This is a genomic window from Pseudomonas sp. PA-4-8C (assembly GCF_021606625.1).
GTDB classification, from domain to species: Bacteria; Pseudomonadota; Gammaproteobacteria; order Pseudomonadales; family Pseudomonadaceae; genus Aquipseudomonas; species Aquipseudomonas lactis.
Genome location: NZ_WKCD01000001.1, coordinates 57,672 through 112,955 on the forward strand (window position 1 = coordinate 57,672; position 55,284 = coordinate 112,955).

Sequence of the window (55,284 nt, forward strand, 5' to 3'; positions counted from 1 at the left end):
TGGGCGAAATTGGCCTGGATTACTTTCTGGAACAGTTGGACCACGAGCGCCAGCAGACGCTGTTTGAAGCCCAACTGAAACTCGCGGTGGACTTTCAACTGCCGGCCTTGCTCCACGTTCGCCGCAGCCACGCCGCCGTGATTGCCACCCTCAAACGCATCCGCGTGCCCAGAGGCGGCATCATCCATGCGTTCGCCGGCAGCGCTGAAGAGGCCCGCGAGTACATCAAGCTCGGGTTCAAACTGGGCCTGGGCGGCGCTGCCACCTGGCCCCAGGCCCTGCGCATGCACCGGGTACTGGCGCAGTTGCCACTCGACGCCGTGGTGCTGGAAACCGATGCGCCGGATATGGCCCCGGCCATGTACCCCAACCAGCGCAATAGCCCGCAGCACCTGCCAGACATCTGCACCGCCCTGGCCGAGCGCATGGGTATCAGCCCTTTATTGCTGGCTGAGGCGAGCACACGCAATGCGTGCGAGCTGTTCAACTGGTAGCGGACTGATCACCTGCAACTTCAAGGTCATTCTCTGTCGATGGCGGGCATAGCGCACCACCAGCAAATGGATCAGCACGGCGACCAGCGAAATGTTCAGTTGCCCGATCACACTGAGCAGCCCCAACCATTCAGCGACAAGGGCCATCAGCAAGGTTGCGCACGTCAGCATGATCATGCTCGGCCGCACCAGCGCCCAGTGGTCCAGGGCCCTGAACTGGCGCAACTGCTTGACGCACCCCAAGTGCAACCCGCAGTGGCAATACGTACAGTCAAACGGTACATCAATGGCAATGGCGTTCAGTTGCCAGGGCTTGAGCTCAAACGTCATGTTGCATTGGGCGCAATGCCCTTTGATACCGATTGCGGCGGCCATCGTTTTGTCCCCTCGTGACCGTGACGGATGAAATAAATTTTCACCTATTCACGCCCCGATAAAACACGCATCGGTAAATCAGGACATAAGCCACACGGCCCGCCGCTCAGTCCTTCAGAACCTCCCTACACCCGAAACGCGCCAATCAATTGCTTCAACTCAACCACCTGGGTTGCCAGTTGCCGACTGGCCGCCTCCGTGTGCTGCGCACCTTGCGCCGCATGCTCGCCGGCGCGGTTGATTTCGACGATGTTCTGGTCGATGTCGTGGGCGACTGCCGTTTGCTGCTCCACGGCGGCGGCGATCTGCTGGTTCTGATCGACGATCATCCCAACCGCCCCCAGGATATTTTCCAGGGCTTGTTGGACTTTTTCCGACTGCCCTACCGTGCCATTCGCCATTTCATGGCTGCTGCCCATGGCCTTCACCGCCGCACCGACACCGCTGTGCAAGCGGATGATCATCTGCTCGATTTCCTCGGTGGAGTGCTGTGTACGCCGGGCCAGAGTGCGTACCTCGTCGGCCACCACCGCAAACCCGCGCCCTTGGTCACCAGCGCGCGCCGCTTCGATGGCCGCGTTTAGCGCCAGCAGGTTGGTCTGCTCGGCGATGCTCTTGATCACCTCCAGGACGCTGCTGATGGACTGGCTGTCGGTCGCCAGTTGGTTGATCACCCGCACCGATTCGTCGATCTCCGCCGCCAGGCGCGCAATACCGCCTTGCTGGGATTGCACCAGCGCACGCCCGCTGACGGTTTCATCGTTGACACTTTGGGCACTGCTGACCGCCGCCGCGGCGCTGCGCGCCACCTCCTGGGCGGTGGCGGACATCTGGTTCATCGCCGTCGCCACTTGCTCGATCTGGCTGCGCTGGCCGGACACCGCCTGGTTACTCTGCGCCGACACCGCCTGCACCTGGCCGGCCTGCAACTCCACCTGGCTGACCGTATGCCCAACACGCTCGATCAGGTCGTGAATCTTGGCCACAGTGCCATTGAACACCTGGCCCAGGTCGCCCAGTTCGTCACGGCTCTGGGCAACGAAGGTGACCGTCATATCGCCCGCCGCCACTTTGTCCATCATCGCCCCCAGGCGGCGCAAGGTGGTGCGGGTGGAGACAAAGAAACCGGCATAGAGATAGAAAATCAGCGCAAACACCGCCGCCAGGGCCGTGACCAGCAACACCATGTGCAAACGGTTCTGCGCCAGGCGCTGCTGCAACTGCTGCCCGAGGAACGCCAGGGTGGCGTCATCCAATTGATAGGTCTTGGCCATCAGTTGGCTGACGCCGTCATAAAAGCCCTGCCAAGGCGCGTCGAGGGTCTCGGCCATCACCACCTGCTCTTCGAAAAACTCACTGCCTTGCTTAAGGCTCGCCTGGCTGGCTTGCGCCGAGACGTCGAGGGCGGCGTGCGCGGCCTGGCTGGTGCCCAACGCGTCCTGCAGCTTCAGGCCATATTCGCCGTGGAGTTTTTCCAACTGCTGCAGCAGTTCGTCAAAACGGGTGCTGGAGGACGAATTGATAAAGCCCTGCCCCAGGGAGTACGCGCCCATGGCACGGCCTTCACCCAAGGCCTGGGTGACTTGAGGAGTGATGGTGGTGACCAGGTCGCTGAGCTGGCGCAGATCACTTTGCGGATCACGGCTCAAGCCGGCTTGGCTGGCGATGATCTGGCTGAACATCTGGGCCTGGTTGAGTAACTTGCCGATCAACGCCGCCTTGTTGAGCAGCGAGGTTTCCTGCTGCTGGGCCTTGAACGCAGCGATCAGTTCGTCGCGTTTACTGTCGAAGACGGCAACTTGCTCGGGCTGGGTCGCAATGGCGCGCAAGCCCTGCAAGCGCTCCACTACACTGGTTTGCAAGGCGCTGATCCGGGTCTCCAGGTCTGCCGCTTTGCCAGACTGGCCGAGGGTGGCGTTGATCTGTACCTGGTTGTTGAGGGTTTCCAGCTCGCGACGCAACGCCAGGCTGCTGCCGAGCAGGTCGAGGCTTTGCAGTTCGACCCGGGTGCCCTGGTATTCACGCCACGAGTCGCGCACCAGGTAATAGTTGGTCGCCAGCATCGGCAGCAGAAACAGCACACTGATCAGGCTGAACTTCATGCCGAAGCTCAGGCGGTTCATCAGCGCGACGGCGGGATAGAGCAAGCTCTTCACAGGTGACCTCCCCTTCTTTTATTTTTATTGAGGCGCAGGGCGGCGGCAGATAGCCACTATTTGGCGCTCTATCTGTATAGCTCAATTCGAAAGGGAGTTTTGTAACGTAAGGTTAACGGCGTGTCTGGAGGCCCTAACGCCATGTAGGAGCGAGCTTGCTCGCGAAAAACTTAACGACGCCGCGTTTATTCAGGAAGCACGCGTTATCGTTGAGGTTTTTCGCGAGCAAGCTCGCTCCTACACATCAGGGGAGTACCGTCCAGATGGCAAACCCGGCATACCACAGCACCGCCGCGCGCAGCAGCAGTTCCCACAGGCGATCCAGGCTGTTGATGCCATCGGCCCCCACCACTGGCGGCGGGATTTCCGCAGCGGCCAGGCCGACTTTTTCCACCAGCTGTGCCGCGCTGATGTCCCAACTCAGCAATTCGTGGAGCATCACCCGGCTGACCCCGACGAAATTGCCCACCAAGGCAAAGCTGGCCGCCAGCAGGCGTACCGGCAACCAGTCAAACGCGTGACGCAATTGCGTGGCGCGCTCGGCCACCAGGGGGTTCTGGCTGTGTTCGCTGGCCAGCGCCAACAGGCGGTACGCCAGGGCGGCCACCGGGCCCAGCAGGAAATACCAGAAAATCACCGCAAAAAAGCTTTGGTACGCCTGCCACAGCAGGTAGCCCTGGACGCGCTCCAGCAGTTGCTCGCCACTGTCGGCGCCAAGCTTGAGGTCGCGTTCGGCCACATGCTCGGCCGCTTGCAGGTCACCGCGCCGCCAGGCATCACGAAACGGCCCCAGCCCTGCCAATAGGTCGCCACGGCCCAGGCTATAGATCACCACCAGCAAATGCACCGGCAATGCCAACAGGCCATAGGCCACCGGCTCCAGGACCAGCAACAGCAAGGCCAGCAATGCCACCGGCAACAGCACCAACACCAGCAGGATCAGCCAGGGCCGCTTGCCCATGCGCGGGCTCGATTCCAGCTTGGCCAGCTCACGCAGCCATCCGCCGTCACGCTGCAACCGCAGGCGCAAGGCCGAGAACTTCTCGATCCATACCGCCAGCACCAACACCAGGAAACTCATCGTTCGTGTCCTCCATCCTGCAGGGCGCTGCGAAAGCGCGTCCAATCAAAAGCGGGGCCCGGGTCAGTCTTGCGCCCCGGAGCGATGTCGCTGTGACCACAAATACGTTGGTGGGTGATCTTTGGGTAAGCCTTGAGCAACTGGCGGGTCAGATCGATCAGCGCCGCATACTGGGCATCGGTGAACGGCAGGTCGTCCGTACCTTCGAGCTCGACCCCCAGGGAAAAATCGTTGCACACCTCGCGCCCGTCAAAAACGGAAACACCGGCATGCCAGGCCCGGTCGCGGCACGAAACAAATTGCGTCACAGTGCCGTCACGTTCAATCAGAAAATGCGCAGACACTCGTAGGCTGGCTATCCCTTCAAAGTAGGGATGCTCTGAGATATCCAGGCGGTTCTGGAAAAACTCCTGCACCTTGCCGGTCTTGAACTGCGCCGGAGGCAAACTGATGTTGTGCACCACCAACAGCGAGATTTCGCCTTCAGGGCGCTCGTTGAAGTTGGGCGAAGGGCAATGACGAATGCCCTGGCACCAACCGCTGGCGGGGTCCAACTGCATACAGGCTCCTTGAGTGAGACGAGGTGTGACCAGTATGCCGCGTTCCACCCTGCGGTTGCGATCACTTGCCGCGATTGAGTTGCCGCAGGTTGCCCACCACGGCTGCCAGCGCACGCTCGAACAGCGGGCCATCATCCAAGGCGTGCAGGACGCCCTGCTTGAACGCCAGGGCTAACTGCCCCGCGCTTTTCTCCAGGACCTTGAGGCCCCCTCGACTGACAAAAATATAGGTATCGTCGGGCGGCATGATTGCGGTCAACTTGCAACGCAGGGTACCGGCTTCATGTTGCTGCAACGCTACCCAGGCACCGACTCGCAACTGCTGTGCCTTGAGCCGGTCGGGGTCGTCAGGGGGCAGTGGTTCGTCGGCAGTCGGCGGCCCAGAGCCAAGGATAAAAGGCTTACGCACTTCAACCAGCACCTCGCCGTCGAGCGGCTGAACATGCATGGCCTGCAACCGCAGGAAAAACTCGCGGGTGCTGAAAGGATCGAACGCCGCACCGGCCAACCCGTCACGCAATGCCTTGAGCAGCCCGGGTAGTTGCTCAAGCAAACGCCGACCTGCTTCGGTGTCTTCACGCAGGCCCACGCTCCAGACCAATTCATCCAGGGTACGCAGCGCCGTCTGCCATTGCAGCGATTGTTCACCGTGCTTGAGCACGGCCACTAACAGCACCTGGCTCCAGGCTTGCTGCACAAATTGCAGAACCGATGCCGGCAGGGTTTTGCCCACGAGCCGCCGACTGAGCACCTGCGCCACACGTTGGCGCGCCACCTCGATATGCAGGCGCTCTTGCTCGGCGTCCCGGGTATGGCGCTCAAGGCGTTCACTGCGCGTGCGCTCTTGGGCTGTAGATGTGCTGAACGTGGTGAGCAACTGGGAGAAAATAGCCGGGTCTTCGACGTACTCATTCAGCAACCGCTGTACGAGTTGCTCGATACACAGATAGAGATTGTCCCGTGGCTGGTCATGGGGCGGGCTCCAGCCGATGACGGCGCTCGCGATGTCATTGAGCAAGCGCCGCGCCGGATGCTGCGTGCAACTGAGCAGGCTCTTGTCCAGCACCGCCACTTTCAGCAGCGGGATCTGCAAGCGGGCGATCAGCCCCTTGAAAGCGTCCGGCACACTGCGGTCATCGAGCATGAACTCGAACAGCATGGCCACCAGATTGATCACATCTTCGTCTGCTTCTTCCAACACCCGCGACTTGCCACTTTTGACACTGACCCGGGTGAGCAACTGTTCAAGCTGGCTGCGCAGGTCGAAATCGTCCTCGCACTCCGGCTCCGGTACATATTGCTGCAAATGCGACAGCAGCCGCAGCAGATCGCGGGTGGCAATGGGTTGCGGCTCGGCGCTGGCTTCAAGGGTGGGGGCCACGCTGCCACGCACGGCTACCAGCAACGTCTGCAAGGCGCTGAACGCTTGCTGGCCGCTTTTATCCAGCGGCGGGTCGGCCATCGCTTGGCCAGTGCAATCCTGATGCTCCCGGGCCGCACGCCCGCCGGCTCGGCGGGACGGGAGCGCCTTGAGCTCCGGCAATACGCCAGTGGCGATGAGTAATTGGTTGGCCTCGCCATACAACAGGTCGGCGTCACTGAGCACGTACTTCTCAAACAGCTTGAGCATGACCAGCTTGACGCGGATCTCCACCCCCAGGCTGCGCCCTGCCTGCAAGAAAAACTCGCACAGCCGCGTCGGGGCCAAGGGGTTTTCCGGATCATCCAGGCGCCTGCCGAACAGTTCACTCAAGCGCGCGTTCAATTGCCCCAGCGCCAAGCCATCACGGTGGCGCACCCGACCGAGCATCGCCTCCAGGGCCACAGCTTTTTCCACGTCATCGGCGCTGGTGCCGGGTACCGCCTCATAAGACACCAGCGGCACCAGGTGTGCCCCGCTGCACCGGGCCTGGCCCAGGTTGGCGAACGCCACGAACAACTGCTCCATGAACACGCGTTCGAAGTTCTTGCGCTTGAGGCGCAGGTCGCGCATGGCCTCGAAAAAAATATGATGGTCGACGGTGCTACGGGCCTTTTCGGCCATTTCAAACAGGGTGTCGTCGGCGTTATCGAACAGTTCCTGCAAACCCTGTTGCAGCTGTTGCGCAGCCTTGTCACGCACCTGCAGCAACACCACCGGCAGGCGCGCGAGCGGCGATGGCGTGGCCTGTGCCCTGTTGATAGGCACCACCTTCCCGTCATTGTGCATCCTGGCCTCCTGAAACGGCGGTTTTGAGAGGTGGACAGACCGGGAGCAGGCCCGGCAGGCACTGCAAATATCCCGGTTACCACCAAGACGTCAAAGCTATGACGCCAATTGCAAGGCGCGAGATTATCTTGCAAACAAGGGCAGTTGCGCCAGCACACTCTGACTTTGTGCGGTAAATGAGTGGCGAGCCTGGGTTAGAACGCACGCTGGCCCTATAATCGAGGCACTTTGTTTGTGGAGCCTGTTATGCCGAACCTCCGTCTTGCCGACCTCACCGCCGAAATCGAAGCCAACGTGCGCCGCGCACTGCTGGAAGACGTCGGCAGTGGTGACATCACCGCGCAGTTGATCCCGGCCGAACGGCTGGCCAAGGCCACGATCATTACCCGTGAAGCGGCCGTGATTGCCGGTACGGCCTGGGTGGATGCAGTGTTTCGTCAACTGGACCCACGGGTCGCCGTGCATTGGCAGGTAGCTGACGGTGAACGTGTCAGCCCCAACCAGGCGCTGTTCCACCTTGAAGGCCCGGCACGCTCGCTGCTCACGGGTGAACGCAGTGCGCTGAATTTTTTGCAGATGCTGTCAGGTGTAGCCACCCGAGCGCAGTTCCTGGCGGACTTTGTCGCGAGCACCCAGGTCAAACTGCTGGACACCCGCAAGACACTCCCAGGTCTGCGTTTGGCGCAGAAGTACGCGGTGACCTGCGGCGGTTGCCACAACCACCGTATCGGGCTGTATGACGCGTTCCTGATCAAGGAAAACCACATCGCCGCCTGCGGTGGTATTGCCCAAGCGATTACGGCCGCCCACAAGATCGCCCCGGGCAAGCCGGTGGAAATCGAAGTGGAAAGCCTGGAAGAGTTGCGCGAAGCCCTGGCGGCGGGTGCCGACATCATCATGCTGGATGAACTGAGCCTGGAAGACATGCGCGAAGCCGTGCGCCTGAACGCCGGCAAAGCCAAGCTGGAAGCCAGCGGCGGGATCAATGAAACCACCTTGCTGCCTATCGCTGAAACCGGCGTGGACTACATCTCCATCGGCGCGATGACCAAGGATGTGAAGGCGGTGGACCTGTCGATGCGCCTCAGTATCTGAAAGATGCCGTAATTGTAGGAGCGAGCTTGCTCGCGAAAAACTCAAGACCACCGCGTGTCTCCAGAGGTACGCGTTATCGTTAGGTTTTTTCGCGAGCAAGCTCGCTCCTACAGGCTGCTTTTAAACTACGAGGTTATTCATCTCGCAGTACTCGTCCCAATCGACACCCAGCACCTCGGCCGCCTCTTTGTGCAAGGCCAACCGTGCAGCTTCGAACTCTTCAGGGGTCGTGGTGTACTTGAGGGTCAGCTCCCAAGGCTGGAGGTTCTGGCTCTCGGCCTCGTCCTCGAATGCCCACTGAATCTGGTCGCGCTGATCGTCGGCACTCAGGTCCTTGATCTCTTCTTTTAGCTGCGGCGTGTCCTCAAGGTAGTGCTTGAGCGCTTGTTCGTGCCGAGCGTCCTGGGTCATTTCAGTCGTGGTCATGTTGTTCTCTTAGATCGAGGAATGGGAATGCATCTGGGTCTTCAAGGTTGCGCAGATACAAAAGAGCGGGCGCAAATGCCCGGCTCACCTGGCCTTCAGAACCATTCTGGGATCATCTGAAAACATTGCCGTTGAAACAGTGGTGCCTGTGGTGCCCGAGACAGGAATCGAACCTGCGACCTTCGCGTTACGAGTGCGCTGCTCTACCGGCTGAGCTACACGGGCGGTGGGCTAAAGCTAGCACTGCATTGGGCATGCAGCAACTTGCTCGCTCACCGCCCGGCGACTGTCACGCCCCGTTGGCGCCACAACCCTTGGTAGCGTACTGCAGGTCTACCGTGGTGGCACAGCTCCAGCCGGTGGTGGCGCTGCGGGTCAAGGTGATGGTCTTGCCGAGCACGGGCGCGGGCGCATCGAGGATTTCACAACGGATAGTACCTGCGCCCGAGGCCACATCGCCTGTCACATCGATGGTGCAGTTGGCGGTAGGGCTGGAGCCCCCGATGAGCGCCAGGGTCGGCACAGTGCCCTGGTTGATGACGTCTTCATAGCCGGCCTTTAACGCGCTGATTTCCGCCAACCCCGCAGTGAACTTGGCCTTGGCCTGGTGCTTGGTGTACATGGGCAGACCGATGGTGGCCAAAATGCCGATGATTGCCACGACGATCAGTAACTCGATCAAGGTAAAACCTTTTTGACGCATCTCTTTCACTCTCCAGAATAGAACCATGACAAGGCGCGTCCTGCGCCCCGTAGTGTGCAACGGCGCCAGTGTACTCATCCCCACGCAGCCGTTCGCCTGCAAGACGCACAATCTGACATTTTATCGCCCAGCACCAGCCTGCCCGACTCCGCCACCTGACTAAGCTATAAATTCTTCACGACCTGGGTGCGCCAACCTCACATGAACGATACGTCGACAATCTATGCCTGGGAGGGCATCAACCGCAAAGGGCGCCGGGTATCCGGAACAATCGCCGGCCATAACCTTGCGCTGATCAAGGTACAACTGCGCCAGCAAGGGATCTGCCCCGAGCGTGTGCGCAAGAAGTCTTGTGCACTGCCGACCTTCAAGACGCGCATAACGCCCGTGGATATCGCCCTGTTCACTCGCCAGTTGGCCACCTTGCTCAAGGCTGGCATTCCGCTGCTGCAAGCCTTCGACATCATCAGCGAAGGCGTCGAAAACCAACAGCTGCGCGAACTGGTGAAGGCGTTGAAACAGCATATTGCCAGCGGCCACCCGTTGGCCGCTGCCCTGCGTCAATATCCCCGCTACTTCGATGAGCTGTACTGCAATCTGGTAGCGGCTGGCGAAATGGCCGGCGCCCTGGAAACCCTACTGGAGCGCGTGGCGATTCATCTGGAAAAAAGCCAACGGCTCAAAACCAGGATCAAGAAAGCCATGACCTACCCTATCGCGGTACTGGTAATTGCCACAGGGGTGAGCACAGTGCTGTTGATCCATGTGGTGCCGCAATTCCAGAACTTGTTCGCCGGGGTCAACGGCCAATTGCCGGGGTTTACCCTGGGGGTCATCGCGCTATCGGAACTGCTGCAACAGGCGTGGTGGATGCTGGGGCTGGGTGTGGGCGCGGCGCTGGTTGCAGGGCGCCACGCCTACCGGACTCACCCAGGGTTTCGCCATGGGTGGGCAGCAGGTTTGTTGAAAGTGCCCGTGGCAGGCAAACTGCTGCACAAATCTGCCGTTGCTCGCTACGCCCGCACGCTATCCACTACCTTTGCGGCGAGCGTTCCTCTGGTACAGGCATTGGGTTCGGTGGCTGGCGCCGTCGGCAATGGCCCTTTCAAACAGGCAATCGAACGTATGCGCCACGATGTATCCACAGGCATGCAGTTGAATCAATCGATGCATAACAGCGGCCTGTTTCCAGGCATGGCGATCCAGATGACCGCAATCGGTGAGGAGTCCGGCACCCTGGACCGCATGCTGGAAAAAGTCGCGAACCACTACGAGTCAGAGGTGGATACCTTGGTCGACAACCTCACCAGCCTGATGGAGCCGCTGATCATGGTGGTATTGGGGGGGATTGTCGGCGCGCTGGTAGTCGCCATGTACTTGCCGGTGTTCCAATTGGGGACGGCGTTTTGAGCCTGCTGCTGAGTGAGTATCCCTGGGCGTTTGTCGGCGTGGCGCTGGTGTTGGGCCTGATCGTCGGCAGCTTTCTCAATGTGTTGGCGTGGCGCCTGCCCAAAATGCTCGAGCGGGAGTGGCGTGCCCAGGCCCATGAGATTCTCGACTTGCCAGCCGAGCCCGGTGGGCCGGCCTATAACCTGATGCATCCGAACTCTTGCTGCCCGCGCTGCAATCATCCGATTCGGCCTTGGGAAAATATCCCGGTGCTCAGCTACCTGCTGCTCCGGGGGCATTGTGCCCACTGCCGTGAGCCCATCGGCCTGCGTTACCCTCTCACCGAACTGGCCTGCGCGCTGATCTGCGCCGCTGTCGCCTGGCACTTCGGCTTCGGCTGGCAAGCCGGCGCGGTGATGCTGCTGAGCTGGGGCTTGCTGGGGATGAGCCTGATTGATCTGGACCACCAATTGCTGCCGGATGTGCTGGTGCTGCCGCTGCTATGGCTGGGGCTGATCCTCAACAGCGCTGACCTGCTGACGCCACTGCCCGATGCAGTATGGGGCGCGGTTATCGGCTACATGAGCTTGTGGTGCCTGTTCTGGCTGTTCAAGCTGGCCACCGGCAAAGACGGCATGGGCCATGGCGACTTCAAATTATTGGCCTTGCTGGGAGCCTGGGGCGGCTGGCAGATTCTGCCGATGACCCTGCTGATGGCCTCGCTGCTGGGCGTGTTTGCCGGGCTGATTTTGCTGCGTTTGCGTAAGGCCCAGGTGTCAGCGCCAATGCCGTTTGGCCCCTGCCTGGCAATTGCCGGCTGGATTGCATTGCTCTGGGGTGGTCAAATAACCGACTTCTATTTGCAGTCTGTCGGTTTCAGATGACCACTTCTGTTGCAACACCCTGGATTCTTGGGCTCACGGGCGGCATTGGCAGCGGCAAAAGCGCTGCGGCCGAGCACTTTATCAAGCTGGGCATCGACCTGGTGGACGCCGATCACGCCGCGCGCTGGGTGGTCGAGCCTGGCCGCCCGGCGCTGGCGCGCATTGCCGAACATTTCGGCGCCAGCGTGCTGCAAGCCGACGGCCGACTGGACCGTGCCGCACTGCGCAAACTGATCTTTGAGGTCCCACAAGAGCGCCTTTGGCTGGAAGCCTTGCTGCACCCGCTGATCGCCGAGGAAATTCGCAGCCACCTGGCACGCGCCCAGTCGCCCTACGCGATCCTGGTGTCACCGCTGCTGATCGAGTCCGGGCAGTACAGCATGACCCAGCGCATCCTGGTGATCGACGTGCCGCAATCGCTGCAGATTCAGCGTACCCTGCAGCGCGACGGCATCAGCGAACAACAGGTGCAGGCGATTCTCAAGGCCCAGTCCAGCCGCGAAGACCGCCTGAACCATGCCGATGACGTGCTGGTCAACGATAAGGACCTCGCCTGGCTGCACGGCGAGGTCGAGCGACTGCACCACTTTTACCTTACTTTGCGTGGAGGCCGATCATGAGCCAACCCCTGACCGTCGACTGCCCAACCTGCGGTGCACCCGTGGAATGGAAAGCGACCAACCTCAACCGACCGTTCTGCTCGGACCGTTGCAAGCTTATCGACCTGGGCGCCTGGGCCGCTGAAGAACACAAGATTCCCGTGGCCCCTGACGCCGAAGATGAACTGTTTTCCGAAGACCTGCCGCCGCGCCACTAAGGCCGCATAAAGGCATATTCCTGCTGGTCGTCGAGGTTTTCTGCAAGGTATTGCAACTCGTCGGCCAGGTCTTCAAAGCTGCGTACACCCTTGCTTTGCTGCACCACTGCGCTGAGCATGGCGCGCAAGGTCAAACCGGGGTCAAACCCGATTTCCTGCGCTGCATCCTGGCTTCTGCGCAACTCCTGCCGTGCCCATTCATACACACTCATGATTCATGCTCCTGAAAATTTTGCCGAGCATGGACCTGCGCCGCTGCCCTGCATTTGACCTGGATCAACGCCGCGAATCGTCGTCTTTCCACGGCGCTGAGAGGTAGCGGGTACGGTTGAACGTCTCCAGCCATTCCGGGCAAAACACCACCAGCGCGCTGATGACCATGCCGTTGATAAAGGCTTCGGGAAAGATGATCAGCCACAGGTAACCGACAAAATCTTCCAACCACTCAGGCATCGCAAAAAGGCCGTCGAACCACAACAGGCCCAGGCCGGCCAACAGGCACAGCAATGCCGACAGTGCGGCAGCAAAAAAGCCCGAACAGAAGATATACACAAAGGGGTTTCGCGGCTGCGCCCGCTCCACCAACAGCGCGCACCCTTCGGTGACCAGCACCGGCAGCACAATCAGGAGCAGGCCATTGACGCCAAGCGCAGCCAGGTCCTGACGCCCCAACAGCATCAAGCCAAGCTGGGCGGCAAAGCCACCGACGATAGCCAGCGGCCAATCGAGCAGCAAAGTCACGGCGGTCATGCCGATAAAGTGGTAGGACACACCGGTATCGAAATCCCGCCGCACCAGCCACAGCATGAACAGCGCGAACACCGTACCGAAGAGCAAGTGCTGGCGCCGACGGTCGGCAAACAGCTCCACCCAGGGCGAGCGAAGGATCGCCCACATCACCACGGGCGCATACACCAGCCAGCCGATACCGAGGGTCTGGGGTGCCAGAACCGCAGCACTGATCACGGACGCTCTGCCTTTACTAAAAAACTCATCACACACCTCGTCCCTGGCCTGTTTCACGTGAGCATTCTACACCCGCGTTTTAAGGCAAGACTTCCTGTGGTCATCATTTGAACGCTAAGCTGCGACTATGGATGACTCAGATTACTTGCGCCTGCTCACCGTAGCGGCCGAACAAGCCAACGCATTCCTGTCCAATGCCCGCAAGTGGGAGCGTGAGCGTTGGGTCTGCCAGCGCCTGCTGCAAGGCTTGAACGTGCCCTACCGTGTCGAAGAATTCCACGCGGCGGGCCAGGAGCCGCCCGACGTGTTGTTTCGCGACGCCAGCTTCGAGGTCTTTTTTGTGCTGGACGAGGGCCGCCGCCTGAACGACGAGTGGCGCGATGAGCTGCTGCGCAGGCGCAGTGCTTTCTCCTTGAGCCAACTGGTACGGCGTGAAGCCAAGCCACGGCGTATCCCCGCCCATGAGTTCCTGCTGCGCCTGGCCCCCACACTGCGTAAAAAAGCTCACAACTACAAAGAGCGCGGCATGGACCTGGGGGAATTGGATCTCATCGCGTTTACCAGCCTCAAACGCGAGGTGCTGGACCTCAACAGCCATTTTCCGCCGCCGACCGAATACCTGCGTCAGGGCTGGCGCTCGCTATCGCTGGTGGGGCCGACATTCGCACGGGTCCTGTTCGCACATCCCGACGCGCCGGACTTCTTGCGCAACAACCTGGGCCGCAGCATAGTGTTTGATGTCGGCATCAGCCTGTGATGCCCCTGGCTGTAACGTGGCGCCCCTTTGCAACGTCTACCTGACGAGGCCTTTATGACCAGCCGCCTGAAACCCGATGACCAAGAGCGTGTCGAAGAGTACCTGCAACTCTCCCAGAACAGAGTCGAGCGCAAGCCTTTCCGGCCGTGGCTGCTCCTCTGCGTGGTGCTGGTCGTGGTGATCGGGCTCGGTACGCTGAGCCGCCTATTGAGTTACCTGACGCTATGAGCCGCCTGGCGCTCGCGAGGGTAACTGCTCCGATTTCTTTTAGCCTTGCGAGATATCCCCATGACCCATCGTATTATTATCGTCGGCGGCGGTGCCGGCGGCCTGGAGTTGGCTACCCGCCTGGGTAAGACCCTGGGCAAGCGTGGCAAGGCCAGCATCACGCTGGTCGACACCAACCTGACCCACATCTGGAAGCCCTTGCTGCACGAAGTGGCTGCCGGCTCGCTGAATTCCTCGGAAGACGAACTCAACTACGTCGCCCAAGCCAAATGGAACCACTTCGAGTTCCAGCTGGGCCGTATGAGCGGGCTTGACCGTGAACAGAAGAAAATCCAGCTGGCCGCCACCCTCGACGAAGAAGGCCGCGAACTGGTGCCTGCTCGTGTGCTGGGCTACGACAGCCTGGTGATTGCGGTAGGCAGCACTACCAACGACTTCGGCACTGAAGGCGCAGCGCAACATTGCCTGTTCCTCGACACCCGCAAGCAGGCCGAGCGCTTCCACCAGCAACTGCTCAACCACTACCTGCGCGCCCATGCAGGCCAAACCGACGCCGTTGAACAGATCAGCGTCGCCATCGTCGGCGCCGGTGCCACCGGAGTTGAGCTGGCCGCCGAGCTGCATAACGCCGCCCATGAACTGGCGGCTTATGGCCTGGACCGTATCAAGCCAGAAAACATGCACATCACCCTGATCGAAGCCGGCCCGCGGGTATTGCCTGCCCTGCCGGAGCGGATCGGTGGGCCAGTGCATAAAACTCTGGAGAAACTAGGGGTGACGGTACTGACCAATTCGGCGGTCAGTGAAGTAACCTCCGACGCCTTGATCACCAGCAGCGGCCAGGTGATTCCGGCTAGCCTCAAGGTCTGGGCGGCCGGTATCCGCGCCCCCGGTTTCCTCAAGGACATCGATGGCCTGGAAACCAACCGCATCAACCAGCTGCAAGTCCTGCAAACCCTGCAAACCACCCGCGACGAAAATATCTTCGCCTTTGGTGATTGCGCCGCCTGCCCGCAGCCGGGCACCGACCGCAATGTACCGCCACGGGCCCAAGCGGCTCACCAACAGGCGTCATTGCTGGCCAAATCGCTCAAGCTGCGGATTGAAGGCAAGGAGCTGCCGACCTACAAGTACACCGACTACGGCTCGCTGATCTCGCTGTCGCGCTTTTCCGCAGTGGGCAACCTGATGGGTAATTTGACAGGCAGTGTGATGCTGGAAGGCTGGCTGGCGCGGATGTTCTACGTGTCGCTGTACCGCATGCACCAGATGGCGCTGTATGGGTTCTTCCGCACGGCGATGCTGATGCTGGGCAGCAAGATCGGCCGCGGCACCGAGCCACGCCTTAAATTGCATTAACAACCTGGTCTCGAAAGAGGCCTGGTAAATGTGGGAGCGGGCTTGCTCGCGAATGCGGTGGTTCAGTCACAGATGTACTGACTGACACAGCGCATTCGCGAGCAAGTCGAATCGTTGCACCGCCGCTCCCACATTTGTTTTGCGGTGAATTCAGGATTCACGCAGGCAAAAAAAATCCCCGTATCTTTCGATACGAGGATTTTTAATATGGTCGGGGTAGGGGGATTCGAACTCCCGACATCCTGCTCCCAAAGCAGGCGCGCTACCGGACTGCGCTATACCCCGGTAATAAAAAGGCGACCTTTCAGTCGCCTTCTTCGATCAGCGCTTTTGGCCTCTGATCTTAAGATTCGATTCCAGCGTTAACTGGTCTCAAAAATGGTGGGTCGTGTGGGATTCGAACCTACGACCAATTGGTTAAAAGCCAACTGCTCTACCAACTGAGCTAACGACCCAAATATGGTCGGGGTAGGGGGATTCGAACTCCCGACATCCTGCTCCCAAAGCAGGCGCGCTACCGGACTGCGCTATACCCCGGTTTGAAATTGGCTCCGTGACCAGGACTCGAACCTGGGACCCAATGATTAACAGTCATTTGCTCTACCGACTGAGCTATCACGGAACTACATATTTCAAAGTTACTGCTGTGTTGCTTCCTCTTCGACCCTGTCCGTATCGCTACGTTAGCGTCTCTGAGGCGCGCTATTCTACAATCTTAAAAACCCCTGTCAACCCTTTAAATTGCTTTTAAGACAATGATTTGCGCTTCTTTCTGATTTCTTCTTGGGGAGAAGAAACCCGTGGGCTGACGTTGCTGCGGGGCGCACTTTACAAGCCTTTGCCTTACAGTTCAACGCCCTATCGAAAAAAAAGGCCCCGCGATGCGGGGCCTTCTCTGTTTACGCCAAGCGCAGGGCTTAATGGAAGACGATTTCGTCGTCTTTCACCGTCGCCGTGACGCGAGTGCCAGGCATAAAGCTGCCCGACAGGATCAACTGCGCCAGTGGGTTCTCGATCCAGCGCTGGATCGCACGTTTAAGTGGCCGTGCGCCATACACTGGGTCGTAACCGACCGCGATCAGCTTGTCCAACGCTTCGCCGCTCAGCTCCAGGTCCAGCTCGCGCTCAGCCAGGCGGCTACGCAGGCGGCCCAACTGGATCTCGGTGATGCCTGCGATCTGATCCCGCGCCAGAGGCTCGAAGATCACCACTTCATCGACCCGGTTGATGAATTCCGGACGGAAGTGCGTGGTCAACGCGTCCATCACCGCCGCACGCTGGGCTTCACGATCACCCACCAATTCCTGGATCTGCGCCGAGCCCAGGTTGGAGGTCATCACGATCACCGTATTACGGAAGTCCACCGTACGACCGTGGCTGTCCGTCAAGCGACCATCCTCCAGCACCTGCAGCAAGATGTTGAACACATCCGGGTGCGCCTTCTCGACCTCATCCAGCAGGATCACCGAGTAAGGCTTACGCCGCACGGCTTCGGTCAGATAACCGCCCTCTTCGTAACCCACATAGCCTGGTGGTGCACCGATCAGGCGAGCCACCGAGTGTTTCTCCATGAATTCGGACATATCGATCCGCACCATGGCCTCTTCCGTATCAAAGAGGAACTCGGCCAGGGCCTTGCACAACTCGGTCTTACCTACACCGGTCGGGCCGAGGAACATGAACGAGCCGCTTGGACGGTTCGGGTCGGACAAACCCGCCCGCGAACGCCGTACGGCGTTGGACACCGCCACCACCGCCTCTTCCTGGCCGATGACGCGCTGATGCAGCAGGCTTTCCATCTTCAACAGCTTGTCGCGCTCGCCTTCGAGCATCTTCGACACGGGAATACCGGTCCACTTGGAGACCACTTCGGCAATTTCTTCCTCGGTCACCTTGCTGCGCAGCAACTGGTTTTCAGGTTTGCCGTGCTGGTCGACCATCTGCAGGCTGCGTTCCAAGTCCGGGATCACCCCGTACTGCAACTCGGCCATGCGGTTCAGGTCGCCTTTGCGGCGCGCGGCTTCCAGTTCCTGGCGGGACTGCTCGATTTTTTGCTGGATCTGCGCCGAACCCTGTACTTCGGCTTTTTCCGAGGTCCAGATTTCTTCGAGGTCCGAATACTCACGTTCCAGGCGGACAATTTCTTCCTGGAGTTTTTCCAGGCGTTTCTTGGCCGCTTCGTCTTCTTCTTTCTTCAGCGCCTGGGATTCGACTTTCAGTTGAATCAGGCGCCGATCCAGACGATCCAGCACTTCCGGCTTGGAGTCGATCTCCATACGGATACGGCTGGCCGCTTCGTCGATCAGGTCGATCGCCTTGTCCGGCAACTGACGATCGGTGATATAGCGATGGCTCAATTTGGCCGCCGCAATGATCGCACCGTCGGTGATCGCCACTTTATGGTGGACCTCATAGCGCTCTTTAAGGCCACGCAGGATCGCGATGGTGTCTTCTTCGCTCGGCTCTTCCACCAGGACTTTCTGGAAGCGACGCTCAAGCGCTGCGTCCTTTTCGATGTACTGACGGTATTCGTTGAGCGTGGTCGCACCGACGCAATGCAACTCACCCCGTGCCAAGGCGGGCTTGAGCATGTTGCCGGCGTCCATGGAGCCTTCGCCCTTACCGGCGCCGACCATGGTGTGCAATTCGTCGATAAACAGAATGATCTGCCCTTCCTGCTTCGACAATTCGTTAAGCAAGGATTTGAGGCGCTCTTCGAATTCACCCCGGAACTTGGCACCGGCGATCAACGAGCCCATGTCCAGAGACAGCAGGCGCTTGCCTTTGAGGCCGTCTGGTACCTCGCCATTAATGATGCGCTGGGCCAGGCCCTCGGCAATCGCGGTTTTACCCACGCCAGGTTCACCGATCAACACCGGGTTATTCTTGGTGCGACGTTGCAACACCTGAATGGTGCGACGAATTTCATCGTCGCGGCCGATCACCGGGTCCAGCTTACCCTCTTCGGCACGCTTGGTCAGGTCGACGGTGTATTTGTCCAGGGCCTGGCGCGACTCCTCATGGTTAGGGTCGTTCACCGCCTCGCCGCCACGCAGGTTGTTGATGGCGTTTTCCAGGGCTTTCTTGCTCACGCCCTGGCCCAGCAACAATTTGCCGAGCTTGCTGTTGTCGTCCATGGCGGCGAGCAGCACCAGTTCGCTGGAGATGAACTGGTCACCTTTCTGCTGGGCCAGACGGTCGGCCTGGTTGAGCAGGCGCGCCAAGTCCTGGGACATGTTTACGTCGCCGATGGGATTCTGGATTTTCGGCAGCTGGTCGAGCTCTTTACTCAACTCCTTGCGCAGGCTGTTAACGTCAAAGCCCACCTGCATCAGCAAGGGCTTGATAGAACCACCTTGCTGTTCCAGGAGTGCCTGCATCAAGTGCGCAGGTTCGATGGCCGGGTGGTCGAGGCCCACTGCCAAAGATTGAGAGTCGGACAATGCCAACTGTAATTTGCTGGTTAAACGATCAATACGCATTAGTCACCTTCCTTTTGAGCAGGCCGGAGCTATGAACAAACACATCCTGAATGAAGAAACCTGCCAGATACCCTTATAGATGGGGTGGATTCTGGGCGTTTCAAGCGGCGGACGGTTGATACAGGTCAGGACAGTCTAGCGTTCAAGCCAGATAAGGGAGGCGAATCGGCCCGTGCGCGGGCTGCGGCGATAAGAAAAGAAACGCGGGTCGGTCACAGTGCACAAACCGCCACCATACACAGCGCTGACACCGCGAGCGGCCAGACGCAGACGCGCCAGCTGGTAGATGTCGGCCATGTACTTGCCAGGGTTGCGGCTGGGAACAAAGGCTTCAGCGGTGGCCGGCAGTTGCTGCATGAACACTTCACGCACTTCCGGGCCGACCTCAAAGGCTTGTGGGCCAATGGCAGGGCCGAGCCAGACCATAACGTCTTCGGGTGCGCTATCCAGGCTCTCGAAAGCGGCCTCCAGCACCCCAGCTGCCAAGCCACGCCAACCGGCATGGGCTGCGGCAACCCGGGTGCCCGCCCGATTACAGAACAGCGCAGGCAGGCAATCGGCGGTCATGGACGTGCAGGCGATACCAGGGGTACTGGTCCAACTGCCGTCAGCCTCGACAGTACGGCCCGGATCGGCCTCAACCACCTGAGTACCGTGGACTTGGCGCAACCAGGCAGGCTGGATATCGAAGGCGTCACTCAGGCGACGGCGATTTTCAAGGACGGCCTCAAGGCTGTCCTCGACATGATCGCCCAGGTTGAGGCTGTCGAACGGCGCCAGACTGACGCCGCCCGCGCGGGTGGTGACGCAGGCTTTTACCCGAGCCGGCGCGGGCCAGTCAGGTATCAGCCAGTCACTCATCCGACAAACGCCTCGCGATCCTGCTTGAGCAGCGACAACAGCCAGACCAGATCGTCTGGCAGTGGCGATTCCCAGCTCATGCGCTTACCGCTCGTCGGATGATCCAGTTCCAGGAAACGTGCATGCAGTGCCTGGCGCGGGAACGTCTTGAGCGACTCAACCATGGTCTGGCTGGCCGCCGGCGGAATACGGAAGCGGCCACCGTAGGCCGGGTCGCCGACCAACGGGAAGTTGATGTGCGCCATGTGCACGCGAATCTGGTGGGTACGCCCGGTTTCCAGCTTGACCCGCACATGGGTGTGGGAGCGGAAACGCTCCAGCACACGGTAGTGGCTGACGGCTTGCTTGCCGCCCTCCATCACCGCCATACGCTGGCGCTGCTGGCCGTGACGACCAATGGGTGCGTTGATCTTGCCACCGGCCACAACAACGCCGATCACAATGCACTCATAGATGCGGCTGACGCTACGGCTCTGCAATTGCGTAACCAGTTGCGTCTGCGCCTGAATGGTCTTGGCTACCACCATAAGGCCGGTGGTGTCCTTGTCCAGACGGTGCACGATGCCGCAGCGCGGCACATTGATAATGTCCGGCACGTGGTGCAACAGGGCATTGAGCAAGGTGCCATCAGCGTGCCCGGCGGCCGGGTGAACCACCAGGCCTGCGGGTTTGTTGATGACCAGGATGTCGTCGTCTTCATAGACGATATCCAGCTCGATGTCCTGGGCGACCCATTCTCCCTGGGCTTCCTGCTCGGCAGTCAGCTCAAGAATCGCACCGCCATGGACTATGTCTCGCGGGCGGATAACCGCTCCATCCACAGTCAGGCGGCCGTCTTTTATCCAGGCGGAAAGGCGCGAGCGCGAGTGCTCAGCGAATAATTGTGCGGCGACTTGATCGAGGCGTTGGCCGCCCAATTCGGACGGCACCTCTGCGCGAAGTTCAATTTTATCGGACATGCTCAGACTAGGCGTGGCGTAGCCTTTGGTTTCGGCTGCGCGCTTGTGGTTAAATACGGCGTCTTTTGCCCCGAGGCTTTCAACGGGGCGCTCATCATAACAGGACGGCCCCGCCCAAGACAGCGGCCGTCATAGGGACGCAAGCCGCCATGCAAGTGAAACACCTGCTGCTGATCGCCATCCTCGCCATGACTGCTGCTTGCTCGTCAACAAAGGACGTCGTCGACGAAAACCTGAGCGAAGTCGAGCTGTACCAGCAAGCTCAGACAGACTTGGACAATAATAGCTTCACCAGCGCCACAGCGAAGCTGAAGGCATTGGAGTCGCGTTACCCGTTCGGCCGCTATGCCGACCAGGCCCAGCTTGAGCTGATCTACGCCAACTACAAGAACGCCGAGCCGGAAGCTGCCAAGTCCGCTGCCGAGCGTTTCATCCGCCTGCACCCGCAGCACCCGAACGTGGACTACGCCTACTATATGAAGGGCCTGACCTCGTTCGACCAGGATGTTGGCCTGCTGGCGCGCTTCCTGCCGCTGGACATGACCAAGCGTGACCCGGGTGCTGCCCGCGACTCCTATAACGAGTTCGCCCAGCTGACCAGCCGCTACCCCAACAGCCGCTACGCGCCGGACGCCAAGCAGCGCATGATCTACCTGCGCAACCTGCTGGCTTCGTACGAGATCCACGTGGCCCACTACTACCTGACCCGTCAGGCATATGTGGCCGCCGCCAACCGTGGCCGCTACGTGGTGGAAAACTTCCAGGAAACCCCATCCGTGGGTGACGGCCTGGCCGTGATGACCGAGGCTTACCAGCGTCTGCACCTGGACACCCTGGCGACTACCAGCCTGGAAACCCTGAAGCTCAACTATCCTGACCACCCGAGCCTGAAAGACGGCCAGTTCGTGCCTCAGGTTGCCGAAGCGGACAACCGTTCGTGGCTGAGCAAGTACACCCTGGGCTTGATCGAGTCCCGTCCACCACTGCCGCCGGGTGAAACTCGCGCCAACCAGGACGTGATCAAGATGTACCAGGACGCCAAGGACGCTATTCCTTCGGATCTCAAGCCGCACGACGAGAACGGTGACGTGATCGAAGAAGAAGAGCCGCAAGCACTGGGCAACAACCAGGACCGCTCGTGGTTCAGCTACATGACCTTCGGTGTGTTCGACTGATTGTTCGACGCAACGCAAAAGGGAGCTCTTAAGGAGCTCCCTTTTTTATGAGCGAGTATTTATTGCCCTGTGCGCCCGGGATCACCTTGGCTAAACTGGCGCATTCCTTGTCGAGAAACTGCCCATCATGCTTCGTCTACTGTTCTGGATTGCTGTCATTGCTGCCGCGGTATGGTTCTGGCGCAAATTCAAAAACCCTGCCGCCCGTCAGCAGCGGCCTGCTGAGCCGGATGCGGCCCTGATGGTGCGTTGCGCCCACTGTGGCGTGCACCTGCCGCAGGACCGCGCACTGAGCTCACGCCAGCAATGGTACTGCACCCAGGCACACCTGGAACAAGGGCCAAAGCCTATCCAGCGTTGAGGCGCCCTGCGGGGGCGTAAGGCGCTGGATCGATGATCGGAGCCCGCGCCAGCAGCAAGTCGGTGAACAACTGGCAAGAGGCTGGTGCGAGTACCAGACCATTGCGGTAATGCCCGCAATTGAGCCACAACCCCTTGAAGCCAGGGACCTCACCGACAAACGGTATACCTTCGGGTGAGCCAGGCCGCAAACCGGCCCAATGCCCGACTACCTCGGCGTCCGCCAAGGCGGGAATCAATTCCACCGCAGACGCCTTGAGGCTTTTCAACGCGGTGTCGGTTGGCGTCTTGTCGAATCCTTCATGCTCCAACGTGCTGCCGATCAGGATGTGCCCATCGCGCCGCGGGATCGCATAACGCCCCTTGGCCAGGACCATGCTGGATAAAAAGTCCGACGCGCATTTGTACAGAATCATCTGGCCTTTGACCGGCTCGATGGGCAGCGCCAAGCCCAGCGTACCCAGCAACTGCCCGCTCCAGGCGCCGGCCGCGAGTACCACCTGATCACCCAAAACCTGGCCGGTAGCGGTATTCACACCCATCACCCTGTCGTCGCCGAGCACAAAGCCCGTCACATCGCATTGCTCGTAAATCGTCACGTTCGGCAACGCCAGCAGCGCCGCCTTCAGTGACTTGACCAGGCGCGGGTTGCGAACGTTGGCCACATCGGCCATGTAGATCGCCTGGGAATAGCCGCCCCCCAGCACCGGTACCGCGTCATGGGCCGCCGATACGTCCACCTTGCTCAACGGTCGCCCTTCACGCGCAGCCCAGGCCAGTGCTTGCGCTTCGTCATCCAGGTCGAGCCAATACAACCCCGTGGTATGTACCTCTGGATCGACGCCGGTCGCAGCAAACAGCCGTTGCGCCAGTTGTGGGTAAAAATCCTGGGACCAATGGGCCAAGGCCGTGACCGCCTGGCTATAACGCCACGGGTACAACGGCGAGACAATCCCGCCGCCCGCCCAGGAAGACTCCTGCCCAAGCCCACCGCGCTCCAGCAGTGTGACCGCCTGGCCCTCACTGGCGAGGTTGTACGCCGTCAACAGCCCGATTACTCCGCCGCCGACAATCACCACTTGCTGTTGCTTAGCCATCATTTGATCCAGCCGATAAACAGGGAAAGGCGCGCCCGGCGCCCACGCTTCAAGTACGCTCATCCTTGCCCCCAGCAGACCTTGGGCGATATTTCAGGCCCTGCTCCCGGGTTGCCGCGCATACCGGTGCTGGTCAAGCTGAAGGCTGCGCACGCGTCGTTCGCCATGACCGAGTCCGCAGCGGGTGTGGCGAGCAGGTCAAAATCCTGAGGGTTGAGGACGGCACTGATTCTATAATGATCATTGCCCGCGCTGACGTCGCCTGCATCAATAAAAGTGCCATTCCTCGTATAAGAACGCTCCAGATGCTGGGCTTGTTCGCTCAACAACGCGACGATCTGCGCCCGATACACCTTTTTTACCTGGCCGAGATACCCGGGATACGCAATCCCGGCCAGCAACGCGATGATCGCCACAACGATCAGTAACTCCATCAGGGTAAACCCCTGGCCCTCCTTGCCCATCCGATTGCTCCTTATTGAAGTTGCCGCCATAAGACCCGTCGAAACCTGACGCGGCCGCCCTCCTCCACCCGTGCATAGACCGTCTCCAGTACCGTGCGCGATTGCCCCGCGAGCCCGACCGAGGTGACTCGGAAAAGCGAGGCCTGGGAACGGGGCGGCAAATGAGCCAGCCCTTCACCCTCTCCGAGGGATTGAATGCCATAAAACCCATTCTTCAAGGCAAGCCAGGTGACCGCCGAAGCAGGATTCGTCCCGGCCGCAGTCAGGGAAAAAGCTTCAGCAGGCGGCGCACAGCGGATGATCGAGTGGCATACAGGCATCCCCAGGCCACTCCTCTGAACGGCCGACTCCCCCAACCTCAGGCCGCGTTCGGCAGTTTGAAACGATTGATTGCCATGCCACAGGCTGCTCGCGACTTTTTGCTGGGAGACCGCAGCCTGTATCGAAGACAGCCCCACCTGGGACAGCACCAACAGGAACACCAGACTGATCAGCAGCACCATCCCGGCCTGCCGTACACGAATGCCTCCATGCATAGTCATTGCCTCTACCCCAGCCGATTCCGCAGTGCCGCCACGACACTGTAGGTCTGGTCCTTCACCCGGCCGGCGGGGTCTTGAAGTGTCATGAAGATGCGCACGCTACGTATCAGCGACTCATCGGCCGGATGGCTGTCATAGCGCACCACGACCGTTGATGCCGAGGTGGTCGCCATGCCGAAGCTGACGTCGAATGCCCGCACGTTATCCATCAATACCGCCCTGGCGGGTGCTCCCGGGGTACTGATCTTCAACTGGCCCGACTCGTAGGTGTAGGTCAGTTGACGTATGCCAAAGCGAAGCTGGCCGGGCTCGGCAACGGGTGGTGTGCCGGCATAAGCCCGGGCCGCCTCCTTGCAGTCGGACAACACGGTCCAGTCAGGCTTGCCGACGCCATCGCCGACATTCGCGGTAACCAGCGTCAGTGACTTCGCACTCCCCGCCGCTTCCCAGCTTATCGGCCGATCAAAGGCAGCCGGAGCATTATCGATAGCGGCCACGGCCAAACACCCCAGCATGCCTGCCTGGCGAATATCCTGGGTGATCTTGCTCAGCACAAACCGCGCATCATCCTGCAGCACCATGGCGGCCTGCTGGCTGGCATGGGTCAACCGCGCACTGACCAGTATCTGGCTCGCTCCAAGTATCAAAACCAACCCGACGGCGAGCGCCAGCAGCACTTCCACCAGGCTGAAACCTCGCACAACACGCTTCATTGCGACACTCCTTGTTCATTGCTGATACGACTGGTCAGGGTGAAGGTTTCCCGCGCCCCTGGGCGGTTTGCTGCCCGGGCATCTGCCCAACTGATGCTGATGGTGACCTCGTGCCCGTTCACCACCACTGAACCTTTCGCATCCTCGCCGGCAAAACCCATGATATTGGCTTCGAAATCGTGCAGGTCCAGGTCACGCACGCTGGCGGTGGCGGTGTTGGGTGGCGCCAGCTCCGCCCTGCCCCATGTGTAATCGGCGCCAGCATTGGTGCGAATGCGGTCGAGCATGTCGTAGGCAATAAAGCTCGCTTGGCTGGTCATCCTGGCGCTGTTGGTGTACTTGAGCGCGTTGAGTTGCAGTACCGCAGCGCCCATCAGGCCGATCGCCAATATCAACAGCGCTACCAGCACTTCGACCAGCGTCATGCCGGACTGGCGCAAGTGCGCAACGCGCAGGAAAAATCGGTTGTGGCAGGCTGGCATTTGCGTCGTCATCCGCGTCGAAGGCCGGTGAAAAAAGCAGGCAAAGCCTGCTGTGCGACCCAAGCCTAGCGTCGGTTTTAGAGCCGCGCTGCTCCCGGAACAAAGGGAAATACTTTGGACATAAAGGCCATCATCCAGCGCCAAGGACCAAGCGCTATACCTAGACAACCCACTCGTGCCCAAGGAGGGAACGCACATGAAACAACAAGGATTCACCCTGATTGAAATGTTGCTGGGGCTGATCGTCACCAGTTTTCTAGCGCAACTGGCCGTACCCGGTTTCAAGGGTTTGCTTGAATCGCAGCAACGACAAAACGCGGCCCAAGCACTCGCCTCCGGGTTGCGCTACGCACGCACCGAGGCCATCGCGCGCAACCGGGCGGTGGTCATTCATGCAAAGGACGAGGACTGGAGCCTGGGATGGCGCGTGATACTGGATGTAAGTGGGCGCGGCCACCTGGATGACGACAATCCAATATTGCTGGAGCGTGAAAGCAGTGGGCGCGTGCCGGTCGCCGGTAATGGCCCGGTGACAAGCCAGGTGCGCTTCAGCGGCTTGGGAGAGCCGGTGTTCGCCGGCGGGGGATTTCGTGCCGGCACCGTGCATGTGTGTGACAAGGACCAGGCACAGAGCCTGTATCAGATCGTACTGGCCCCCAGCGGGCGCGTCAGCCTGCGCAGTGACAAGACCGAGCAGGCATTATGCCGAGGCTATTCCAGCACCCTGGCCGTCAGAGCAGCGAGCGGACCCGCAGTTCCTTGGGCATCGAGAACGTGATGTTCTCTTCACGACCCGCCAGCTCATCGGCGCCGGTGGCACCCCAGGCTTGCAACTGTTGGATCACGCCGCGCACCAGTACTTCCGGAGCGGAGGCGCCCGCCGTGATGCCGATACGCTCGACACCGTCGAACCAGCTGCGCTGCATGTCTTCGGCGCCGTCGATCAGGTACGCCGGTGTGGCCATGCGCTCGGCCAGCTCGCGCAGGCGGTTGGAGTTGGAACTGTTAGGGCTGCCGACCACCAGCACTACATCGCATTCGTCCGCCAGTTGCTTGACCGCATCCTGGCGGTTTTGCGTGGCGTAGCAGATGTCATCCTTGCGGGGGCCGCCAATAGCAGGAAACCGCGTGCGCAGGGCGTCGATGACACGACTGGTATCGTCCATGGACAAGGTGGTCTGGGTGACGAAAGCCAGGCGATCAGGGTTGTGCACCTGCAGGTTGGCAACGTCTTTTTCGTCTTCCACCAGGTAGATGGCGCCGCCGTTGCTGGCATCGTACTGGCCCATGGTGCCTTCGACTTCCGGGTGACCGGCATGGCCGATCAGGATGCATTCGCGGCCGTCGCGGCTATAACGCGCTACCTCGATGTGCACCTTGGTCACCAGCGGGCAGGTGGCATCGAACACTTTAAGGCCACGGCCGGCCGCTTCGGTACGCACGGCCTGGGACACGCCATGGGCACTGAAGATGACGATAACGTCGTCGGGTACCTGGTCGAGCTCTTCGACAAAGATCGCACCGCGTGCGCGCAGGTCTTCGACCACGAACTTGTTATGGACGACTTCGTGGCGCACATAAATCGGCGGCCCGAAGACTTCCAAAGCGCGGTTGACGATTTCGATCGCCCGGTCCACGCCAGCGCAGAAGCCACGGGGGTTGGCGAGTTTGATTTGCATGCTGTGCCTCGTGCCTTGCAGGCCAAGAAATTGGATCAACTCAGCTCTATAGAATAAGCCTCTGTGGGAGCGGGCTTGCCCGCGATGCAAACGACTCGATGTATCAGGTACACCGAGGTGATGCTATCGCAGGCAAGCCAGCTCCCACACAAGCCAGCCCCACAGGAACCGGTTTCGTCAGTTAGAGCGCTTTAACGTCGATGATTTCAACATCAAACGTCAAGGTTTTACCGGCCAACGGATGGTTGAAGTCGATGGTCACTTGCGCATCATCGAACGCTTTAACCACTCCGGGCAATTCGGTATTGGCCGCATCATTGAAGATCACCAGCAAGCCTTCCGACAGGTCCATGCCTTCAAACTGCGAACGCGGGATGATCTGCACGTTTTGCGGGTTGGGCTGGCCGAAGGCGTTTTCCGGCAGGATCTGCAGGTTGCGCTTGTCGCCCGCCTTGAACCCGAACAATGCCGCTTCAAAACCAGGCAGCAGGTTACCGTCGCCAACCTTGAAGGTCGCCGGGGCTTTGTCGAAGGTGCTGTCGACCGTGTCGCCATTTTCCAGGCGCAATGCAAAATGCAAAGTGACTTCCGTGTTCTGGCCGATGCGTTGCTCAGCCAATACCTGATCAGTCATTGACGGTTTCTCCGGTTTTCTTGCTCTTGAACATATCCAGCGCCAGCATGATTGCACCAACGGTAATGGCGCTGTCGGCAAAGTTGAACGCCGGGAAGTAGTGGCGGTTCTGCCAATGCACCAGGATGAAGTCGATCACATGGCCCAGGGCGATGCGGTCATACAGGTTACCCAGCGCGCCACCCAGCACCAGCGCCAGCGCAATGGCCAGCCAGGTGTCGTCGCGGCCCAGACGCTTTAGCCACACCACCAGCACGGCACTGACCACCACGGCGATCACCGCGAACAGCCAGCGCTGCCAGCCACCGCCGTCAGCCAGGAAGCTGAAGGCGGCGCCGGTGTTGTAGGCCAGGGTCCAACTGAAGTAATCCGGGATCACCACGATTTGCTGGAACATTTCCAGGGAGCCCTCGAAGTGAGCCTTGCTGACCTGGTCGATGACCAGTACCAGCAGGCTCAGTACGAGCCAGCCCAGACGTCCGAAACGACTGGCTGCATTAGGCATAGTGGCGAACCTCGCCTTCACCGCTGATGTTGTCGACACAACGACCACAGATTTCCGGGTGCTCAGGGTTCACGCCGACATCTTCACGGCAGTGCCAGCAACGGGCGCATTTAGGGAAGGCCGACTTCACCACCTTGAGCTTCAGGCCCGGTACCTCGGTGACCACGGCATCTGCCGGGGCCTGGGCGAAAGGTGCCAGGCTCGCGGTGGAGGTGATCAGCACGAAGCGCAGTTCGTTGCTCAGCTTGGCCAGGTCGGCGGTCAGGCCATCCTCGGCAAACAGGGTGACTTCGGCTTGCAGGTTGCCACCCACGGCCTTGGCCGCACGTTGGACTTCCAGCTCCTTGTTCACCGCAACCTTGACGGCCATGACGCCTGCCCAGTACTCGCGGCCCAGTTCGAAGTCGGCCGGCAGTTCGGTCAAGCCTTCGTACCAGGTGTTGAGCATGACGGACTCGTTACGCTCGCCCGGCAGGTATTCCCACAGCTCGTCGGCGGTGAACGCCAGGATCGGTGCGATCCAGCGCACCAGCGCTTCGCTGATGTGGTACAGCGCGGTCTGCGCCGAACGGCGCGCCTTGCTGTTGGCGCCGGTGGTGTACTGGCGGTCCTTGATGATGTCGAGGTAGAAACCGCCCAGCTCCTGCACGCAGAAGTTGTGGATCTTGGAGTAGACGTTCCAGAAGCGGTATTCGCCGTAGTGCTCTTGCAGCTCGCGCTGCAGCAGCAGGGTACGGTCCACGGCCCAACGGTCCAGGGCGAGCATGTCTTCGGCTGGCAGCAGGTCGGTGGCCGGGTTGAAACCGGTCAGGTTCGACAGCAGGAAGCGTGCGGTATTGCGGATACGACGGTAGGCGTCGGCGCTGCGGGCCAGGATCTGGTCCGACACGGCGATTTCACCCGAGTAATCGGTGGAGGCCACCCACAGACGCATGATGTCGGCGCCCAAGGTGTCGTTGATCTTTTTCGGTTCGATCACGTTCTTCAGCGACTTGGACATCTTGCGGCCCGTCTCGTCGACGGTGAAACCGTGAGTCAGCAGCTCGCGGTACGGCGCGTGGTTGTCGATGGCGCAACCGGTCAGCAATGACGAGTGGAACCAGCCACGGTGTTGGTCCGAACCTTCCAGGTACAGGTCGGCGCGCGGGCCGGTCTCGTGACCCATCGGGTGCGAGCCACGCAGCACGTGCCAGTGAGTGGTGCCCGAATCGAACCACACGTCGAGGGTGTCGCTGATCTTGTCGTACAGCGGCGCTTCGTCGCCCAGCAGCTCGGCGGCGTCCAGCTTGAACCAGGCTTCGATGCCTTCTTGCTCAACGCGCTGAGCCACGACTTCCATCAACTCCACGGTGCGCGGGTGCAGTTCACCGCTTTCCTTGTTCAGGAAGAACGGGATCGGCACTCCCCAGTTACGTTGGCGGGAGATGCACCAGTCCGGACGGTTGGCGATCATCGAGTGCAGGCGCGCCTGGCCCCAGGCCGGGACGAACGTGGTGTCCTCGATGGCTTTGAGCGAACGTACACGCAGGGTGTCGCCGCTGGTCGGCTCTTTGTCCATGCCGATAAACCACTGCGCCGTAGCGCGGTAGATCAGCGGGGTCTTGTGACGCCAGCAATGCATGTAGCTGTGCTGGATGGTGGCGGTTTGCATCAACGCACCGACTTCACGCAGCTTTTCGATGATCGGTTGATCGGCCTTGAAGATGAACTGGCCACCGAAGAACTCGAGCGAAGGCACGTATACGCCGTTGCTCTGCACCGGGTTGATGATGTCATCGTTGACCATGCCGTACTTCTTGCAGATCACGAAGTCGTCCACACCATAGGCAGGCGAGCAGTGAACAATGCCAGTACCCGAACCCAGCTCGACGTAGTCAGCCAGGTACACCGGCGACAGACGTTCATAGAACGGGTGACGGAAGTTGATCAGCTCCAGCGCAGAACCGGTGGTGGTGGCGATCACCGAACCTTGCAGTTCGTAACGCGCCAGGCACGACTCGACCATTTCCTCGGCCAGCACCAGCAGGCGATCACCGACGTCCACCAGGGCGTAGGTGAATTCCGGGTGCACGTTCAGCGCCTGGTTGGCCGGGATGGTCCAGGGGGTGGTGGTCCAGATCACGATGGCGGCCGGCTTGGCCAGGCTTGCCAGGCCGAACGCCTGGGCCAGCTTGGCGTCGTCGGCGATCGGGAAGGCCACGTCGATGGTCGAGGACTTCTTGTCTTCGTACTCCACTTCCGCTTCGGCCAGGGCCGAACCGCAGTCGAAGCACCAGTTCACGGGCTTGAGGCCCTTGAACACGAAACCGCCCTTGACGATTTCGGCCAAGGCACGGATTTCACCGGCCTCGTTCTTGAAATTCATGGTCTTGTAGGGGTTGTCCCACTCGCCCAGCACACCCAGGCGGATGAATTCAGACTTCTGCCCTTCGATCTGTTCGGCGGCGTAGGCACGGCACAGTTCGCGGGTTTTATCCGCGCCCAGGTTCTTGCCGTAGGTCACTTCGACTTTGTGTTCGATCGGCAGGCCATGGCAGTCCCAGCCCGGGACATACGGCGCGTCGAAGCCCGACAGGGTCTTGGAGCGCAGGATCATGTCCTTGAGAATCTTGTTCAGCGCATGACCGATGTGAATCGTGCCGTTGGCATAAGGAGGGCCGTCGTGCAGGACGAATTTCGGACGATCCTTGCCAATTTCGCGCAACTTTCCGTACAGGCCAATACTGTCCCAGCGCTGCAGGATCTGCGGTTCGCGCTGTGGCAGGCCGGCCTTCATTGGGAAGGCGGTGTCCGGAAGGTTTAGCGTGGCTTTATAGTCGGTCATTTAAGGCTCTTCGGTTAGCGATGGGCGCTAGGTGCGGCTAGTGCACGGGCGGCGGCGACATCCGCATTGATCGCCGTTTTCAACGCCTCAAGGGAGGCGAAACGCTGCTCTTCACGCAGCTTCTGGTGGAAAACCACCGTCAAACGCCGGTCGTATAAATCACCGGCAAAATCCAAAAGGTGAACTTCCAGGTGGGCCTTGCCATCACCTGCAACCGTGGGCCTGACGCCTATATTGGCGACTCCTGGCCACGATTGGCCGTCGATGTCGACGCTCACCAGGTAAACCCCGGTCAGCGGCACACGGCGGCGCTTGAGTTGCACGTTGGCGGTTGGCGTGCCCAGTTGGCGCGCCAGCTTCTGGCCGTGCAGTACCCGCCCGGCAATGCGGAACGGGCGACCGAGCAAACGCTCGGCCAGGTCGAAGTCGGCGGCGGCCAGGGCGTTACGCACCTGGGTGCTGCTCACGCGCAGGCCGTCCAGTTCGACGGTTTGCGCGGCTTCGACAGTGAAACCCTGGTTGACGCCGGCATGCTGCAGGAAATCGAAATCCCCGACCCGGTCACAACCGAAATGGAAGTCGTCGCCGACCTCCAGGTGCTGCACGCCCAGGCCGTCCACCAGGATGCGGTCGACGAACTCGGCGGCGCTGAGGCTGCGCAAACGCTGGTTGAAAGCCAGGCAGAGGACACGGTCCACGCCCTCTTCCGCCAACAGCTGCAACTTGTCCCGCAAGCGCGCCAAGCGGGCCGGCGCCGTTTCCGGGGTAAAGAACTCCCGCGGTTGTGGTTCAAAAATCACCACGCAGCTGGGCACGCCCAACTCGACCGCACGCTCGCGCAACCGAGCCAGGATAGCCTGGTGGCCACGGTGAACACCGTCAAAGTTGCCAATAGTGGCGACGCAGCCCCGGTGCTCGGGGCGCAGGTTGTGGAGACCTCGAACCAGCTGCATAACGCGCTTCTTGCTCATAAAGTGGTCGATTATAACCACACCCAGCCCCGGACGACAGGCAACAGCGCAGGCCAAATGGGTCGAATCGATAAAACAACCGTTTTATCACGGCAAACTCGCTACCCCAGCGACTTGCGATTGAAATCGCGCAGGCGAAAACCCTGCAACAGCAACATGCCGAAGTACACCACCACGCCCGCTACTACCAATACACCCAGGCGCATGAAGCGCTCCAGCATATTGCCTTGGCCCCAGGCCGGCATGATGTGCATCAGGCCAAACAGCACAACCGACATCGCGGCGACCGCCACCAGCAGTTTGAACGCAAACACGCCCCAGCCTGGCTGTGGTTGGTACATCTGTTGTTTACGCAATTGGTAAAACAGCAGGCCTGCGTTTATGCACGCACCCGCGCTGATCGCCAAGGCCAGGCCGGCGTGGGCCAGCGGGCCGATAAACACCAAGTTGAGCAATTGTGTAACGACCAGGGTGAAAATCGCGATTTTCACCGGGGTGCGGATGTTCTGCTGGGCGTAGAAGCCGGGCGCCAGCACTTTGATCACGATAATACCAAGCAGGCCCACGGAGTAGGCGACCAGCGCATGCTGGGTCATCAAGGCGTCATGGGCGTCGAACTGCCCGTATTGAAACAGCGAGACCGTCAACGGCTCGGCGAGGATGCCCAGGGCCAAGGCGCACGGCAACACCAGCAAAAAGCACAGGCGCAGGCCCCAATCGAGAATGCGTGAGTATTCCTGGCGGTCCTTGCTGGCGTAGGTACGCGCCAGGGTCGGCAGCAGGATGGTGCCCAACGCCACGCCCAGCACACCGGATGGCAATTCCATCAGGCGGTCGGCGTAGTACATCCACGACACCGAGCCGGACACCAGCAACGAGGCGAACGCGGTGTTGATGATCAGGGAAATCTGACTGACCGACACCCCGAGGATCGCCGGCAGCATGTTGCGCATCACGCGCCAGACGCCGGAATCCTTGAGGTTCAAGCGCGGCAGTACAAGCATGCCGATTTTTTTCAGGTGGGGCAGTTGGTACAGCAACTGCGCCAGGCCGCCGGCCAGGACCGCCCAGCCCAGGGCCATGACGGGTGGATCGAAATACGGCGTAAGGAACAGCGCAAAAATAATCATGCTGACGTTCAGCAAGGTCGGCACAAAAGCCGGTACCGAGAAACGGTTCCAGGTATTGAGGATCGCCCCGGCGAGCGAAGACAGGGAAATCAGCAATATATAAGGAAAGGTCACCCGCAGCAGATCAGTAGTCAGCGCGAACTTTTCCGGCGTATTGGCAAAACCGGGCGCCGTGGCCCAGATCACCCAGGGCGCGGCGAGCATCCCGACGACGGTTACCAGCATCAGCACCAGCGTCAGCAAACCCGAGACGTAGGCGATGAACGTACGAGTTGCCTCCTCGCCATGCTGGGTCTTGTATTCGGCCAGAATCGGCACGAACGCTTGGGAAAATGCGCCCTCAGCGAAGATCCGCCGCAGCAGGTTGGGCAGTTTAAAGGCAATAAAGAACGCATCCGTGGCCATGCTGGCGCCAAAGATGCGTGCCAGCAGGGTGTCACGCACAAACCCCAATACCCGGGAGATCATTGTGATAGAGCTGACGGCAGCCAACGATTTGAGCAGATTCATTGAAAGAGTTTGCGCCTATAGATAAAGAGCAGGCGAACTACGCGCCCACTTATGCGATACTGCGCGCCTGCAACAGCACAGAGCCAAAGCTCGCGAGTTTACAGGTCAAGCGCCGGAAATAAATCACCCGCCTCTTCAGATCGACCACTCAGCAGTTCGCATCAGCCGCCCTTGACAACCCGTCAAGTCATCGGCATGATTCGCGGCCTATTTTGTTTGCTATTTCCTAAAAAGTCTTTCGAGGAGCTCGACGGTGGCCAACACACCTTCCGCCAAAAAACGTGCAAAACAGGCTGAGAAGCGTCGCAGCCACAACGCCAGCCTGCGTTCCATGGTTCGCACCTACATCAAGAATGTAGTCAAAGCCATCGACACCAAAGACGCTGAAAAAGCTCAAGCAGCTTACGTTCTGGCTGTGCCTGTTATCGACCGTATGGCCGATAAAGGCATCATCCACAAGAACAAGGCCGCTCGCCATAAGAGCCGCCTGAATGGCCACATCAAGGCTCTGAGCGTTCCTGCTGCAGCCTAAGTGGTAACAACTGCAACGCAGCTCAGGCTGTGTAACAGTTAAAAAATGCCCCGTACCGAAAGGTCCGGGGCATTTTTGTGTGTGCCTGAAACTGTAGGAGCGAGCTTGCTCGCGAAGATCGTTAACGATGACGCGGGAAGCCTGGCGCCCAGCGGGGGTCTCGGGTTTTTCGCGAGCAAGCTCGCTCCTACAGTGAGCCCAGGGCAAAAAAACGCCCCGAACCAGTCGGGGCGTTTTTGCTACCACTTGATCAAAACATCAATCAATGGTGATGACCGCCTTCACCGTGGACGTGGCCGTGAGCCACTTCTTCCTGGGAAGCGTCGCGGATGGCTACGATCTTCACTTGGAAGTTCAGGCGCTGGCCAGCCAGAGGGTGGTTGCCGTCAACGGTCACGTCATCGCCGTCCAGGTCGCGGATGGTGACGATCTGCATTTGGCCGTCCGGCGCCGAAGCGTGGAACTGCATGCCCACTTCCAGCTCATCAACACCTTCGAACATGCTGCGGCTCAAGGTACTGACCAGTTCGGCGGAGTATTCGCCGTAGGCATCTTCAGGTTCTACGGCGACGGTCAGTTCGTCACCGACGCTCTTGCCTTCCAGAGCCTTTTCCAGGCCCGGGATGATGTTGCCTGCGCCTTGCAGGTAAACCAGCGGCGCGCCGCCGGCGGAGCTGTCGATGACCTCACCAGCGTCGTTGGTCAGGGTATAGTCGATGGAGACAGCCTTGTTAGCGGCGATCGTCATGGGGCGAGACCTTTTGCAAAAGAATGAAGAACGGACAAGTCTAAACAAGGATTTGCCCGAAAGCGAACGGAACCCGGACGGACGGGGCCGATCAACGGTCACGATCACAGGTTTTCATCAGGACGACGATGGGCACTGGGTGGTCGAGCTGTCCTGCGGCCACACCCAGCATTTGCGCCACCAGCCGCCCTGGCAGTCACGCGCCTGGGTGCTCGACCCCGCGCAACGCCTTGAAAAAATAGGCCAGGCCTTTGCGTGCGGCTGGTGTGCGCAAGGGCACGAATAACGATAACCTTGGCGCCTGATTCGCGGTAGGCACTCACCCATAGAGCGCCACCCAAGCCATGCACCTCCAGAGAATTCGCATGCAGACTTTTTTTATCGCGCCCACCGATTTTGGTGTGGGTCTGACCTCCATCAGCCTTGGGCTGGTGCGCACCCTGGAACGGGCCGGCCTGAAAGTCGGTTTTTTCAAACCCATCGCCCAGCCACACCCTGGCGATACCGGGCCGGAACGTTCCACCGAGCTGGTGGCACGCACCCACGGCCTGAAACCGCCGCAGCCTCTGGGCTTGGCTCACGTAGAGCGCATGCTCGGTGACGGCCAGCTCGATGAGTTGCTCGAAGAAATCATCACCCTGTACCAGCAGGCGGCCGTAGGCAAAGACGTGCTGATCGTCGAAGGCATGGTACCGACCCGTAGCGCCAGCTATGCGGCACGGGTCAACCTGCACCTGGCCAAGAGCCTGGACGCGGAAGTGATCCTCGTCTCGGCCCCGGAAAACGAAGTGCTCACCGAGCTTTCCGGCCGCGTGGAATTGCAGGCCCAACTGTTTGGCGGCCCTAAAGACCCGAAAGTGCTGGGCGTCATCCTCAACAAGGTACGCACCGACGAAAGCATGGAAGCCTTCTCGGCGCGCCTCAAAGAGCATTCGCCGCTGTTGCGCAGCGGTGATTTTCGCCTGCTCGGCTGCATCCCCTACCAACCCGAGCTCAACGCCCCGCGCACCCGCGATGTGGCGGACCTGATGGGCGCGCAGATCCTCAACGCCGGCGACTACGAAAGCCGGCGCATGACCAAGATCATCATTTGCGCGCGCACCATGCGTAACACCGTCGAGCTGCTCAAACCCGGCGTGTTGGTGGTGACCCCGGGAGATCGCGATGACATCATCCTCGCCGTCAGCCTGGCCGCCATCAATGGCGTGCCGCTGGCCGGGCTGCTGCTGACCAGCGACACCCTGCCCGACCCACGCATCATGGATCTGTGCCGGGGCGCCTTCCAGGCCGGGTTGCCGGTGTTGTCGGTGAGCACCGGCTCCTATGACACCGCCAACCAGCTCAATAGCCTCAACAAGGAAATCCCTATCGATGACCGCGAGCGTGCGGAAATCATCACCGACTTCGTCGCCAGCCACCTCGATGCGCGCTGGCTGCACCAGCGTTGCGGCACGCCGCGGGAGATGCGCCTGTCGCCGGCGGTGTTCCGTTACCAGTTGATCCAACGCGCCCAGGCCGCCAACAAACGCATCGTGTTGCCCGAAGGCAGCGAGCCGCTGACCGTACAGGCCGCCGCCATCTGCCAGGCCCGCGGCATTGCCCGTTGCGTGCTGCTGGCCAAGCCTGCGGATGTGGAGGCAGTCGCCCGCGCCCAGGGTATCGACCTGCCCGAAGGCCTGGAGATTCTCGACCCCGACCTGATTCGCCAACGCTACGTGGAGCCGATGGTCGCCTTGCGCAAGAGCAAAAGCCTCAATGCGCCCATGGCCGAGCAACAGCTGGAAGACACCGTGGTGATCGCCACCATGATGCTCGCTCTCGACGAAGTGGATGGCCTGGTCTCCGGCGTTATTCACTCCACCGCCAATACCATTCGCCCTGCCCTGCAACTGATCAAGACCGCGCCGGGCTGCACCTTGGTGTCGTCGGTGTTCTTTATGCTGTTCCCCGAGCAGGTACTGGTGTACGGCGACTGCGTGATGAACCCGCACCCAAGCGCTGCGGAACTGGCGGAAATCGCCCTGCAAAGCGCCGACTCGGCGGCCGCGTTCGGCATCACGCCACGGGTGGCGATGATCAGCTATTCCAGCGGTGACTCGGCCAGCGGCGAGGAGGTGGAAAAAGTCCGCGAAGCCACCCTGCTCGCCCACGAGCAACAAAGCTCGCTGCTGATCGACGGCCCGTTGCAATACGACGCCGCCGCCAACGAAAACGTCGCCCGGCAACTGGCGCCCAACAGCCAGGTGGCAGGCAAAGCCACCGTCTTTGTGTTCCCGGACCTGAACACCGGCAACACCACCCACAAAGCCGTACAACGCAGCGCCGATTGCGTGAGCCTGGGGCCGATGCTCCAGGGCCTGCGCAAACCGGTCAATGACCTGCCACGTGGCGCCCAGGTGGACGACATCGTGTACACCATCGCCCTGACGGCGATCCAAGCCGCCAACCGACCCATGGATATCTAAATGCTGGATTTTCTACCTGCCGCCGTGCGCGGGGTGATTGCTTCGCTGTTGCTGGCGCTGAACACGATCCTGCTGTGTTCGTTCCTGTTTATCGTGGCACTGTTCAAGGCGCTGCCGTTCGCCAAGCGCCTGAGCGAATGGCTGATGAACCACACCCACGAAGCCTGGGTTACCAACAACAAGGGCTGGATGAACCTGGTGCGGCGTACACGCTGGCACCTGACTGGCCTTGAGGGCCTGGACTACCAGCACTCGTACCTGGTGACCAGCAACCATCAGAGCTGGGTCGACATCATGGTGTTGCAGTACGTGCTCAATCGGCGCATTCGCCCCCTGAAGTTTTTCCTCAAGCAAGAGCTGATCTGGGTACCCGTGATTGGCCTGGCGTGGTGGGCACTGGGCTTTCCCTTCATGAAGCGCTACAGCAAGGCTTATTTGGAGAAGCACCCGGAGAAGAAAGGCAAAGACCTGGAAACCACGCGCAAGACCTGTGCGAAGTTTCGCGACAACCCCGTGGGGATTTTCAACTTTGCCGAAGGCACACGCTTTACCCCGGGCAAGCATGCGCAGCAGCAGTCACCGTTTCGCTACCTGCTTAAACCCAAGGCGGGCGGTATTGCGTTTGTGCTGGATGCCATGGGCGAGCAGCTCAAGTCACTGATCAATGTGACCATCCACTACCCCGCCGGGCGCCCAGGTTATTGGGATTTGCTGTGCGGTAACGTGAAGGACGTGGTGGTGCACTTTGAAGAGGTGCAGATACCGGCCGAATTCATCGGCAAGAATTATGAGCAGGATGGGGAATATCGACTGGCGTTCCAGGGCTGGATCAACCAGTTGTGGCAAGACAAGGATGCATTGTTGGAACAGCTGCACAAAGACTTTCCGGCCAGCCGCTGATCTACATGTGCATGCCATTTAATGTGGGAGCTGGCTTGCCTGCGATAGCGGTGGACCAGCTAAGAATAAATAAACTGACAGTCCGCCATCGCAGGCAAGCCAGCTCCCACATTGATCGAGTCCATATTTGAGAATATGTAAAAAGCCCGCCACCGAGTGATCGATGGCGGGCTTTTTGATGGCTGCGAGGTTTAGATCGCGCCGCGCTGACGCAACAGCTCCAGCACTTGCTTGACGCTGTCTTCCAGCGACAACGCCTGAGTGTCGATTACCAGGTCGGCATTCAACGGCACGTCATACGGGAAGGATTCGCCAGGGATGTTATCCCCACCGGCCGCGTACAACCCTTGCGGGTCACGCTCGGCGCACACCAACGGCGATGCCTGCACGTAGACGGTCAGCAGTCGGTCCGCACCAATCAGCGCCTTGGCCTGTTCACGGCCTTCGGCATCCGGGGCAACGAAGGCCGCCAGGGTCAGCAGGCCGGCTTCGTTGAACTGGCGCGCCACATGAGCGGCACGACGCCAGTTCTCGGTACGCCCGGCACGGTCCTGCGGCAACCCTTTGTTCAGGTCGTGGCGCAGGTTCTGGCCATCCAGTACGAACACCGCACGGCCCATGTCGAACAGCTTGCGCTCAACCGCATAGGCCAGGGTGCTCTTGCCAGCGCCCGACAAGCCGCTGAACAACACCGTGGCCGGCTGCTGGCCGAAACGCAGGGCGCGCTCTTCGGTGGCAACATGCGCCAGGCTGCCGTGCTGCGCTGCGCCGCCATGACCCACCGGCGGTGCGATGATCATACCCGCGGCCACTGTACCGTTGGTCAAGCGGTCGATCACGATAAACGCGCCGGTGGTGCGGTTGCTGTCGTAACCGTCCAGGGCGATGGCGGCGTCCAGGCTGACCTTGACCCGGCCAATCTCGTTGAGCTGCAGCGAACTCGCCGGGCCTTCGGCCAGGGTGTTTACGTCCACGCGGTGCACGATGCTGGTGATGGAACCCGGCACGTAGCTGGTGGCGCGTTTGATGTCGTATTTCTTGCCCGGCAGCATCGGTTCTTCGGCCATCCACACCAGCATGGCGTCGAAGGCGTCGGTCACTTGCGGCACGTTGTCGGCATGCACCAGCAGGTCGCCACGAGAGATGTCGATCTCGTCTTCCATGGTCAAGGTCACGGCCTGGCCTGGGCCTGCGTGTTCCAGCTCACCTTCAAAGGTGACGATGGATTTGACGCGGCTGCTCTTGCCCGACGGCAACACCACCACTTCGTCGCCCTTATGCACGATGCCGCTCGCCAGGGTGCCGGCAAACCCACGGAAGTTCAGGTTCGGGCGGTTGACGTACTGCACCGGGAAACGCAGGTCGGTGTAGTTGCGATCATTGGCGATCTCGACAGTCTCCAAGATCTCCATCAGCGACTGGCCGGTGTACCAGGGCGAACGCTCGCTCTTGTTCACCACGTTGTCGCCCTTGAGCGCCGACATCGGCACGAAGGCCAGGGTGCTCGGCTTGAACGCGATACCTTCGGCGAACTTCAGGTAATCGGCCTTGATCGACTCGAATACGCTTTGGTCAAAGCCGTTGATGTCCATCTTGTTGATGGCCACCACGATGTGTTTGATGCCCAGCAACGAGGCGATGTAGCTGTGACGACGGGTCTGGGTCTGCACGCCGTAGCGAGCGTCGATCAGGATGATCGCCAGGTCACAGGTGGACGCACCGGTGGCCATGTTGCGGGTGTACTGCTCATGGCCGGGGGTATCGGCGATGATGAATTTGCGTTTGGCGGTGGAGAAATAGCGGTAGGCAACATCAATGGTGATGCCCTGCTCACGCTCGGCCTGCAGGCCATCGACCAGCAACGCCAGGTCGATATCGTCACCGGTGGTGCCGGATTTTTTCGAATCGCGGGTAATGGCTTCCAGGTGATCTTCGTAGATCATCTTGGAGTCGTGCAGCAGGCGCCCGATCAGGGTGCTCTTGCCGTCATCGACGTTGCCGCAGGTCAGGAAGCGCAACATCTCTTTGCGCTCGTGCTGGCCCAGGTAGGCGAGGATGTCCTCGCTGATCAAATCAGATTGATGCGACATGACAGCCCCTTAGAAATAGCCTTGACGTTTTTTATCTTCCATCGAGCCGGCACCATCGTGGTCGATGACACGGCCCTGGCGCTCGGAAGTTCGCGTCAGGAGCATTTCCTGAATGATGTCCGTCAGCGTCTCGGCTTCGGACTCCACCGCCCCCGTCAACGGGTAGCAGCCAAGGGTGCGGAAACGTACTTTCTTTTTGACGATGCGGGCTTTGTCTTCGTCGGACAGGTGCTCGAGGATGCGGTCGTCGTCGATCATGATCAACGTGCCGTTCTTCTCGATCACCTCGCGCTCGGCGGCGAAATACAGCGGCACAATCGGGATGCCTTCAAGGTAGATGTACTGCCAGATGTCCAGCTCGGTCCAGTTGGACAGCGGGAACACGCGGATCGACTCGCCCTTGTTGACGTTGCCGTTGTAGACGTTCCACAGCTCCGGGCGTTGGTTTTTTGGATCCCAGCGGTGTTTGCTGTCGCGGAACGAGTACACGCGCTCTTTGGCACGGGATTTCTCTTCATCGCGACGGGCACCGCCGAATGCGGCGTCGAAACCATGCTTGTCCAGCGCCTGCTTGAGGCCCTCGGTCTTCATGATATCGGTGTGCTTGGCACTGCCGTGGGTGAACGGGTTGATGTTCTGCGCCACGCCATCGGGGTTTATGTGGGTGATGAGGTCCAGGCCCAGCTCCTCGACCATCTTGTCGCGGAACTTGTACATTTCCTGGAATTTCCAGCGGGTGTCGACGTGCATCACCGGGAACGGCAGCTTGCCTGGGAAGAAGGCCTTGCGTGCCAGGTGCAGCATCACGGCGGAGTCTTTACCGATCGAGTAGAGCATCACCGGATTATCGAACTCGGCGGCGACCTCGCGGATGATGTGGATGCTTTCCGCCTCCAGCTGTTTCAGATGCGTCAGTTTGTCGACCATGGTTACTCACGGAAAAACGATCTTATGGACGGCCAGCGGGCCGTGTTCGAGCGAGGCATGCTAGCACAGCGACTTCTTCTATTTAGGGCACCAGCTAGACCGAAACGATATATGAATATGCCGCCGAGTTTGGCGCTCAACTCGGCCAATGTGGGAGCTGGCTTGCCTGCGATACAGGCGCCGTGCTCCTTCAGGCTGACCGAGGTGATGCCATCGCAGGCAAGCCATAATGCCAGTCAGTTAAGGCTTTTGTAGGAGCGAGCTTGCTCGCGAAAAACTCATAGGCGCCGCGTTCATTCAGGAAGCACGCGTTATCGTTGCGGTTTTTCGCGAGCAAGCTCGCTCCTACAGAGGGCGATGCACGCTTAACTGACTGGCATTAAGGCAAGCCAGCTCCCACAGTGTTCAGTGCTGTGCTTTAGATCGGGTTGGGGCAGTCGATGAATAGGTGCTCCAGGGCAAAGCGCCGCGCCAGGTAGTCGCCTAATGCCTGCACGCCATAACGTTCGGTAGCGTGATGGCCGGCGGCGATGAAGCTGATGTCGTTTTCCCGGGCGCTGTGGAAGGTCTGTTCGGACGCTTCACCGCTCAGGTACAAATCGACACCGGCGGCAATCGCCTGGTCGATATAGCCCTGGCCGCCACCGGTACACCAGCCGACGCGGCGAATCATCTCGCTGCCTTCGATCAGCAGCGGTTCGCGGCCCATCACGTCCTGCACGCGGCGGGCGAAGTCGCGGGGTGACAGGGGCTCGGCCAGGGAGCCGACCAGGCCGACGACTTTGGGGTTGCCAGGGTCCAGCGGGCCTTCGACGGTGATGTCCAGGTGGCGAGCCAGTTGCACGTTGTTGCCGACATCGGCGTGCAGGTCCAGGGGCAAGTGGTAGGCCAGCAGGCTGATGTCATGCTTGAGCAGGGTTTTGAGGCGGCGCTGCTTCATGCCGGTGATGCAGGGGTTTTCGCCCTTCCAGAAGTAACCATGGTGCACCAGCACCAGGTCGGCCTTGGCCTCGACGGCGGCGTCCAGCAGCGCTTGGCTGGCGGTCACGCCGCTGACGATGCGCATCACTTGGGGCCGCCCCTCGACCTGCAGGCCATTGGGGCAGTAATCGGCAATTTTGGCGCTGCCGAGGTAGCGGTCGGCTTCCTCGACGAGGGTAGTAAGGGGCACGGCCATAAAAGACTCCTAAATATCCCGTTCGCAGGCGTCGCAGCCTCGTATAATGCGCGACATTATGGGCGCTCTCGCGCCCCCTGCAACCTGTCAGGACTTACTTGATGCTCAAGGCACTGCGTTTTTTTGGATGGCCATTGTTGGCTGGCGTGCTGATCGCGATGCTGATTATCCAGCGTTATCCCCAGTGGGTGGGCCTGCCCACACTGGATGTGAACCTGCAACAGGCGCCGCAGACCAACACGGTGGTGCAGGGCCCGGTGACCTATGCCGATGCCGTGGTCATTGCCGCGCCGGCGGTGGTCAACCTGTACACCACCAAGGTCATCAACAAGCCCGCGCATCCGTTGTTTGAAGACCCGCAATTTCGCCGCTATTTCGGTGACAACGGCCCCAAGCAGCGCCGCATGGAATCCAGCCTCGGCTCCGGTGTGATCATGAGCCCCGAGGGCTACATCCTCACCAACAACCACGTGACCACCGGCGCCGACCAGATCGTGGTGGCCCTGCGTGACGGCCGCGAAACCCTGGCCCGCGTGGTGGGCAGCGACCCGGAAACGGATCTGGCGGTACTCAAGATTGATCTGAAGAACCTACCGGCCATCACCCTCGGCCGCTCCGACGGTTTGCGCGTGGGCGATGTGGCGCTGGCCATCGGCAACCCGTTCGGGGTGGGCCAGACGGTGACCATGGGCATCATCAGCGCCACCGGGCGCAACCAGCTGGGCCTTAACAGCTACGAAGATTTCATCCAGACCGACGCGGCGATCAACCCCGGCAACTCAGGCGGTGCGCTGGTGGACGCCAATGGCAACCTGACCGGCATCAACACCGCGATTTTTTCCAAGTCCGGCGGTTCACAGGGCATTGGGTTTGCGATCCCGGTGAAGCTGGCGATGGAAGTGATGAAGTCGATCATCGAGCACGGCCAGGTGATTCGCGGCTGGCTGGGCATTGAAGTACAGCCCTTGACCAAGGAACTGGCCGAATCATTCGGCCTGACCGGGCGTCCAGGCATCGTGGTAGCGGGGATCTTCCGCGACGGCCCGGCGCAGAAGGCCGGCCTGCAACTGGGCGATGTGATCCTCAGCATCGACGGCGCCCCGGCGGGTGATGGCCGCAAGTCGATGAACCAGGTGGCTCGGATCAAGCCGACCGACAAGGTGGCGATCCTGGTGATGCGCAACGGCAAGGAGATCAAACTGTCGGCGGAAATCGGCCTGCGCCCACCACCGGCGACCGCGCCAGTGAAAGAAGAGCAATAACCGTCGCGACCCAAGCGCCCGTTCACGGGCGCTTGTAAGGCCATATTTCTTAGCGATTCATTCTCATTAGGCATGTTATATTGTTTCAATATCGCTATTGGAACGCTCTATCATGCCGTCTCGAAAGTTTGTGCCCTTGGCCGGCCTGGCCCTGGGTTTGCTGCTCGACCCTGCCTACGCCGACGAAAACACCCTGGAACTGGACACCATCAGCGTCACTTCCGACGCCTATGAATCCGCCACCGGCCCGGTCGACGGCTACCGTGCCACCCGCTCTGCCAGTGCGACCAAGACCGACACGGCGTTGCGCGACATCCCGCAATCGATCAGCGTGATTCCGGCCACGGTACTCAAAGACCTGGGCAGTACCAGCGTGGAGCGCGCCCTGGAATTCGCCGGCGGTGTGTCCAAGCAAAACAACTTCGGCGGCCTGACCCTCTACGAATACAGCGTGCGCGGCTTCACCACGTCCGAGTTCTACCAGGATGGTTTCAGCGCCAACCGCGGTTACCCCAGTACCCCGGACGCGGCGAATATCGAACGCATTGAGGTGCTCAAGGGCCCCGCCGCCAGCCTTTATGGGCGTGGCGATCCCGGCGGCACGGTGAATATCGTCACCAAGAAACCCCAGCCCGAGGCCTTCACCACGCTGCAGACCAGCGCCGGCAGTTGGGACCGCTACCGCACGGCGCTGGATGTGAATACGCCGCTGGACAGCGAGGGGCGTGTGCTGACGCGGGTGAATCTGGCCGTTGAAGACAACCACAGCTTTCGCGATCACGTCGACGCCAAGCGCGTGTTCGTCGCGCCCTCCTTCAGTTGGCAGTTGGACCCGGACACCACCCTGCTGGTGGAAAGCGAGTTCGTGCGTCACAGCTCCACCTTCGACCGAGGCATCGTCGCCAATACCGGCATGTCCCATTCCACCTTCCTCGGCGAGCCCAACGACGGCAATATCCGCAACCACAACAATCGCATCCAGGCGGCATTGGAACACCACCTCAACGACGCCTGGAAACTGCGCCTGGCCAGTCATTACAAGCAGGGCAGCCTGTGGGGCGATGCTTCGGAAAATCGCGCATTGAATACCAACGGTCACACCATCGACCGCCGCTACCGGGAACGCTCCACAGGTTGGCACGACAGCATCACCCAACTTGAACTCAGAGGCTTGTTCGATATTGGCACTTGGCAGCACGAATTGCTGGTGGGCGCTGAATATGAGGATTACCGCAAAAAAGAACGCGTCACCACCATTGGCGGCAGTCGTTACCCCATCGATATTTACAACCCCGTCTACGGCCAGCCTAAACCCAATGGTGAGCGCTCCGGCACCGACATCTTCGAACAGACCAAAAGCCACGCACTGAACCTGCAAGACCAGATCATCTTCACCGACCGCCTGCGCGGCATGATCGGTGCGCGCTTCGAGCACTTCGAACAAAGCACCGACAACTTCGCCCGCAACCACGCCAAGAGCCGCCAAACCCACGACGCCTTCACCCAGCGCGCCGGCCTGCTCTACCAGCTCACGCCAGAAGTCGGCGTATTTGCCAACGCCTCCACCTCGTTCAAGCCCAATAGCGGCCTGGATGCCGGCGGCAAGTCCTTCAAGCCCGAAGAAGGCGTGGGGTATGAGGTTGGGATCAAGAGCGAGCTGTTTGACGACCGCCTCAGCACCACGCTTGCGGCTTTTCATATCGAAAAGGAAAACGTACTCACCCTGGACCCGGCGACCAACCTCAACCGCGCCATGGGCAAGGCCCGCAGCCAGGGGTTCGACCTGCAAGTAACCGGGCAAGTGACCGACGCCGTGCGCGTGATCGGCGCCTTGGCCTACATCGACGCCGAAGTGACCAAGGGCGACAAAACCATTCCTACGGGCAGCCGCATTCTCGGCGTGGCCAAGCGCAGCGGCAGTGTGTTGGGCGTGTATGAATTCCAGGACGGCGCGTTACGTGGCTCAGACCTGGGCGCAGCGTTCACCTATGTAGGTGACCGCTCAGGCGAAGCCGGCACAGGCTTCGAACTGCCCGCCTACCACACCGTGGATTTGCTGGCCCACTACAAGGCTACGCAGAACGTGACGGTGGGGCTGAACCTCAACAACCTGTTCAATGAAAAGTACTACGAGCGGTCCTACAGCAACTATTGGGTCAACCCCGGCGAGCCGCGCAACTTCACGGTTAGCCTGACCCTTAATCTGTAAATACAGTCAAATTGTGAGAGCTGGCTTGCCTGCGATAGCCATAGGTAACCACGATGCGAAGCGAGCCGCTCTTGATCTTGATCTGCTTTTGATCTCAGGCGCCCCGTCAAACCACGCTGGCCGAACGCAGGCTTGAATTCGTGGGTAACCCGGCAGGACGCCGGGTTAGCCGCCCCGCGCCATGGATGGCGCGTGGCGGCGGCCCACGGATTCAAGCCTGCGTTCGGGCACACCGAGCCTAGGCGAGGTGCCGAGTGGTGGGGCGAGGACCTTTTGGTTACTTTTGGGTCCTTCCAAAAGTGACCCGCTGTCAGAGCGGAACCCTAGGTGGCCGTTACCGCAGCAATGGATATGTACACTATCCAACTGTCACTATCCAACTGTGTTGACTGCCAGGCCGCCTTCGCGAGCAAGCCCCCACAGGTTGATCGCGGGGGGTCAGGTAGAGAAGCGTCGGTTGGCAGGCCGCCATCGCAGGCAAGCCAGCTCCCACAATTGGATCACCCCAGGCCTCGATTACAAGGCAACCGGCGCCCGCTCGCACAGTGTATTAAGCGCCGCCGCCCACTGCGGCTCATCATTCAGACAAGGCACCAACACCAACTCCTCCCCCCCCGCTTCACAAAATTGCTCGCGACCGCGATCACCAATTTCCTCCAACGTCTCAATGCAATCGGCGACAAACGCCGGGCACATCACCAGCAGCTTCTTCACGCCTTGCTGGGCCAATGCCTCAAGGCGCGCCTCGGTGTAGGGTTCGATCCACTTGGCCCGGCCCAGGCGGGACTGGAACGCCACCGACCATTTACCCTCCGGCAAACCCAACCGCGCGGCCACGTCCCGCGCCACGCTGAAGCACTGCGCGCGATAACAGGTGGCAAGCACCTCGGGGAATGCGTTCTTGCAGCAATCGGCGTCCTTGAAGCAGTGCTGGCCAGTAGGGTCAAGCTTGGTCAGGTGACGCTCAGGCAAACCATGGAAACTGAGCAGCAAGTGATCGTAATCCTGCTCTACATAAGAGCGCACACTCGCCGCCAGCGCATCCAGGTATTCGGGCTGATCGTAGAACGGTTGCAGGATCGAAAACTGCACATTCAGTTGCTTGTCGCGCACCACTCGCTTGGCTTCCTCTATCACCGTGGTGACGGTGCTGTCGGCAAACTGCGGGTACAACGGCGCCAGTGTGATTTTTTGAATACCCTGGGCGGCCAGGCGTGTCAGGACCGTTTCCAGGGACGGCTCGCCATAACGCATCGCCAGTTCCACCGGGCCCTGGGTCCACTGCGCGGTCATCCGCTGTTGCAGGCGGCGGCTTAAAACCACCAACGGCGAACCCTCGTCCCACCAGATCGACGCATAGGCATGGGCCGATTGCTCGGGGCGCTTGATCAGGATCAGCGACACCAGCAAGCGCCGCACCGGCCACGGCAAGTCGATCACATAAGGGTCCATCAGGAACTGATTGAGGTAGCTGCGCACATCGGCCACTGAAGTGGACTTTGGCGAACCCAGGTTGACCAGTAACAACGCGTGATCGGTCATGCAACATCCTATCTTTAGAGGCGGCTGGACAAGTCGTCCAGAGCCGCACGCAACTCAGTGAACTGGAAAGTGAAACCTGCGGCCTGCAGCCGTTCAGGCAAAGCCTTTTGCCCGCCCAGCAACAAGCCGGACAACTCACCCAGGCCAACCTTCAACGCAAATGCCGGCATCGGCATGAACGCCGGGCGGTGCAGCACCTGGCCCAGGGTCTTGGCAAATTCGCGGTTGCGCACCGGGTGTGGCGCGCAGGCATTATAAGGACCGTTGGCGTCTTGCTTGTGCAGAAGAAAATCAATCAGGGCGATTTGATCCTTGATATGCACCCAGGGCATCCACTGCCGCCCATTGCCAATCGGCCCGCCCAGCGCCAGTTTGAACGGCAGCAGCAGGCGCGACAAAAAGCCGCCCTCGGCAGACAGCACCAACCCCGTACGCACCAGCACCACACGAATGCCCAAGGCTTCGGCACGCTGGGCGGTTTCCTCCCAGGCGATACACAACTGGCTGGGGAAGTCATCCAGCACCGGGCCGCTGGCTTCGGTCAGTTCGCGCTCGCCGCCGTCGCCGTACCAACCCACCGCAGAACCGGAGATCAGCACCGCCGGTTTCTGCTCCAGACTTTCCATCCAGGCCAGCAAGGTTTCGGTGAGGTGAATGCGACTGCTCCACAGCAACGCCTTGCGCTTGTGGGTCCAAGGCCGGTCGGCGATAGGCGCGCCTGCCAGGTTGACTACCGCGTCCACCGCGCCAATCACCTCTTGCAAACGCGCCACCCCGAGCACCTGCGCACCACACACCTGGGCGACCGTTTCCGGTTGCCGGCTCCACACCGTCAGGCGATGGCCTTGTGCGAGCCAGTGCTTGCAGAGTTGGCGACCGATCAAGCCGGTACCGCCGGTCAGCAAAATATGCATGGGACTCTCCTCATGTAACGTTCGCCGCCGCTCACTGGTCTATTTTATAAGCAGGGATCAATTTGATAATGGAGCGTGACGGGGGTTTAAGCCTTAGCTTAACCATAGGTCACGCCACACAATCAGGCACGCCAAAACTTATACCAAAAAACAATATTGTACAGCTATTGGTGTCGGCGTAGTCTGTACCCAACGGTAAAACGAGGCCTCCCATGACTGTTCCCATCGCGATCATTGGTACCGGCATCGCCGGTCTCTCCGCCGCCCGAGCGTTACAAGACGCCGGGCACGCAGTACAACTTTTCGATAAAAGCCGCGGCAGCGGTGGCCGCATGTCCAGCAAGCGCAGCGACGCCGGCGCGCTGGACATGGGCGCGCAATATTTCACCGCCCGCGACCGGCGCTTCGTCAACGAAGTGCAGCGCTGGCAGAGCAACGGCTGGGCCGAGCAGTGGAAGCCCCAGCTGTATAACTTCAAGTCCGGGCAATTGACGCCGTCCCCCGATGAGCAGATCCGCTGGGTGGGCACGCCGCGCATGAGCGCCATCACTCGCGCCCTGCTCGACGACTTGCCGGTGGAGTTCGGTTGCCGCATCACCGAAGTCTTCCAGGGCACGCAGCATTGGAACCTGCTCGACGCGGACGGCGGCAATCACGGCCCTTTCAGTCACGTGATCATTGCCACGCCGGCGCCCCAAGCCACCGCCCTGCTGGCCGCCGCGCCCAAGCTGGCGAGCGCCGCCGCCGGGGTGAAAATGGACCCGACCTGGGCCATCGCCCTGGCGTTCGACAAGCCCCTGGATACGCCGATGGAGGGCTGCTTCGTGCAAGACAGCCCCCTCGACTGGCTGGCGCGCAACCGCAGCAAGCCCGGGCGCGATACCACCCTCGACACCTGGGTGCTGCACGCCACCAGCGCCTGGAGCAAGGCCCACCTGGACCTGCCCAAGGAGGCGGTGATCGAACACCTGCACGGCGCCTTTGCCGAATTGCTGCACAGCGCCATGCCCGCGCCGTCATTCAGCCTGGCGCATCGCTGGCTCTACGCACGCCCCTCCAGCAGCCATGAGTTCGGTGTGCTGGCCGACGCCGACCTGGGCTTGTTCGTTTGCGGCGACTGGTGCCTGTCCGGTCGGGTGGAAGGTGCCTGGCTCAGTGGCCAGGAAGCGGCACGACGCTTGATCGAGCACCTGCAATGAACCGCATCAACCCCGCCAAACTGCTGCTGTCAAAATGGACGGCAGCTCATCCTCGCCACAAGGAAAAACACTTCCTGGTCACCGAGTTGTTCCGTGACGAAGAGGGCACGGTGCTGGACATCGAACTGCAAGCCATCCTCACCCGGCGCGCTGAACGCCTGCCCTGGGAGACGTTGAAAAACGCTGAGGACTGGAAAATCGGCTGGAAATAACGCGGCCGCACAAACCTGTACAAATTATTTGACTTGTACAACATCGAGCCTATGATGAGATTTAGTTGTACAAGCTTTGTAGCTTGTACAGGATTCTTGCAGAGGTTTGCTTATGTCCAGCCATGTGAAACCGAAGATCGCCATCAGCGCCTGCCTTCTGGGTGAGAACGTGCGCTTCAATGGCGGTCATAAACAGTCCCTGCTATGCAGCCAGACCCTCAGTGACTATTTCGATTTTGTCCCGCTGTGTCCTGAAGTTGCCATCGGCCTGGGCATTCCTCGGCAAGCGATCCGCCTGGTCGGTGACCCCAACCAACCGCAGGCCGTGGGCAGCGTAAACCCTGCGCTCAATGTCACTCAGCCACTGGACGACTACGGCCAGCAAATGGCCCGGGAACATACCGACCTGTGCGGCTACATCTTCATGCAAAAGTCACCGTCGTGCGGACTGGAGCGGGTCAAGGTCTACCGCGACAACGGCACGCCCGTCGACGGTGGCGGGCGCGGTATTTACGCCCAGGCGTTTTGTGCGCGTCACCCTAACCTGCCGGTGGAAGAAGACGGTCGTCTGAACGACCCGGTGCTGCGGGAAAACTTCCTCACCCGCGTATTCGTGTACGCCAGTTGGCAGCAACTAATGGCCGACGGGCTTACCCGTCACCGCTTGCTGACGTTTCACTCGCGCTACAAGTACCTGCTGATGGCCCACAGCCCGGCGCATTACAAAAGCCTGGGCCACTTGCTCGGCAGCATGGGCAAAGGCATTGACCTGCCAGCGTTGGCCGACGGCTATTTCAGCGAACTGATGGCGGGCCTGAAAAAATGCGCGACTCGCGGTACCCATACCAATGTGCTGCAACACATCAGTGGCTACCTCAAGCAGGCCATCAGTGCCGATGACAAACAGGAAATGCAGACCGTCATCGGCCAATACCGCCACGGCATCGTGCCACTGGTGGTGCCGCTGACCCTGCTCAAGCACCACTTTCGCCAACACCCGGACCGCTACATCGCGCAGCAGGCCTACCTGCAACCGCACCCGGAAAACCTCAGCCTGCGTAATGCGATCTAACCCATGAAACCTGCCCTGCTCGACGAACCCGGCGAAGACCTCGCCCTGGCCCTGGAAAACGGCTGGCTACCGATCCGCGAGGTGGCGCGCCAGACCGGCGTGAATGCGGTGACGCTGCGCGCGTGGGAGCGTCGCTACGGCCTTATCGTGCCCCAGCGCACGCCCAAAGGGCATCGGTTGTTCAGCGCCGAACATGTGCAACGCATCCAGGCCATTCTCACCTGGCTCAATCGCGGCGTGCCGGTCAGCCAGGTCAAAGGGCTGATCGACTCCGCCCAAGGCAGCCCGGAGCCGATGGAAAACGAGTGGCAGAGCCTGCGCCAGCATTTGGTGAGTGCCATCAGTGAACTGGCCGAGCGCCGGGTCGATGACGCGTTCAACCAGGCCATGGCGCTGTACCCGCCGCGCACCCTGTGCGAGCAATTGATGCTGCCGCTGCTCAACGAGCTGGAACAGCGCTGGCAGGGCCAGTTCGGCGCGCAGATGGAGCGGGTGTTCTTCCTGTCCTGGCTGCGCAGCAAGTTTGGCGCACGGATCTATCACAACAATCGTCAACTCCACGGCGCGCCGCTGTTGCTGGTCAATCATTCCGACCTGCCCCTGGAACCCCACCTGTGGCTCAGCGCCTGGCTGGCCAGCAGTGCCGATTGTCCGGTGGAAGTGTTCGATTGGCCGCTGCCGGTCGGCGAACTGGCCCTGGCGGTGGAACACCTGCAACCGCGTGCGGTGCTGCTGTATTCGAGCAAGGCCCTGCAGGTGCCGGCACTCAGCAAACTGTTGGGCGGCATTAGTTGCCCCACGGTGATTGCCGGACCAACGGTGTGCATCCACCACGCCGAGTTGGGCGTATTAACCCAGGACATCCCTGAGTTGTCCGTGGCCGAGGACCTGTTGTCGGCCCATCAATTATTGATCCAGCGTGGAATTGTCTGAATGCATCTGATCTGGCTGCGCACCGACTTGCGCCTGCACGACAACACTGCCCTGGCGGCCGCGAGCCAGCGTGGCCCCGTCGCGGCTGTTTACCTGATCACGCCCGAGCAATGGCAGGCGCATGATGACGCGCCGTGCAAAGTCGATTTCTGGCTGCGCAACTTGCAGCACCTGAGCCAGGCACTGGGCAACCTCAACATCCCGCTGTTAATCCGCCACGCCGCGACCTGGGACCAGGCGCCGACGGTGCTGAGCCAACTGTGCCGCGAGCTGTCGGTGGAGTCGGTACACGTCAACGAGGAATACGGCATTCACGAGAGCCGCCGCGACAGCGCCGTGGCCCAGGCCCTGGAAGCTGACGGCGTGACCTTCCACAGCTACCTGGACCAACTGTTTTTCCAGCCGGGCAGCGTGCTGACCAAGACCGGCACCTACTTTCAGGTGTTCAGCCAGTTCCGCAAGGTCTGCTACAGCCGCCTGCACAGCGCCCTGCCCCGCGTGGTGCCGACGCCAAAGGCCCAGGCCGAACCTGGCGTGACGAGCGACCCTGTGCCGACGGCAGTCGAAGGGTTCCCAACACCCAGCGAAACCTTGCGTGCCCTCTGGCCCGCTGGCGAAGACGAAGCGCGCCGTCGCCTCGATGCCTTCGCCGATCAGCAGATCAGCTATTACAAGGACGAACGCGACTTCCCGGCCAAGCCCGGCACCAGTCAGCTTTCTGCCTACCTGGCCGCCGGTGTGGTTTCGCCGCGCCAGTGCTTGCACGCCGCGCTGCAAACCAACCAGGGCGAGTTCGAAAGCGGCGACATCGGCGCCATCACCTGGATCAACGAGCTGCTGTGGCGCGAGTTCTACAAACACATCCTGGTCGGCTACCCACGGGTTTCCCGCCACCGCGCGTTCCGCCCGGAAACCGAAGCGCTGGCCTGGCGCAAGGCGCCCGAAGACCTGGCCGCCTGGCAACAGGCGCGCACCGGCTTGCCGATCATCGACGCGGCCATGCGCCAACTGCTGGAAACCGGCTGGATGCACAACCGCCTGCGCATGGTGGTGGCGATGTTCTTGACCAAAAACCTGCTAATCGACTGGCGCGAAGGCGAGCGCTTCTTTATGCGCCACCTGATCGACGGTGATCTGGCGGCCAACAATGGCGGCTGGCAGTGGAGTTCGTCCACCGGCACCGACTCGGCGCCGTATTTCCGGATATTCAGCCCACTGAGCCAATCGGAAAAATTCGACGGCGACGGCGTGTTCATCAAACGCTGGCTCCCGGAACTGGCCGCGCTGAATAAAAAACAAGTGCACAACCCCGAAGCGGCTGGCGGCCTGTTCGGGGTGGCGGATTACCCGCGTGCCATCGTCGATTTGAAACAGTCTCGCGAGCGCGCCTTGGCCGCATTTCGCCGGCTACCTTCGCGTCAGGAGATGGCCGAACATGAGTGACTTCCTGCGCCAGTTCGCCCACACCTTCGCCACGCTGGACAAGCACAACCTGCACCTGCTCGGCAGCCTGTACAGCGAGGACGTCGCCTTTGCCGACCCCCTGCATGAAGTCCAGGGCCTGCCAGCGTTGCGGCGTTACTTTGCCGACTTGTACAGCAACGTCAGCGAGCTGAATTTTGACTTCCACGGCTTCGATACCGTGGCCGAAGGCGAGGGCTACCTGCGCTGGACGATGCGTTTTCGTCACCCACGCCTGGCCGGCGGCCAGGTGATCGAGGTGCCAGGCTGTTCCCATTTGATGTGGCACGACAAGGTTTACCGCCATCGCGACTATTTCGATGCCGGCGCCCTGCTCTATGAACATGTCCCCCTACTGGGTCGCGTTATTCGTTGGCTGAAAAGGAGAATGGGATGAGCCTTACACCGCCCCGTCGTTATTGGCTGACCGGCGCCAGCAGTGGTATCGGTGCGGCGCTGGCCGTGGAGTTGCTCGACAGCGGCGCCCACGTGGCCCTCAGTTCCCGCACCCAAGGCCCGCTGGATGCCCTCGCCGTTCGATATCCAGGCCAGGTGCTGGTGGTGGCCGGCGACCTGACCAACAGCCAGACCGTGCGCGAGATCGGTGAGCGTATCATCGAGGTCTGGGGTTCGCTGGACACGGTGATCCTCAACGCCGGCACTTGTGAATACGTCGACGCCCGGCAATTTGACGCCTCGATCATCGAGCACGTGGTGCGTACCAACCTGCTGGCGAGCAGTTATTGCATCGAGGCCGCGCTGCCGCTGTTGCGCGCCGGGCGTACCCCGCATCTGGTGGGCGTGGCCAGTGCCGTGACCTACCTGCCCATGCCTCGCGCCGAAGCCTACGGCGCGTCCAAGGCCGGCCTGCGTTACTTGTTCGAATCCCTGCGTATTGGCCTGTCGCCAGAAAACATCGATGTCACCGTGATCAGCCCAGGCTTCGTCGACACGCCGCTGACCGAGCGCAATGATTTCCCGATGCCCCTGAGCTGGCCGGCCGACAAAGCCGCGAAACACATCTTCGCCAAGCTGGAAAAACGCCCGCTGGAAATCGCCTTTCCGGCCCTGTTCATTGCCACCTTGTGGCCGCTGTCGAAGCTGCCCAACCGCGCGCAACTGATCATCGGCAAACGCATGCTGCGCAGCCCGCCACCGAAGAAGGACGACCTGTGAAGATCGCCATTATCGGCAGCGGCATCGCCGGGCTGACCAGCGCCTACCTGCTCAGCCGTCGCCACGACATTACGCTGTTCGAGGCCAGTGACTGCATTGGCGGGCATACCCACACGGCCAACGTGACGGTCGACGGCAAAAGCTATGCGGTGGACACGGGCTTCATTGTGTTCAACGACTGGACCTACCCGAATTTCATCCGCTTGCTGGAGCAAATCGGGGTCAGGTTCAAACCCACCGAGATGAGCTTTTCGGTGTGCGACCAAAGCACCGGCTTTGAGTACAACGGCAACAACCTCAATAGTCTGTTTGCCCAGCGCTGCAATATTCTGTCGCCGGGGTTCTGGGGCATGCTGCGCGATATCCTGCGCTTCAATCGCCAGGCGCCGCTGGACTTGCAGGAGCAGCGCATCAGCGCCGACATGACCCTGGGCGATTACCTCACCGCCGGCGGCTATGGCCCCAGGTTTATCCGGCATTACGTCGTGCCGATGGGCGCGGCTATCTGGTCGATGTCCCTGGCCGATATGCTCAAGTTCCCCCTGCATTTTTTTGTGCGCTTCTTCAAGAACCACGGC

General features: G+C 60.6%; 55 protein-coding genes, 5 tRNA genes and 1 pseudogene (2 of these 61 running past the window's edge). 26 read left to right on the top strand and 35 right to left on the bottom strand.

Translation table 11 applies throughout. The features are described 5' to 3' along the window. Nucleotides 1-494 carry the 3' portion of a TatD family hydrolase gene (locus GIW04_RS00210; protein ID WP_120248645.1) on the top strand. Its footprint begins 283 nt before the window's first position, so the window shows 494 of its 777 coding nt (coding positions 284-777); its start codon lies beyond the left edge, outside the window; it ends in the stop codon at nucleotides 492-494. Here GIW04_RS00210 and GIW04_RS00215 read toward each other — a convergent pair. The 6 genes and pseudogenes from GIW04_RS00215 to GIW04_RS00235 form a co-directional block, all read right to left on the bottom strand. After that, a complete protein-coding gene (locus tag GIW04_RS00215; protein WP_032900411.1) occupies nucleotides 441-869 on the bottom strand; it encodes a hypothetical protein in 429 nt (142 codons plus the stop codon). The genes GIW04_RS00210 and GIW04_RS00215 overlap by 54 nt on opposite strands. Nucleotides 870-994: 125 nt before the next feature. After that, nucleotides 995-1,924, bottom strand: a complete 930-nt coding sequence (locus GIW04_RS31405; RefSeq protein ID WP_373874267.1) for a methyl-accepting chemotaxis protein — start codon at nucleotides 1,922-1,924, stop codon at nucleotides 995-997. Continuing rightward, nucleotides 1,901-2,992, bottom strand: a pseudogene (locus GIW04_RS31410) (methyl-accepting chemotaxis protein); the annotation flags it as partial. The pseudogene GIW04_RS31410 and the gene GIW04_RS31405, both read right to left, overlap by 24 nt. Before the next feature lie 277 nt (nucleotides 2,993-3,269). After that, nucleotides 3,270-4,106 carry a regulatory signaling modulator protein AmpE gene (gene ampE / locus GIW04_RS00225; protein WP_003188449.1) on the bottom strand — a complete coding sequence of 279 codons (837 nt, stop codon included), beginning with the start codon at nucleotides 4,104-4,106 and terminating at the stop codon, nucleotides 3,270-3,272. Then, nucleotides 4,103-4,666: a 1,6-anhydro-N-acetylmuramyl-L-alanine amidase AmpD gene (ampD, locus tag GIW04_RS00230; protein ID WP_003188448.1), complete on the bottom strand. Its 564-nt coding sequence runs from the start codon at nucleotides 4,664-4,666 to the stop codon at nucleotides 4,103-4,105. The genes ampE and ampD overlap by 4 nt, the downstream gene beginning before the upstream one ends. Nucleotides 4,667-4,727: 61 nt before the next feature. Continuing rightward, nucleotides 4,728-6,875: a DUF1631 domain-containing protein gene (locus tag GIW04_RS00235; protein ID WP_034134845.1), complete on the bottom strand. Its 2,148-nt coding sequence runs from the start codon at nucleotides 6,873-6,875 to the stop codon at nucleotides 4,728-4,730. Nucleotides 6,876-7,121: 246 nt separating this feature from the next. Between GIW04_RS00235 and nadC the strand changes: the two genes are divergently transcribed. After that, nucleotides 7,122-7,970, top strand: coding sequence for a carboxylating nicotinate-nucleotide diphosphorylase (gene nadC, locus GIW04_RS00240; RefSeq protein ID WP_120248644.1), 849 nt, complete (start codon nucleotides 7,122-7,124; stop codon nucleotides 7,968-7,970). Nucleotides 7,971-8,090: 120 nt separating this feature from the next. On the opposite strand, the gene GIW04_RS00245 is transcribed toward nadC, so the two are convergent. From GIW04_RS00245 to GIW04_RS00255, 3 genes are all read right to left on the bottom strand, one after another. Further along, a complete protein-coding gene (locus GIW04_RS00245) occupies nucleotides 8,091-8,396 on the bottom strand; it encodes a DUF6388 family protein (protein ID WP_003188444.1) in 306 nt (101 codons plus the stop codon). A gap of 149 nt (nucleotides 8,397-8,545) precedes the next feature. Beyond that, nucleotides 8,546-8,621, bottom strand: a tRNA-Thr gene (locus GIW04_RS00250). A 64-nt stretch (nucleotides 8,622-8,685) separates the two neighbouring features. Continuing rightward, complete coding sequence (locus GIW04_RS00255; RefSeq protein WP_003188443.1) at nucleotides 8,686-9,099, bottom strand: pilin; 414 nt, start codon at nucleotides 9,097-9,099, stop codon at nucleotides 8,686-8,688. Between the two features lie 201 nt (nucleotides 9,100-9,300). On the opposite strand from GIW04_RS00255, the gene GIW04_RS00260 reads away from it, so the two are divergent. The 4 genes from GIW04_RS00260 to yacG are packed head-to-tail and all read left to right on the top strand — an operon-like array spanning nucleotide 9,301 to nucleotide 12,189. Then, nucleotides 9,301-10,509, top strand: a complete 1,209-nt coding sequence (locus GIW04_RS00260; RefSeq protein ID WP_003188441.1) for a type II secretion system F family protein — start codon at nucleotides 9,301-9,303, stop codon at nucleotides 10,507-10,509. Beyond that, entirely contained in the window at nucleotides 10,506-11,372 is an 867-nt protein-coding gene (locus GIW04_RS00265) for a prepilin peptidase (RefSeq protein ID WP_003188440.1), read from the top strand. Before GIW04_RS00260 ends, GIW04_RS00265 begins: the two co-directional genes overlap by 4 nt. After that, nucleotides 11,369-11,992, top strand: coding sequence for a dephospho-CoA kinase (gene coaE / locus GIW04_RS00270; RefSeq protein WP_003188438.1), 624 nt, complete (start codon nucleotides 11,369-11,371; stop codon nucleotides 11,990-11,992). The genes GIW04_RS00265 and coaE overlap by 4 nt, the downstream gene beginning before the upstream one ends. Further along, the gene (gene yacG / locus GIW04_RS00275) at nucleotides 11,989-12,189 is read left to right on the top strand and encodes a DNA gyrase inhibitor YacG (protein ID WP_003188437.1); all 201 of its coding nucleotides are present in this window, start codon (nucleotides 11,989-11,991) and stop codon (nucleotides 12,187-12,189) included. Before coaE ends, yacG begins: the two co-directional genes overlap by 4 nt. Here yacG and GIW04_RS00280 read toward each other — a convergent pair. Next, the gene (locus GIW04_RS00280) at nucleotides 12,186-12,401 is read right to left on the bottom strand and encodes a hypothetical protein (protein WP_003171680.1); all 216 of its coding nucleotides are present in this window, start codon (nucleotides 12,399-12,401) and stop codon (nucleotides 12,186-12,188) included. The two genes, yacG and GIW04_RS00280, sit on opposite strands and share 4 nt — an antisense overlap. Nucleotides 12,402-12,465: 64 nt before the next feature. Next, on the bottom strand, nucleotides 12,466-13,155 hold the full coding sequence (locus GIW04_RS00285) for an energy-coupling factor ABC transporter permease (protein ID WP_034134844.1): 690 nt from the start codon (nucleotides 13,153-13,155) through the stop codon (nucleotides 12,466-12,468). 127 nt (nucleotides 13,156-13,282) lie between these two features. Between GIW04_RS00285 and GIW04_RS00290 the strand changes: the two genes are divergently transcribed. From GIW04_RS00290 to GIW04_RS00300, 3 genes are read left to right on the top strand one after another with little or no spacing between them, the layout of a single operon-like run. Continuing rightward, nucleotides 13,283-13,912, top strand: a complete 630-nt coding sequence (locus tag GIW04_RS00290; RefSeq protein WP_003188431.1) for a DUF1780 domain-containing protein — start codon at nucleotides 13,283-13,285, stop codon at nucleotides 13,910-13,912. A gap of 54 nt (nucleotides 13,913-13,966) precedes the next feature. Beyond that, nucleotides 13,967-14,140 (top strand): DUF3094 family protein, encoded by a 174-nt coding sequence (locus GIW04_RS00295; RefSeq protein ID WP_003188429.1) that lies wholly within the window; start codon nucleotides 13,967-13,969, stop codon nucleotides 14,138-14,140. Between the two features lie 60 nt (nucleotides 14,141-14,200). Next, complete coding sequence (locus GIW04_RS00300) at nucleotides 14,201-15,499, top strand: NAD(P)/FAD-dependent oxidoreductase (protein ID WP_003188428.1); 1,299 nt, start codon at nucleotides 14,201-14,203, stop codon at nucleotides 15,497-15,499. A gap of 208 nt (nucleotides 15,500-15,707) precedes the next feature. Here the strand turns inward: GIW04_RS00300 and GIW04_RS00305 are convergent. The 7 genes from GIW04_RS00305 to rluD all read right to left on the bottom strand — a co-directional run bounded on the left by GIW04_RS00305 (nucleotide 15,708) and on the right by rluD (nucleotide 20,801). Then, nucleotides 15,708-15,784 (bottom strand) — tRNA-Pro (locus GIW04_RS00305). A gap of 94 nt (nucleotides 15,785-15,878) precedes the next feature. Further along, a tRNA-Lys gene (locus GIW04_RS00310) sits at nucleotides 15,879-15,954 on the bottom strand. A gap of 5 nt (nucleotides 15,955-15,959) precedes the next feature. Next, nucleotides 15,960-16,036, bottom strand: a tRNA-Pro gene (locus GIW04_RS00315). 9 nt (nucleotides 16,037-16,045) lie between these two features. Next, nucleotides 16,046-16,121, bottom strand: a tRNA-Asn gene (locus GIW04_RS00320). Between the two features lie 295 nt (nucleotides 16,122-16,416). Next, complete coding sequence (clpB, locus tag GIW04_RS00325; protein ID WP_120249095.1) at nucleotides 16,417-18,981, bottom strand: ATP-dependent chaperone ClpB; 2,565 nt, start codon at nucleotides 18,979-18,981, stop codon at nucleotides 16,417-16,419. 135 nt (nucleotides 18,982-19,116) lie between these two features. Then, nucleotides 19,117-19,842, bottom strand: coding sequence for a peptidoglycan editing factor PgeF (gene pgeF, locus GIW04_RS00330; protein WP_003188424.1), 726 nt, complete (start codon nucleotides 19,840-19,842; stop codon nucleotides 19,117-19,119). Continuing rightward, nucleotides 19,839-20,801 carry a 23S rRNA pseudouridine(1911/1915/1917) synthase RluD gene (gene rluD / locus GIW04_RS00335; protein WP_003188422.1) on the bottom strand — a complete coding sequence of 321 codons (963 nt, stop codon included), beginning with the start codon at nucleotides 20,799-20,801 and terminating at the stop codon, nucleotides 19,839-19,841. The genes pgeF and rluD overlap by 4 nt, the downstream gene beginning before the upstream one ends. Nucleotides 20,802-20,950: 149 nt before the next feature. Between rluD and GIW04_RS00340 the strand changes: the two genes are divergently transcribed. Further along, entirely contained in the window at nucleotides 20,951-21,976 is a 1,026-nt protein-coding gene (locus tag GIW04_RS00340; RefSeq protein WP_003188421.1) for an outer membrane protein assembly factor BamD, read from the top strand. 127 nt (nucleotides 21,977-22,103) lie between these two features. Then, on the top strand, nucleotides 22,104-22,337 hold the full coding sequence (locus tag GIW04_RS00345) for a PP0621 family protein (protein ID WP_120249096.1): 234 nt from the start codon (nucleotides 22,104-22,106) through the stop codon (nucleotides 22,335-22,337). On the opposite strand, the gene thiO is transcribed toward GIW04_RS00345, so the two are convergent. The 5 genes from thiO to pilV are packed head-to-tail and all read right to left on the bottom strand — an operon-like array spanning nucleotide 22,324 to nucleotide 25,634. Continuing rightward, nucleotides 22,324-23,433: a glycine oxidase ThiO gene (gene thiO / locus GIW04_RS00350; RefSeq protein ID WP_120249097.1), complete on the bottom strand. Its 1,110-nt coding sequence runs from the start codon at nucleotides 23,431-23,433 to the stop codon at nucleotides 22,324-22,326. The genes GIW04_RS00345 and thiO overlap by 14 nt on opposite strands. 59 nt (nucleotides 23,434-23,492) lie before the next feature. Then, nucleotides 23,493-23,897 carry a type IV pilin protein gene (locus GIW04_RS00355; protein WP_003188415.1) on the bottom strand — a complete coding sequence of 135 codons (405 nt, stop codon included), beginning with the start codon at nucleotides 23,895-23,897 and terminating at the stop codon, nucleotides 23,493-23,495. An 11-nt stretch (nucleotides 23,898-23,908) separates the two neighbouring features. Next, a complete protein-coding gene (locus GIW04_RS00360) occupies nucleotides 23,909-24,439 on the bottom strand; it encodes a pilus assembly PilX family protein (protein WP_120249098.1) in 531 nt (176 codons plus the stop codon). A gap of 5 nt (nucleotides 24,440-24,444) precedes the next feature. Continuing rightward, nucleotides 24,445-25,152 (bottom strand): PilW family protein, encoded by a 708-nt coding sequence (locus GIW04_RS00365; protein ID WP_057710699.1) that lies wholly within the window; start codon nucleotides 25,150-25,152, stop codon nucleotides 24,445-24,447. After that, on the bottom strand, nucleotides 25,149-25,634 hold the full coding sequence (gene pilV, locus GIW04_RS00370) for a type IV pilus modification protein PilV (RefSeq protein ID WP_034134835.1): 486 nt from the start codon (nucleotides 25,632-25,634) through the stop codon (nucleotides 25,149-25,151). Before pilV ends, GIW04_RS00365 begins: the two co-directional genes overlap by 4 nt. 196 nt (nucleotides 25,635-25,830) lie before the next feature. Here pilV and GIW04_RS00375 point away from each other — a divergent pair, with 196 nt between their 5' ends. Further along, entirely contained in the window at nucleotides 25,831-26,412 is a 582-nt protein-coding gene (locus GIW04_RS00375; RefSeq protein ID WP_003188411.1) for a GspH/FimT family pseudopilin, read from the top strand. On the opposite strand, the gene ispH is transcribed toward GIW04_RS00375, so the two are convergent. The 6 genes from ispH to murJ all read right to left on the bottom strand — a co-directional run bounded on the left by ispH (nucleotide 26,366) and on the right by murJ (nucleotide 33,887). Then, nucleotides 26,366-27,313, bottom strand: a complete 948-nt coding sequence (gene ispH / locus GIW04_RS00380; protein ID WP_003188409.1) for a 4-hydroxy-3-methylbut-2-enyl diphosphate reductase — start codon at nucleotides 27,311-27,313, stop codon at nucleotides 26,366-26,368. The two genes, GIW04_RS00375 and ispH, sit on opposite strands and share 47 nt — an antisense overlap. Nucleotides 27,314-27,494: 181 nt before the next feature. Next, nucleotides 27,495-27,932, bottom strand: coding sequence for an FKBP-type peptidyl-prolyl cis-trans isomerase (locus tag GIW04_RS00385; protein ID WP_169855857.1), 438 nt, complete (start codon nucleotides 27,930-27,932; stop codon nucleotides 27,495-27,497). A gap of 7 nt (nucleotides 27,933-27,939) precedes the next feature. Then, the gene (lspA, locus tag GIW04_RS00390; protein ID WP_003188406.1) at nucleotides 27,940-28,452 is read right to left on the bottom strand and encodes a signal peptidase II; all 513 of its coding nucleotides are present in this window, start codon (nucleotides 28,450-28,452) and stop codon (nucleotides 27,940-27,942) included. Beyond that, the gene (ileS, locus tag GIW04_RS00395; RefSeq protein WP_003188405.1) at nucleotides 28,445-31,276 is read right to left on the bottom strand and encodes an isoleucine--tRNA ligase; all 2,832 of its coding nucleotides are present in this window, start codon (nucleotides 31,274-31,276) and stop codon (nucleotides 28,445-28,447) included. The genes lspA and ileS overlap by 8 nt, the downstream gene beginning before the upstream one ends. Before the next feature lie 14 nt (nucleotides 31,277-31,290). Further along, a complete protein-coding gene (gene ribF, locus GIW04_RS00400) occupies nucleotides 31,291-32,229 on the bottom strand; it encodes a bifunctional riboflavin kinase/FAD synthetase (RefSeq protein ID WP_003188404.1) in 939 nt (312 codons plus the stop codon). A gap of 119 nt (nucleotides 32,230-32,348) precedes the next feature. After that, nucleotides 32,349-33,887, bottom strand: a complete 1,539-nt coding sequence (gene murJ / locus GIW04_RS00405) for a murein biosynthesis integral membrane protein MurJ (protein WP_003188402.1) — start codon at nucleotides 33,885-33,887, stop codon at nucleotides 32,349-32,351. 253 nt (nucleotides 33,888-34,140) lie between these two features. On the opposite strand from murJ, the gene rpsT reads away from it, so the two are divergent. Then, entirely contained in the window at nucleotides 34,141-34,419 is a 279-nt protein-coding gene (gene rpsT, locus GIW04_RS00410) for a 30S ribosomal protein S20 (RefSeq protein ID WP_003188401.1), read from the top strand. Between the two features lie 262 nt (nucleotides 34,420-34,681). Here rpsT and GIW04_RS00415 read toward each other — a convergent pair whose 3' ends face one another. Next, entirely contained in the window at nucleotides 34,682-35,167 is a 486-nt protein-coding gene (locus GIW04_RS00415; protein WP_027606858.1) for an FKBP-type peptidyl-prolyl cis-trans isomerase, read from the bottom strand. Between GIW04_RS00415 and GIW04_RS00420 the strand changes: the two genes are divergently transcribed. From GIW04_RS00420 to GIW04_RS00430, 3 genes are all read left to right on the top strand, one after another. Beyond that, nucleotides 35,166-35,453 (top strand): DUF3565 domain-containing protein, encoded by a 288-nt coding sequence (locus GIW04_RS00420; RefSeq protein WP_080765560.1) that lies wholly within the window; start codon nucleotides 35,166-35,168, stop codon nucleotides 35,451-35,453. The genes GIW04_RS00415 and GIW04_RS00420 overlap by 2 nt on opposite strands. A gap of 79 nt (nucleotides 35,454-35,532) precedes the next feature. Continuing rightward, complete coding sequence (gene pta, locus GIW04_RS00425; RefSeq protein ID WP_003188396.1) at nucleotides 35,533-37,632, top strand: phosphate acetyltransferase; 2,100 nt, start codon at nucleotides 35,533-35,535, stop codon at nucleotides 37,630-37,632. Then, the gene (locus GIW04_RS00430) at nucleotides 37,633-38,532 is read left to right on the top strand and encodes an acyltransferase (protein ID WP_014716856.1); all 900 of its coding nucleotides are present in this window, start codon (nucleotides 37,633-37,635) and stop codon (nucleotides 38,530-38,532) included. It abuts the gene before it with no gap. A 191-nt stretch (nucleotides 38,533-38,723) separates the two neighbouring features. On the opposite strand, the gene cysN is transcribed toward GIW04_RS00430, so the two are convergent. The 3 genes from cysN to GIW04_RS00445 form a co-directional block, all read right to left on the bottom strand. Further along, nucleotides 38,724-40,622 (bottom strand): sulfate adenylyltransferase subunit CysN, encoded by a 1,899-nt coding sequence (gene cysN / locus GIW04_RS00435; RefSeq protein WP_003188392.1) that lies wholly within the window; start codon nucleotides 40,620-40,622, stop codon nucleotides 38,724-38,726. Nucleotides 40,623-40,631: 9 nt separating this feature from the next. After that, on the bottom strand, nucleotides 40,632-41,549 hold the full coding sequence (gene cysD, locus GIW04_RS00440; RefSeq protein ID WP_016971196.1) for a sulfate adenylyltransferase subunit CysD: 918 nt from the start codon (nucleotides 41,547-41,549) through the stop codon (nucleotides 40,632-40,634). Nucleotides 41,550-41,967: 418 nt separating this feature from the next. Beyond that, on the bottom strand, nucleotides 41,968-42,726 hold the full coding sequence (locus tag GIW04_RS00445; protein WP_003188389.1) for a Nif3-like dinuclear metal center hexameric protein: 759 nt from the start codon (nucleotides 42,724-42,726) through the stop codon (nucleotides 41,968-41,970). A gap of 101 nt (nucleotides 42,727-42,827) precedes the next feature. Here GIW04_RS00445 and algW point away from each other — a divergent pair, with 101 nt between their 5' ends. Next, nucleotides 42,828-43,988, top strand: a complete 1,161-nt coding sequence (algW, locus tag GIW04_RS00450; protein ID WP_003188388.1) for a Do family serine endopeptidase AlgW — start codon at nucleotides 42,828-42,830, stop codon at nucleotides 43,986-43,988. 112 nt (nucleotides 43,989-44,100) lie between these two features. Next, nucleotides 44,101-46,197 carry a TonB-dependent siderophore receptor gene (locus tag GIW04_RS00455; protein ID WP_120249100.1) on the top strand — a complete coding sequence of 699 codons (2,097 nt, stop codon included), beginning with the start codon at nucleotides 44,101-44,103 and terminating at the stop codon, nucleotides 46,195-46,197. Nucleotides 46,198-46,713: 516 nt separating this feature from the next. Here the strand turns inward: GIW04_RS00455 and hemH are convergent. Continuing rightward, a complete protein-coding gene (hemH, locus tag GIW04_RS00460; RefSeq protein ID WP_120249102.1) occupies nucleotides 46,714-47,739 on the bottom strand; it encodes a ferrochelatase in 1,026 nt (341 codons plus the stop codon). Between the two features lie 14 nt (nucleotides 47,740-47,753). Continuing rightward, nucleotides 47,754-48,653, bottom strand: coding sequence for a TIGR01777 family oxidoreductase (locus GIW04_RS00465; RefSeq protein ID WP_034134402.1), 900 nt, complete (start codon nucleotides 48,651-48,653; stop codon nucleotides 47,754-47,756). A gap of 212 nt (nucleotides 48,654-48,865) precedes the next feature. Between GIW04_RS00465 and GIW04_RS00470 the strand changes: the two genes are divergently transcribed. From GIW04_RS00470 to GIW04_RS00505, 8 genes are all read left to right on the top strand, one after another. Further along, entirely contained in the window at nucleotides 48,866-49,852 is a 987-nt protein-coding gene (locus GIW04_RS00470) for an NAD(P)/FAD-dependent oxidoreductase (protein WP_014716849.1), read from the top strand. Beyond that, nucleotides 49,849-50,064, top strand: coding sequence for a TIGR02450 family Trp-rich protein (locus tag GIW04_RS00475; protein WP_003188381.1), 216 nt, complete (start codon nucleotides 49,849-49,851; stop codon nucleotides 50,062-50,064). The genes GIW04_RS00470 and GIW04_RS00475 overlap by 4 nt, the downstream gene beginning before the upstream one ends. A 112-nt stretch (nucleotides 50,065-50,176) precedes the next feature. Further along, nucleotides 50,177-51,136: a YbgA family protein gene (locus GIW04_RS00480; RefSeq protein WP_120249103.1), complete on the top strand. Its 960-nt coding sequence runs from the start codon at nucleotides 50,177-50,179 to the stop codon at nucleotides 51,134-51,136. Between the two features lie 3 nt (nucleotides 51,137-51,139). After that, nucleotides 51,140-52,069 (top strand): MerR family transcriptional regulator, encoded by a 930-nt coding sequence (locus tag GIW04_RS00485; RefSeq protein WP_032893648.1) that lies wholly within the window; start codon nucleotides 51,140-51,142, stop codon nucleotides 52,067-52,069. Then, entirely contained in the window at nucleotides 52,070-53,512 is a 1,443-nt protein-coding gene (gene phrB / locus GIW04_RS00490; protein ID WP_057710694.1) for a deoxyribodipyrimidine photo-lyase, read from the top strand. Then, nucleotides 53,505-53,927, top strand: coding sequence for a nuclear transport factor 2 family protein (locus GIW04_RS00495; protein WP_003188374.1), 423 nt, complete (start codon nucleotides 53,505-53,507; stop codon nucleotides 53,925-53,927). The genes phrB and GIW04_RS00495 overlap by 8 nt, the downstream gene beginning before the upstream one ends. Next, nucleotides 53,924-54,706: an SDR family NAD(P)-dependent oxidoreductase gene (locus GIW04_RS00500; RefSeq protein WP_120249104.1), complete on the top strand. Its 783-nt coding sequence runs from the start codon at nucleotides 53,924-53,926 to the stop codon at nucleotides 54,704-54,706. The genes GIW04_RS00495 and GIW04_RS00500 overlap by 4 nt, the downstream gene beginning before the upstream one ends. Continuing rightward, on the top strand, nucleotides 54,703-55,284 hold the 5' end (the start) of the coding sequence (locus GIW04_RS00505) for an NAD(P)/FAD-dependent oxidoreductase (protein WP_120249105.1). Its footprint extends 666 nt past the window's final position; 582 of the gene's 1,248 nt are visible here — the first part of the coding sequence; it begins with the start codon at nucleotides 54,703-54,705; its stop codon lies off the right edge, out of view. Before GIW04_RS00500 ends, GIW04_RS00505 begins: the two co-directional genes overlap by 4 nt.

Excerpts from the sequence above, each read along its gene's own strand:
- GIW04_RS00430 (WP_014716856.1), top strand. The coding sequence starts at position 37,633 with ATGCTGGATTTTCTACCTGCCGCCGTGCGCGGGGTGATTGCTTCGCTG.
- GIW04_RS00260 (WP_003188441.1), top strand. The coding sequence starts at position 9,301 with ATGAACGATACGTCGACAATCTATGCCTGGGAGGGCATCAACCGCAAA.
- GIW04_RS00255 (WP_003188443.1), bottom strand. The coding sequence starts at position 9,099 with ATGCGTCAAAAAGGTTTTACCTTGATCGAGTTACTGATCGTCGTGGCA.
- GIW04_RS00415 (WP_027606858.1), bottom strand. The coding sequence starts at position 35,167 with ATGACGATCGCCGCTAACAAGGCTGTCTCCATCGACTATACCCTGACC.
- GIW04_RS00300 (WP_003188428.1), top strand. The coding sequence starts at position 14,201 with ATGACCCATCGTATTATTATCGTCGGCGGCGGTGCCGGCGGCCTGGAG.
- GIW04_RS00245 (WP_003188444.1), bottom strand. The coding sequence starts at position 8,396 with ATGACCACGACTGAAATGACCCAGGACGCTCGGCACGAACAAGCGCTC.
- lspA (WP_003188406.1), bottom strand. The coding sequence starts at position 28,452 with ATGCCTAATGCAGCCAGTCGTTTCGGACGTCTGGGCTGGCTCGTACTG.
- GIW04_RS00375 (WP_003188411.1), top strand. The coding sequence starts at position 25,831 with ATGAAACAACAAGGATTCACCCTGATTGAAATGTTGCTGGGGCTGATC.
- GIW04_RS00445 (WP_003188389.1), bottom strand. The coding sequence starts at position 42,726 with ATGGCCGTGCCCCTTACTACCCTCGTCGAGGAAGCCGACCGCTACCTC.
- GIW04_RS00455 (WP_120249100.1), top strand. The coding sequence starts at position 44,101 with ATGCCGTCTCGAAAGTTTGTGCCCTTGGCCGGCCTGGCCCTGGGTTTG.
- phrB (WP_057710694.1), top strand. The coding sequence starts at position 52,070 with ATGCATCTGATCTGGCTGCGCACCGACTTGCGCCTGCACGACAACACT.
- GIW04_RS00290 (WP_003188431.1), top strand. The coding sequence starts at position 13,283 with ATGGATGACTCAGATTACTTGCGCCTGCTCACCGTAGCGGCCGAACAA.
- ampD (WP_003188448.1), bottom strand. The coding sequence starts at position 4,666 with ATGCAGTTGGACCCCGCCAGCGGTTGGTGCCAGGGCATTCGTCATTGC.
- GIW04_RS00480 (WP_120249103.1), top strand. The coding sequence starts at position 50,177 with ATGTCCAGCCATGTGAAACCGAAGATCGCCATCAGCGCCTGCCTTCTG.
- nadC (WP_120248644.1), top strand. The coding sequence starts at position 7,122 with ATGCCGAACCTCCGTCTTGCCGACCTCACCGCCGAAATCGAAGCCAAC.
- yacG (WP_003188437.1), top strand. The coding sequence starts at position 11,989 with ATGAGCCAACCCCTGACCGTCGACTGCCCAACCTGCGGTGCACCCGTG.
- GIW04_RS00280 (WP_003171680.1), bottom strand. The coding sequence starts at position 12,401 with ATGAGTGTGTATGAATGGGCACGGCAGGAGTTGCGCAGAAGCCAGGAT.
- GIW04_RS00355 (WP_003188415.1), bottom strand. The coding sequence starts at position 23,897 with ATGGGCAAGGAGGGCCAGGGGTTTACCCTGATGGAGTTACTGATCGTT.
- rluD (WP_003188422.1), bottom strand. The coding sequence starts at position 20,801 with ATGTCCGATAAAATTGAACTTCGCGCAGAGGTGCCGTCCGAATTGGGC.
- clpB (WP_120249095.1), bottom strand. The coding sequence starts at position 18,981 with ATGCGTATTGATCGTTTAACCAGCAAATTACAGTTGGCATTGTCCGAC.
- ispH (WP_003188409.1), bottom strand. The coding sequence starts at position 27,313 with ATGCAAATCAAACTCGCCAACCCCCGTGGCTTCTGCGCTGGCGTGGAC.
- GIW04_RS31405 (WP_373874267.1), bottom strand. The coding sequence starts at position 1,924 with ATGACGGTCACCTTCGTTGCCCAGAGCCGTGACGAACTGGGCGACCTG.
- GIW04_RS00215 (WP_032900411.1), bottom strand. The coding sequence starts at position 869 with ATGGCCGCCGCAATCGGTATCAAAGGGCATTGCGCCCAATGCAACATG.
- GIW04_RS00465 (WP_034134402.1), bottom strand. The coding sequence starts at position 48,653 with ATGCATATTTTGCTGACCGGCGGTACCGGCTTGATCGGTCGCCAACTC.
- cysD (WP_016971196.1), bottom strand. The coding sequence starts at position 41,549 with ATGGTCGACAAACTGACGCATCTGAAACAGCTGGAGGCGGAAAGCATC.
- GIW04_RS00235 (WP_034134845.1), bottom strand. The coding sequence starts at position 6,875 with ATGCACAATGACGGGAAGGTGGTGCCTATCAACAGGGCACAGGCCACG.
- pilV (WP_034134835.1), bottom strand. The coding sequence starts at position 25,634 with ATGCCAGCCTGCCACAACCGATTTTTCCTGCGCGTTGCGCACTTGCGC.
- GIW04_RS00500 (WP_120249104.1), top strand. The coding sequence starts at position 53,924 with ATGAGCCTTACACCGCCCCGTCGTTATTGGCTGACCGGCGCCAGCAGT.
- ileS (WP_003188405.1), bottom strand. The coding sequence starts at position 31,276 with ATGACCGACTATAAAGCCACGCTAAACCTTCCGGACACCGCCTTCCCA.
- GIW04_RS00485 (WP_032893648.1), top strand. The coding sequence starts at position 51,140 with ATGAAACCTGCCCTGCTCGACGAACCCGGCGAAGACCTCGCCCTGGCC.
- pgeF (WP_003188424.1), bottom strand. The coding sequence starts at position 19,842 with ATGAGTGACTGGCTGATACCTGACTGGCCCGCGCCGGCTCGGGTAAAA.
- GIW04_RS00475 (WP_003188381.1), top strand. The coding sequence starts at position 49,849 with ATGAACCGCATCAACCCCGCCAAACTGCTGCTGTCAAAATGGACGGCA.
- GIW04_RS00365 (WP_057710699.1), bottom strand. The coding sequence starts at position 25,152 with ATGAAGCGTGTTGTGCGAGGTTTCAGCCTGGTGGAAGTGCTGCTGGCG.
- hemH (WP_120249102.1), bottom strand. The coding sequence starts at position 47,739 with ATGACCGATCACGCGTTGTTACTGGTCAACCTGGGTTCGCCAAAGTCC.
- algW (WP_003188388.1), top strand. The coding sequence starts at position 42,828 with ATGCTCAAGGCACTGCGTTTTTTTGGATGGCCATTGTTGGCTGGCGTG.
- murJ (WP_003188402.1), bottom strand. The coding sequence starts at position 33,887 with ATGAATCTGCTCAAATCGTTGGCTGCCGTCAGCTCTATCACAATGATC.
- GIW04_RS00295 (WP_003188429.1), top strand. The coding sequence starts at position 13,967 with ATGACCAGCCGCCTGAAACCCGATGACCAAGAGCGTGTCGAAGAGTAC.
- GIW04_RS00340 (WP_003188421.1), top strand. The coding sequence starts at position 20,951 with ATGCAAGTGAAACACCTGCTGCTGATCGCCATCCTCGCCATGACTGCT.
- GIW04_RS00470 (WP_014716849.1), top strand. The coding sequence starts at position 48,866 with ATGACTGTTCCCATCGCGATCATTGGTACCGGCATCGCCGGTCTCTCC.
- pta (WP_003188396.1), top strand. The coding sequence starts at position 35,533 with ATGCAGACTTTTTTTATCGCGCCCACCGATTTTGGTGTGGGTCTGACC.
- cysN (WP_003188392.1), bottom strand. The coding sequence starts at position 40,622 with ATGTCGCATCAATCTGATTTGATCAGCGAGGACATCCTCGCCTACCTG.
- thiO (WP_120249097.1), bottom strand. The coding sequence starts at position 23,433 with ATGGCTAAGCAACAGCAAGTGGTGATTGTCGGCGGCGGAGTAATCGGG.
- GIW04_RS00495 (WP_003188374.1), top strand. The coding sequence starts at position 53,505 with ATGAGTGACTTCCTGCGCCAGTTCGCCCACACCTTCGCCACGCTGGAC.
- coaE (WP_003188438.1), top strand. The coding sequence starts at position 11,369 with ATGACCACTTCTGTTGCAACACCCTGGATTCTTGGGCTCACGGGCGGC.
- ampE (WP_003188449.1), bottom strand. The coding sequence starts at position 4,106 with ATGAGTTTCCTGGTGTTGGTGCTGGCGGTATGGATCGAGAAGTTCTCG.
- GIW04_RS00360 (WP_120249098.1), bottom strand. The coding sequence starts at position 24,439 with ATGACTATGCATGGAGGCATTCGTGTACGGCAGGCCGGGATGGTGCTG.
- GIW04_RS00420 (WP_080765560.1), top strand. The coding sequence starts at position 35,166 with ATGGGGCGAGACCTTTTGCAAAAGAATGAAGAACGGACAAGTCTAAAC.
- GIW04_RS00345 (WP_120249096.1), top strand. The coding sequence starts at position 22,104 with ATGCTTCGTCTACTGTTCTGGATTGCTGTCATTGCTGCCGCGGTATGG.
- ribF (WP_003188404.1), bottom strand. The coding sequence starts at position 32,229 with ATGCAGCTGGTTCGAGGTCTCCACAACCTGCGCCCCGAGCACCGGGGC.